The organism is Streptomyces sp. NPDC002513 (assembly GCF_053595355.1).
On record NZ_JBSFXK010000049.1, the window covers coordinates 1 to 55,133 of the forward strand.

Here is a 55,133-nt window from a genome sequence, read left to right on the forward strand (position 1 = left end):
AAACGCCCGGTTACATTTCGAACCCGGAAGCTAAGCCTTACAGCGCCGATGGTACTGCAGGGGGGACCCTGTGGGAGAGTAGGACGCCGCCGAACTAAATGTGAGAAAGAGCCCCAACTCCGGGATATTGTCCCGGAGTTGGGGCTCTTTCGCGTTCCTTGCGCTCGCCGGGTGGGTTCGGCCTCGCGAAAATGGGGCCGCACCTGGCGCGTTCGGTCGCTACGGTGGCCATATGCCCTACGAGATCAGGTCCATACGCCCCGAGGAGTGGCCCGCGGTGAAGGAGCTGCGGCTGACCGCGCTCCAGGACCCGGTCGCGCACCTCGCGTTCCTGGAGACCTTCGAGGAGGCCTCGGCCAGGCCGGACACCTTCTGGCAGGAGCGGGCGGCGAACGTGGCCGAGGGGGCGCCGGAGGCGCAGCAGATCATCGCGGAGGGGGCGGACGGCCGCTGGGCCGGCACTCTGACGGTGCTGGTCGAGGAGGCCGGGACGAAGGACTGGGCCGGGCTTCCGGTCGAACGGAAGCAAGGGCACGTCGTCGGCGTGTTCGTACGGCCCGAGCACCGGGGAAGCGGACTGACCGAAGCGCTGTTCGACGCCGGCCTGACGTGGGCGTGGGCGCGCGGCGTCGAGCGGGTGCGGCTGATCGTGCACGAGGACAATGCCCGGGCCAGGGCCCTGTACCGCAAGGTGGGGTTCATGCCGAGCGGGGTCACCGTTCCTCTGGCGGAGGACTCGGGGGAGTCCGAGCTGGAGATGGTGTTCGAACGGCTCTAGCAGGCGCTGCTACACCGGCAGTTCGTACTGCGGCCAGCGGGCCCGGGCCTGTTCGCGTGAGCGGAGCAGGGCCAGGGTGGGCAGGCCGCGGTCTGTTCCGGTGCCGAGCAGCTCCGGGAGCCGGGGCAGGGGTGCCACGGCCGCCACATCGTCCAGCACAAGGGTGAGTGGTGGGTCGAGGCGGCCGGAGGATGACCGTTCGGCCATGCGCCGGCCGCGCTCGACCACGCTGGAGGCGAGAGCCGTCAGGAGCGGCATCGCGCCCGGGTGTTGTCTGGGGTCCTCGATGGATTCACCGACCACATAAAGCGTGCCCCCTTCGTCGACGAAGGAATCCAAGGCGAGGCTGTCATTTCGGTTGGGTGTGCATGCCTCGCGGATGTTGACCGTGAAGAGGGAGGACAGGGCGCGTGCCGTCAACTCCTGGGCCATGTCCCTGCGTTCGGGGTACGAGGTGAGCGCCGCCTCCAGCTCCCCGGCCGCGCCGGAGGACGCCTTGGTGTGCGTGCGCAGCGCCCGTACCGCCTCCTGGACCTGGTTGCCCTGGGCCCAGCGGTGGATGTGCCGGATGGTACGGCCGTCTATGGCGGCGGCGTGCAGATAGCTCCGCAGGAGCGTCTCCGCCACATCGGCGACCGCCTGGTCGATCCGGGCCGTGGGGCGCACCGGGGCGAGGAGCGCCACGGCGCGGGCCGCGGCCGTCGCCTTGTCCTCGCAGCCGGAGAACGGGGACCAGTGCAGCCTGGCCGGGGTGTCGCACAGATGGGAGGGGTCGTAGAGGAGGACGGGACCGAGCTTGGCTCGGGCGTCCTTGGTCTCGGACCACAGGGCAGGGCTGGAGGTGATGACGAGAGCGGGGCCCTCGGCGTCACGTACGGCCTGGGCGGCCACGGGGAGGCGGATGTCGGGGGTGCCGAGGACCACGGACGCGGGGGTCCAGGGGGTGGCGGTGCCGTGCTGTGCGGGGCCCGTACCGGTGAGCGGGGCGGCCGGTCTCTGCTCCACCGTGGCCGGGAGAGGAACCTCCGGGGGCAGCGGCCCTGCCAGGAGGTGCTCCATGGGACGGGGCTCCTCCCCGGCGGGGCGCGCGGTGGGCAGCGGAGTGGGGGCGGCGCCCGGGTACGGCACGCCTGCGTACGGGGCCGGCACGCCTGCGGCAGGAGCGGATGCGCCCACGGCCGGGACGGGGCTCCCGGTGCCCGGAGCAGGTGAGCCGAAGGCCGGTGCGGGCGAGCCGAGCGCCGGAGCCGGTGTGCCGGTCGCCGGGTACGGCGTGCCGCCGGCCGCGGCCGGCGCCTTCCTCCGTGCCCGGACCGCCTTCCACCGCGCCACCGTGCCGATCCCGAACACGGTCAGCACGAACAGCACCATCAGTTCGCCTATGAACAGCCCCCAGAACAGCCCGTACCCGGGTAGCTGGCCGGCTGGCGCGTCCGGCCACGCGCCCGGGAGGTCATGGGGATGGCCGACCAGATGGCGTATGGCCACCGGCGTACGGCTGAAGCGGACGCCGTCGGGCCAGGAGCCCCGCGAGAACCAGCCCGCGAGGCCCGTGGCCGTCCACACCATCAGCGTCACGCCCAGCAGAAAGGTCAGCAAACCCACCAGCAGGCCGTCGGGGATGCCGCCCCGGCCGTCCCGCAGCTCTCGCTGTTCCCTGTCTGGTCTCATCGGGGCTCCAGTCTCAAGCCACCGTGGACTCGGACGAGCCGTCCAGGTCGCCCATCCGCTGTTCCACGAACGTCGCCGCCCGCTCCTCCGCCTCCAGCTCCGCGGCGTGCAGCGCGTCGTCCGCCCGACGGTCGCTCGACGACTCCGTCATCGCGCGGTCGGTGAAGACGAGCGGCCGTTCCGACTCCGTGATCAGGTGTTTGACCACCTGCACATTGCCGTTGACGTCCCAGACCGCGATGCCGGGCGTCAGCGTCGGGATGATCTCCACGGCCCACCTCGGCAGACCGAGCACCTGGCCGGTCGCCCGTGCCTCATCCGCCTTCTGGGCGTAGATCGTTCTGGTCGACGCCATCTTCAGGATCGCGGCCGCCTCCTTCGCCGCCGCTCCGTCCACCACGTCGCTGAGGTGGTGCACCACCGCCACGAAGGACAGACCGAGCCGCCGGCCGAACTTCAGCAGCCGCTGGAAGAGCTGGGCGACGAACGGGCTGTTGATGATGTGCCAGGCCTCCTCGACCAGGAAGATGCGCTTCTTCCGGTCGGGGCGGATCCAGGTGTGCTCCAGCCACACACCGACGATCGCCATCAGGATCGGCATGGCGATCGAGTTGCGGTCGATATGGGACAGGTCGAACACGATCAGCGGGGCGTCCAGGTCGATGCCGACCGTCGTCGGCCCGTCGAACATGCCCCGCAGGTCACCGTCGACCAGACGGTCCAGGACCAGCGCCACGTCCAGGCCCCAGGCCCGTACGTCGTCCAGGGCGACGTTCATCGCCTCCGCCGAGTCCGGTTCGGGGTGCCGCAGTTGTTCGACGATGTCGGTGAGCACGGGCTGGCGCTCGACGATGGTCTCGTTGACGTAGGCGTGCGCGACCTTCAGGGCGAAGCCGGACCGCTCGTCCAGGCCGTGCCCCATCGCGACCTCGATGATCGTGCGCAGCAGGGCGAGCTGGCCGGTCGTGGTGATCGCCGGGTCGAGCGGGTTGAGGCGGATGCCGTGGTTCAGGGCTGCCGTCGGGTCGAGCCGGATGGGGGTGATGCCCAGTTCCTCGGCGATGAGGTTCCACTCGCCGACGCCGTCCTCGCCCTGCGCGTCCAGGACCACGACCTGCCGGTCGCGGAAGCGCATCTGGCGCAGCACATAGGTCTTCTCGAGTGCCGACTTGCCGTTGCCGGACTCGCCGAGGACGAGCCAGTGCGGTGCCGGGAGCTGCTGGCCGTAGAGCTGGAAAGGGTCGTAGATATAGCCCTTCCCGGAGTAGACCTCACGGCCGATGATCACCCCGGAGTCACCCAGGCCGGGTGCGGCGGTGGGCAGGTAGACGGCCTGGGCCTGGCCCGTGGACGTGCGGACGGGCAGCCGGGTCGTCTCGACCTTTCCGAAGAGGAAGGATGTGAAGGCGTCGGTCAGGACGGACAGCGGATCCCGCATCAGGTCCTTACCTCCGAATGCCGGTGGCGAAGGGGAGTGTGTTGACGAAGGCCCGGTGGTGCTCGCGGTCGCACCACTCCAGCTTCAGATACGACTTGCCGGCCGAGGCGCGGATGGTCCGCTTGTCGCGGCCCAATGCCTCCGGCGAACGGGCGGAGACGGTGATGTAGCCCACCAGGTTGACGCCCGCGGCGCCGCTCGCGAGGTCCTCGCCGCGCTGGTCGAGGCGGGAGTGGGCGGCGAGGTCACGGGGGTCGACGGTGCGGTTCATCTTGGCGGCGCGGCTGGCCTCCGCCTCGTCGTTCGTCTTCTCGGTCAGCATGCGCTCGATGGCGACCTCGGTGGGTTCGAGGTCCATGGTGACGGCGACGGTCCGGATGACGTCCGGGGTGTGGACCAGCAGAGGCGCCAGGAAGTTCACGCCGACCGGGGTCATCGGCCACTCCTTGACCCAGGCGGTGGCATGGCACCAGGGGGCGCGCGTCGACGACTCCCGGGTCTTCGCCTGGAGGTAGGTGGGCTCCACGGCGTCGAGTTCGGCGGGCCAGGCGTTGCGCTTGGTCATCGCCTGGATGTGGTCGATGGGGTGGTCGGGGTCGTACATGGAGTGGATGAGGGAGGCGAGGCGGCCCTGGCCCAGCGGCTGCCGTACGCGCATGTCGGCATCCTGCAGCCGTGAGCAGATGTCGGTCAGCTCACGCGCCATGACCACCGCGAGGCCCGCGTCCCGGTCGACCTTCTTGCCGCCCTGGGGCCGGGCGGCACGCGCCATGGCCTGGGCCTCGGCGGCGAGTTCGCGGGTGTAGTGCATACAGGCGACGAGGTAGGCGCGGTGCTGCTCGCTGCTCGTCGACACCATGGACTGCAACTGGTCGTAGGACTGCTGCAGCCAGGCCGGGGCGCGGTCGTCGCCGCGCTGGGCGACGTCCTTGGCGTGTGCGTCCGGGTCGGCGGGCAGGGTGCGGGCCAGCATCTGGAGGCGGGTGACGAAGCCGTCGCCGTTCGCCACGTGCTTCAGCAGCGTGCCGAAGCGGTCGACGAGGGCCTCCTGGTCCTCGCTGTCGCGCAGGCCGACGCCCGGTCCCTCGATCTCGATGGCGGCGGTGACGGTGCGCCGGTCGGCGTGCAGCAGTACGGCGATCTCGTCCGGCCCGAAGGGGGCGGCGAGCCAGCTGATCCGCCCGATGCCGGGCGGCGGACCCACCTCGATCTCACGCCCGTCGAACGCGGTGCCCGCCTCCATCGCGGCGCTCCGGTACGTCGTCCCCTGCCGCAGGTTCCGCTTGTAACTGCGGTTGATCTCGAACCACCTGTAGAACGTGCGGTGCTTGTACGGGACGTACACGGCGGCCAGAGCGAGCAGCGGGAAGCTCATCAGGAGCACGATGCGCAGGGACAGGACCGGGACGAGGAGCCCGCACATCATGCCGAGGAACGCGCCCGCGATGATCAGCACGATCTCGCCGGACTCGCGGTTGCGGCCGATGATCGCGTTCGGCCGGGCGCGGCCGATCAGATAGGTCCGGCGGGGCGTGACCGGATGCGACACATGCGACTGGGTCGTCAACGCCCTTCACCTCCTGTGCGGTTGGTGCTGCTGTTGCGGGTGCTGCCGGCGTGCGGGCTGTCGGCCGGGCTGGTGCGCGGCGGGGGCGCGGAGGGGGCGGCGCCGCCGCCCGGGGCGCGCGTGCCGTGGGCGGCCACGCCGCCGCTCACGGGGTTGGCGGGGCGGGGCGGCTGGCCGCCGCCCTGGCCGCCGCCGGTGTCGGCGCGGGCGCTGTGGGTCTTGATGCCCTGGGCGACGAGGGTCGCCGGGGAGCTGATCACGGCGGCGGCCTTGCGTTCGGCGCCCTGCATGATGCGGTTGTTGCGGGAGGCGGCGATCTCGTCGCCGAAACCGGGGACGAAGCGGTAGATCATGCCGCTCGCGAAGATGGCGAGCAGGATGATGGCGAGGCCGGAGACGATGGCCGCGAGGGAGTTTGGTCCGTTGTCCGTGGCGAGGGCGCCGGCGAGGCCGAGCACGATGACGATCACCGGTTTGACCAGGATCACCGCGATCATGATGCCCGCCCAGCGGCGGACGTGGCCCCAGAGGTTCTTGTCGACGAGCCCCGAGTAGACGACCACGCCGAGGAGGGCGCCGACGTACAGCAGGACCGCCCTCAGGAACAGCTCCAGATACAGGACGCCCGCGGCGAGGATCGAGACGAGCGACACGATGATCAGCATGATGGGGCCGCCGCCGATGTCCGTGCCCTTGCTGAGCGCGCCGGAGAACGCGCCGAAGAAGGTGTCGGTCTGGTTGCCCGTGGTCTTGGCGAGGACGTCGCTGACGGAGTCGGTGGCCGAGACGACCGTGTAGAGGACCAGCGGGGTGAAGGCGGAGGACAGCACGGTGAGCCAGAGGAAGCCGACGGCTTCGGAGGCGGCGGTGGCGAACGGGACGCCGCGGACCGCCCGCTTGGCGACGGCCAGAAGCCACAGCAGGAGGGTGAGGATGGCCGACGCCGCGAAGACGATTCCGTACTGGCGCAGGAACGCGGGGTTGGTGAAGTCGACGCTGGCGGTCTGCTGCACGGCCTCGCTGAGCTTGGTCACGGTCCAGGAGGCGGCGTGGGCACAGCCCTTGGCGAGGGAGGAGAGGGGGTCGAGGCTGTCGGTGAGGGGGTTGGAGGGGCCGCCTGAGCTGGGGGAGCTGCCTTTTTCGCAGTACTTCTTGGAAGGGCCGATCAGGAGGTCGCACGGGTCGTTCGAGGGCGTTGGCGAGGGTGACGGCGCTGCGAAGGCACGAGTGGCAAGCAGGACGGCGGTGGTCTGAACGGCGGCAAATGCGGCCGCGAGCTTGAGTACGTGTCGCGGGCTACCGGGCATAAGTGAACCCTCCGTACTCTTCGATGGCCTTGCTGATCACGTCGGATGTAGCGGCCTGGTCATCGCCGGGCACCGGAGCGGGGCCGTTCGTCTGGGAGTCCGTGACGATCTTCCAGTCGCCGTTGGACCACTGCAGCTTGAAGGTCCATGTCTCCCACGTGGAGCTGACGGGGTTCGTGGAACCCTGGCCGGACATGCCGATGAGCCCCATGTACCAGACCGAGACCTTGGCGCCGTCGGCTCCGTACTGCGAGATCTTGGTACCCACCGGGATCGTGCGTGACACGAAGGTGTTGCCTGCCGGCGCGTTGCCGTCGGCATCCAGTCCCAGTTTGCCGAGGAAGCTTGCCGAGTACGCCTGGTCCATCGGCCCTTGGAGCTTGCCGGCGGCAGCCGGTGTGTAAATGGTGTCGACGATTCTGTGCCGGCTGTCCTTTTTGAACATGTCGGCCGAACCCAGCGCCACCGCATAGTTCGCCGCCGCCGACTGGGCCCCCTGTTCGTCATGGGCGTAGCCCGAGGGGATCGAGCCCGGTTGCGTGCGCACCGGGTGGGTGCCGGTGGCTGCGGTGGGGGCCGCGCCCGCCTTGTTGCCGCCGGGGTCTTTTGACGAAGAGGAGCCGCCCCCGCCGCGGTTCGCGAAGGCGATCGCGGCGATCAGCAGGACGACCACCCCGACCACCGTGGCCAGGCTGCGTGAGGAGGACCGGCCCCGCCGGGCACCCCCGTACACGTCACCGGCCCGGTCGGGCAGCCGCGTTCGCGTCTGCCCGACGCCGCCGTACTCTCCCTCGCCCCCGCCGGAGGCACCGTCACCGGGACTCACGTCGCGTACGCCCCCTCGAACTCGTTGCCGTTCCGCGCCTCGTGGCGAAACGTGTGGAAGTACGACGGTAGCCGTGCGGGTTCCCGCGCGGACGCGGTGTGGTGACTCGACATCAGAGAAACGCAACCTCAGCCGGTGGGCGCGACGGACGGATGGGTCGGAGGAGCAGACCGGGCGGGCCTCGACGGGACTGACGGCGCGCCAGGCGGGTCGTGGCGGTCCGGGACCGCCCTACACGGCCATGCCGTACACGATCGTGAACAGCGTGCCGAGTGAGCCGATGATGAAGACTCCGGTCAGCCCCGCGATGATCAGGCCCTTGCCCTGTTCGGCGCTGAACGTGTCGCGCAGGGCCGTCGCGCCGATGCGCTGCTTGGCCGCGCCCCAGATCGCGATCGCCAGACAGAGCAGGATGGCGACGGCCATCACTACTTCGACCATCACACGAGCCTCGTTGCCCAGGCTGCCGAACGGGCCCCAGTCGGGGGCGATTCCGCCGATGATCGTGTTGATGTCGCCTTTTGCGGCCGCGAGATGCATGTAAGTCACCGCCCCTGGTGGGTAGTTCCGTAGCCCCTGCCACGCGCGCAGAGGTCACGGACATTCTCGCTGACAATGACGCCGTGGTATGTCGACTTGGCGTCATTGATTGGCGGATTTCGTACGTGTGGCTTGCCCTCGGCCCGTTCAGGCCCCTTGTGAGAACGTGAAACGGCGAGGCGAGGGGCGTATGGTCACTGTGTGTATCACGGCAGGTCACGACGGGCAATGAGGCCGAATCGGAACCTGGTGTGCGGTTCTGTCGTTAATCCCCTTTGTGCCGCGACGACTCGGGACGGCCCGTGGGACCGGTGCGTTCGGTATCGGGGTCACCCGTACGAGCGGAAGGCTGCAACCGGCCGGTGAGGTGGAGTGCGCCGGATGCTCGCGCCCCGGCGGGCGCGGTGCTCGCGCCCCCAACGCGCGGGGAACGGGCCGCGGCTGGATGCCACGGCCCGTTCTCTGGTGGGCCGTCGGACGAGTGCCCCACGCACCGCGCCGACGGCCTGTCGCCCGGAGGTCAGCCTGTGAAGGCCGCGACTCCCTCCGGGGTTCCCCAGCCGGTCGGGCCGTCGTAGCCCGCCCGCGCGGTGCACAGGTAGGTGGTGGTGCAGCTGCCGTTGCTGCCGCTGGTCACGTCGTTGAGGGCGGACGTGCCGGCCGCGGTGTAGGGGAACTTGGCCGGGTAGGAGCCGCTCGAGGGCGTGCCCGCGAGGGCGTAGACGCCCGCGATGATCGGGGACGAGGCGCTGGTGCCGCCGAAGGTGTACCAGCCGGCCGTGACGCCGTAGGAGTCGTAGACCGAGACGCCGGTCGCCGGGTCGGCGACGGCCGACACGTCGGAGACGGTCCGCTTGGCGCAGCCGGTGTCGGTCTGCCAGGCGGGCTTGGTGTCGTAGGAGGAGCAGCCGGAGCCGGTGCCCTCGGTGCTGCTGGTGTTCCACACGGATTCGGTCCAGCCGCGGCTGGACGACGACTTCGACAGGGCGGTGCCGCCGACGGCGGTGACGTACTGGGAGGCGGCCGGGTACTCGGCGCCGTAGCCGCCGTCGCCGGCGCTGACGGTGATGGCGACGCCGGGGTGGTTGAAGTAGGAGGAGTCGTAGCTGGTGTCGGAGGAGGACTCGCCGCCGCCGTAGCTGTTGGAGACGTACTTCGCGCCGAGCTTGACGGCCTCGTTCACCGCGGTGCCGAGGTTCGTCATGCTGGCGGACTTGGCCTCGACGAGCGTGATGCTGCAGTTCGGGCAGATGGCGCTGGCCATGTCCAGGTCGAGGGAGATCTCCTCGGACCAGCCGGCGTCAGGGGTGGGCAGGGAGGTCGTGGAGCCGGTCTGGCTGACCTTCTTGAAGCAGCCGTTGGCGGTGGTGCAGGCCGACAGACCGTACTGCGAGCGGTACGTCGCGAGGTCGGACTCGGCGTTCGGGTCGTCGTACGCGTCGACGATCGCGATGGTCTCGCCGGAGCCCTTGGCGGCGGCCGCGGCGGTCAGGCCGTAGGCGGCCTGGAGGTCGCTCGGGCCGTAGCCGGAGGGGGTGGCGGCGTCGGCGGCCCTGGGGGCGACCCCCTCCGCCTTGGCCTCGGCCTTCTGGAACGCGGTGATGCCGCCGGTGACGCGCAGCGCCTTGCAGGCCATCTCCCCGGCCTTGTTCGGGGTGGCGCAGGCGCGGGTCCACGTCACCTTCGAGGAGGTGGCGCTCGCCGCGGCGTCCGCGTGGACGGCGGTGCCGAAACCGGCGAGGACGAGGGCGGCGCCGGCGAGAGCGATGGAGCCCGTGCGGCGCAGGCGGCCGGGGCGGCTGGATCTGTCGGAGAGGGTGATGCGCAACGTACTGCCTCCTGGGAGGGGGTGACAGGGGCGGTGCGGGTGCGTGCGGGTCCGCCGGTACGGTGTCCCCGGCGGAAGGGCCACGAGGGCCCGCGGACGACGATGACTTGTTGAGTACGTGACAACAAGAGGCTTCTGGAATCCTGACTTCCGCATTACCGAACAAGATCCGCGCGTTACGTCTCGATGGCCGCTTGATGGCCACGCGCTGATCCCCTCTTGACCCAACTCGCCGTGGACCGCCTGGTTCTTCGGGGACTGGGCGTCTTCAGCGGTCCGCGAGCGGCGTCCCGACACTGTCTCAGTGATTCCTTATATAAGTGGACGCTGATAGTGTCCCGTCCATGCACGCATTCGATGTGCTCGGAGACCCCGTGCGCCGCAGGATCCTCGAACTGCTCGCGGACGGGGAGATGACGTCCGGGGCGGTCTGCGAGGTCATCTCGGCGGAGTTCGGGATATCCCAGCCGGGGGTCTCCCAGCATCTGAAGGTGCTGCGGGAGAACGGCTTCGCGACGGTGCGTCCTGAGGGAGCGCGGCGGCTGTACGCGGTGAACGCGGAGCCGCTGCGCGACGTGGACGAGTGGATGGGCCGCTTCCGGCGGTTCTGGGCCCCACGGCTGGACGCGCTGGAGACGGAGCTGGCGCGAGGAAGGCGGGCACGCCGCCTGGAAGGAGAGAACGATGCTCGACGGCATTGACGTGACGCACGAGATCAATTCCGTACGGCGGCAGGTGGGCCGCAAGGTGTTCGGAGCGGGCGAGGCGCGGGTGGTGACGATCTCGCGCGTCTACGACTCCCCGCTCGAGGACCTCTGGGACGCGTGTACGAACCCCGAGCGCATCCCGCGCTGGTTCCTGCCCGTCTCGGGCGAACTGCGCCTCGGCGGGCGCTTCCAGTTGCAGGGCAACGCCGGCGGCACGATCGAACGCTGCGACCCGCCGAAGGGATTCTTCGCGACCTGGGAATTCGGTGGCGAGGTCAGCTGGATCGAGCTGCGGCTGACGCCGGTCGCGGAGGGGCGGACGCGCTTCGAACTGGAGCACATCGCTCATGTGGACGACGAACGGTGGGCCGAATTCGGCCCGGGCGCGGTGGGCGTGGGCTGGGACACCGGCCTGCTGGGGCTGTCCCGTCATCTGGCGACCGGGGCCTCCGCGGACCCCGCCTCGGGGCTGGCCTGGCTGGCGTCGGACGAAGGACGCCGCTTCATCACGCTGAGCAGCACGGCCTGGGGAGAGGCCAACGCGGCGGCGGGCGAGCCGGAGGAGGCGGCGCGGGCCGCGGCGGAGCGGACGACCGCGGCGTACACGGGCGGGTAGGTCTTCCGCGGGGCGGGGTATCCCTGCCGGGTAAGACCGTACGCCCGAAGGGGCGAGGCCGCCGTGGGCCGATTGCGCGCACTGACCTGCGGCGACGGAAACTCATAGGTTAATTTCAGAGCGCTGACAGGGTTTTTCTCACCTTCGTGGGTCACAGTGGACGGTGATGAACCGCATCACACGCCCCCCTGGCAACCGTCGGCACGCGTTCCTCGGTGCTCTCGTGCTGCTGGCCGTCACGGCCTCCTCCGTGGCCGCAGCCGACGACGGTCCCGGACCGCTGGGCGTGACCACCGAGGCCCAGACCGACGCGGCCGCCTCACGGGTCGGTGCGCTCTTCGGCCCCGGCGGCGCTTTGGAGGGCGGGCACTTCTGCACCGCCTCCGTGGTGCAGAGCAAGGCCCACAACCTCATCGTGACCGCCGCGCACTGCCTGGGCACCGGCGCCACCTGGTTCGCCCCCGGCTACCGGGACGGCAAGGCCCCGTACGGGCTCTGGAAGATCACCAAGACATTCGTGGGTGACGGCTGGAGCAATGACGAGGACGAGGACAGCGACGTCGGCTTCGCCACCGTGGAGACCATCGGCGGTGTCGACATCGAGGACATCGTCGGCGCCAACCGGTTCGTCACGGGGCGGCAGACCGGTGCCACCGCGGTCACCGTCACGGGATACCCCAACTCCCGCGAAACGCCGATAAGGTGCGTCAACAAGCCGACCACCCACAGCGCCACGCAACAGCGCATCGCGTGCCCCGACTTCAGCAGCGGCACCAGCGGAAGCCCCTGGGTGAACGGTGACGGCGATGTCGTCGGCGTGCTCGGCGGCCATGAGCAGGGCGGCTCCACCGACGATGTCTCCTACAGCGTCGTCCTGAAGGACGAGGCCGCCGACCTGTACCGGACCGCCTCGGGCGGGTGACCCCGGCCGCCGGAGCCCGCCGGACGGCCGCAAGGCCCCACCGGGACGGCCGTGAGGCCCCCGCGAGACGACCGTAGGGCCACCCCCGTCAGACAGCCGCGGAGCCCCGTTGCCCCCTGGCCGCCCCCTCAGCCGCCCACAATTGGCCGATCTTGTTCGTCGGCGGTGGCCGGACCAGCTCTTTCCCGGTCACCTGGCGGCCCCGCGCCCCTACACTGACCCTCGGCGGACTCCCGTGCGGCGAGGGGTGGTTGACGGTGCGTAAGGCGTGGATATGGGCGACCGCTGCCGTCGGTGCCGCACTGAGCTTCGTGATGCTGCTCGTCGTCGGCGTCTATATGGCGGCCGGGAGCCTGGTGAACGGCCTCGGGAACGGGTCCGTCGGGCTCGCCAAGAACGCCGTGCCCGCCGCGTACGCGTCGATCGTGCAGAAGTGGGGCAACCTGTGCGCCGCGATCAACCCCGCGTTGCTCGCCGCCCAGCTCTATCAGGAGAGCGGCTTCAACCCGAACGCCGAGAGCCCCGCGAAGGCCGAGGGGATCGCGCAGTTCATCCCCGGCACCTGGGCCACCCACGGCATCGACGGCAACGGTGACGGACGGGCCGACGTCTGGGACCCGCGCGACGCGATCCCGTCGGCCGCCTCGTACGACTGCAAGCTCGCCTCGTATGTGAAGGACGCCCCCGGGAGCGTGACGGACAACATGCTCGCCGCGTACAACGCGGGGGCGTACGCGGTCATCAAGTACGGGGGTGTGCCGCCGTACCAGGAGACCCAGAACTATGTGAAGACCATCACGACCCTGGCGAAGAGCTTCGCCGCGCCCGTGCGCCGGGTCGACCCGTCGAAGCAGGCGGCCGGCGCCATCTACTACGCGCAGAAGAAGCTCGGCACCCCGTATCTGTGGGGCGGCAACGGCACCGCCGACCAGGGCGGACGCTTCGACTGCTCCGGACTGACCAAGGCCGCGTACGAGAGCGTGGGCGTCACGCTGCCGCGCGTGGCCAACGACCAGTACAACGCCGGACCCCACCCCAAACGGGACGAACTGCTCCCGGGAGACCTGGTGTTCTTCTCCGACGATCTGACCGATTCCCGCGCCATCCGGCACGTCGGGATCTACGTCGGCGGCGGCTACATGATCGACGCGCCCAGGACCGGTGCCGTGATCCGTTTCGACCCGATCGACACCCCTGACTACTTCGGGGCGACACGGGTCACCGAAGATGGCGCGAAAGCACTGCCCACGAGGGTGTGAACCGGGGTGTGAAGGACATGCGCACACCTGCGCACTGGCCGGAACTCTCGGTTCCGCACACCCCGCTGAGCTGCGAAGACGAGTCTCTCTTCGATAACGTCTGCGTGATCATTGTGTGGAATCCGGAACGCGGACCGGAAGGCTGTGCGTTCCTTCTGACGTAGAGCGTTGACGTACGGCAGCCGGCTTGACGTGGAGCGGATCTACGGCCACGGGGTGGTGGAACGGCGCGCGCACCGGCGCGTCCGTGGAACGAGACAGACGACGAAGGGGCCGAACGATGGCTGCACTCGCCGAATCCGGGTCGAACCCCGACGTCGATCTGTTGTACGACATCAATGGCCTGGCCAAGGACGCGCCGCACTGGTTCGACCGCGTCATCGAGTTCGTCGGCGAGTACGGACTGCTGCTCGCCATGGTCCTGCTCATCCTGTGGTGCTGGTGGACCGTGCGCCGGCGGGGCGGTGCCGATGCCGCGTCCTGTGTCGCCGCCCTGGTCTGGGCCCCGCTGGCCGCCGGCCTCGCGGTGCTCGTGAACGTGCCGATCCGGGGCTTCGTGAACCGCCCCCGGCCGTTCGTCGACCACCAGGGACTCGACGTCCTCGCCACCGGCAGGACGGACTACTCCTTCGTCAGCGACCACGCCACGCTCACGATGGCCGCGGCGGTCGCCCTGTTCGTCGCCCACCGGAAGTTCGGGCTCGTCGGCCTGGGACTCGCGCTGCTCGAAGGTTTCTGCCGGGTCTACATGGGGGTGCACTACCCGACGGACGTCGTCGGGGGCTTCGCCCTCGGTACGGCCGTCGCGCTGCTGCTCTCCCCGCTCGCCATGGCGCTGCTCACCCCGCTCATGAAGGCGGTCGAGGCATCGCCCCGCGCCGGACGGCTGGTCCGGTCCCGCGGGGCGCGTACCGCGCAGGCCGTGATTCCCGGGGCGCGCACGGAACAGCCGGCGGAGGAGCGGGACCTGGCCGCGTGACCGCGGCCGGCCGCACCGGCCGCCGCACGGCCGCCGCCGTGGGCCGCGGCCCGGCGACGCGGCCCGATGCGGCGGCCCCGCGCGGAGCGTTCCCTACAGCGCCTGCGGGAACGTGAAGAAACCGTTCGGGTCGTACTGGTGCTTGAGCCGCGTGAGCCGGGCGGCCGCGTCCCCGTAGTACGCCGTGCGCCAGTTCGTCAGGGTCGGGTCCGTGTAGTTCTGGTACGCGGCCCCGGACGCGTAGCCGCGCATCGCGGTGTGCGCGGACGTCAGCCAGGACCGGGCCGCGGTACCGGAGGTGCCCGCGGGCCAGCTCGCGATGTACTGCGCCAGCATGCGCGAGCTGCGGTGCACGAACGCCGTGGCCGTCGGTGAGACCCGGTTGACCGCACCGCCGAGCGCGGTGAACGCGACGCTGCCCGCCCCGCCCCGGACCTGCGTCATCTGCCGCAGGATCGTCCGGATGCCGGCCGCCGGGATCGAGCGGTCGAAGAAGTCCGAGTGCGCCGCGTACGTCTCACGGCCGAGGGCGCCCTGCGGGGAGCGGCCCGGGGTCGAACCCGGCAGATGGCACTGGGCATCGGCGGAGAAGGACGAGCAGCCCGCGTACGCCTCCATCGCACTCTTGTACGCATGCCGCTTGAGCGAGATGCCCCGGGCCGGGGAGCCCACCTTCGCGGACAGGCGGTCGACCGCGTTCTGGAGTTCCCCGTAGGTGCCGAGGGAGAACGCGGCGACGGAGACGGTGGGCGTGCCGCCGTTCTCCAGGTGGCAGGAGGACCAGATCTCGTCGGGCTGGTCGGGACCCCACTCCTGCCACGCGCTGAGGACGGCGGCGGCCTTGGACCAGGGCCAGGTGAGGTAGGCCGACACCGCCTGGGGTGCCGGATGCGTCCTGAACCGCAGTTCGGTGACGACGCCGAAGTTGCCGTTGCCCGCGCCGCGCAGGGCCCAGAAGAGGTCCTTGTTCTCGGTGGCGTTCGCGACCAGTTGCTTGCCGTCGGCGGTGATCAGGGTCGCCTGGGTGAGGCTGTCGCAGGTCAGTCCGTACGCCCGGGAGACCACGCCATGGCCGCCGCCGAGGGTGAGTCCGGAGACACCGACGGTGGGGCAGGAGCCGGCGGGTATGGTCACGCCCTTCGCGGTGAGCGCGCGGTAGACGTCGATCAGCTTGGAGCCCGCGCCGACGACCGCTTCGCCGCCACTCGCCCGGATCGTGCCGAGCTTCGACACGTCGATGATCAGCCGGCCGTCGCCGGAGGACCAACCGGCGTAGGAGTGGCCGCCGTTGCGTATCGCGACCTTGACGTGGTGGGCCCGGGCGTACGCCAGCACGGTGCGGATGTCGTCGGCGTGCGCCACATACGCGACCGCCGCGGGCTTCAGGGAGTCGAAGCGGGTGTTGTAGAGCTGGTGGGCCGTCGGCCAGGCGTGGTCACCGGGGCGGACGAGGACGCCCGCCAGGTCCTTGGCCAGTGCCGTCCAGTCGGCGGCGGCGCGGGCGCCGACGGTGGCCGTACGCATCGACGTGCCCGTGGCTGCCGATGTGCCCGCGGCCGCCGCCGAGCCGCTGATACCGCCGGTGCACGCGGCGGTCAACGCCGTCGCGAGTACGGTGGTGCTTCCGCCGATGAACGTACGTCGTTGCATGGGGGGCCTCCCTTGGGTTCCGTGGAGCGAGACGGACCGGCGGGACGGCGGGTTGCGTGGGGAAGTGCCACAGAACGGCTACAACGCTGGACAGTTGTGACCGGCTCTGACTGGTTTCAGTCGGTGGGTGGCGGCGGGTCCAGTCGACCGCCCCGGCCGGTGGCGTGCTCCTCGGCGTCCGCCCTCGCCCGGCTGCGGGCTCTGCGCGCCGGCCCCCGCCAGCCGCAGGTGCACCGGGCCACACAGAACCGGCCCTGTTCGACCGTCGTCGCGAGGTGCTCTTCCGGGCCGACGGCTGTGTCCCCTTGTTCCACTCCGGCAAGGTTACCGAAGGCAAGTGCGGTGCCGGCCATGGAGCGTGAGCCTTCGGGGCGCGTGACGGGTCTCCCTACTGGTCGTTAACCGGAACGACAGCAGGGACACCGGGACGTACCGGCTGGGGGTAGGCGGACGATGGTGGTGCGGCAGCACGGTCGGGTCGGTGCGGCGGTCGTCGCGACGCTGGGACTGCTGGTCTGCGGCACCTCGGCCACCGGATGCGCGGGCGGCGGGGCCGCCGCCGACGACGTGCCCTCCGGCACGGAGGCCGTCCGGGAACTGCATGGGGCGGCCGGGGCCCTGGTGCGGGCGGGCAGTTCACGGACCCGGACGTCGATGGAGATGGCCACCGGCGGCACCCGGGTCACCATCCACGGCGAGGGCGTCTACGACTACCGCGCCCGGCTCGGCCGGCTCACGGTCCTGCTGCCGCGCGATCCCGCCGGCACCGAGGAGCACCGTCCCATCACCGAACTGCTCACCCCCGGCGCCCTGTTCATGAAGAACCGGGGCGCGGGGGTGCCGGCCGACAAATGGGTGCGGGTCGACACGGCCACGCTCTCCGACGGCAACCTCGTCACCGGCGGTGCCACCGACCCGTACGCGGCGGCCGCGTTGCTGCGCGGGGCCCGCAGCGCCCGATACGTCGGGCGGACCGAGGTCGCGGGAGCCCCCGTGCGGCACTACCGAGGGGTGGCCGACATCGGGCTCGCGGCACAGCGCGCTCCGGTCGCGGACCAGGAGCCGTTCTGGGCGGCGGCGAAGGGGTTCGCCACGGCCGAGGTGTCGTTCGATGCCTATCTCGATGACCGGGGGCGCCTGCGGAAGGTGCGCCACCGGTTCAGTTTCGTCAATGGCCGGCAGAAGACGACGGTCGCGGTGGCGTCGACGACGCTGCTGTACGGCTTCGGGGCCCCCGTCGACGTACGACTGCCGGCGACCGGCGACATCTTCGCCGGGAAGATCGCGGAGCAGTGAGGGTGAGCGGGTGTCGCCGGGGGCCGGCAGGCCGAAAGCGGTGCGGCTGAGGGCTGGAAATGGTCCATCCGTGCCATGCGCGGCCCGCAGACCGCTCCCTACCCTAGGAAGTCGGTGGCGGCAGAAAGAGGTGACGCACGTGGCTCGGCTCGGCGGTACGGCAGTCCAGGACCACGTGGCCCTCGCCGAGATCGAGCTGTGCGGCGATCTGATCATCGCGGCCTCCGCCGCGCACGAGGACCGGCTCAGCCTTGAGAGCATCGACGAGGTGCTGAGGGTGGCGGAGGAACGGGACGCGACCGGCAGGTGAGCCGTGTCCCGCCGCCCGGTGGCGCCCGCCCGCGGCATCAGGTGCGCAGCATCCGGCCGATCGCCTTCGTGGCCTCCTCCATCTTCGTGTCGATCTCCGTGCCGCCCTTGAGCGCGGCGTCCGCGACGCAATGGCGCAGATGCTCCTCCAGGAGCTGGAGCGCGAAGGACTGCAGGGCCTTCGTCGAGGCGGAGACCTGGGTGAGTATGTCGATGCAGTACACGTCCTCCTCGACCATGCGCTGCAGACCCCGGATCTGGCCCTCGATCCGGCGCAGCCGCTTGAGGTGCTCGTCCTTCTGATCGTGGTAGCCGTGGATGCCGCGGTCATGGTCGGTCACCACGACCGCGTCGTCCTCGGGGGGCGCCGCCGCGCCGGCCTCGGTGGTCGTCATCGCGTCCTCCTGTCGACAGCCGCTCGGGGAGGCGGAACCGGACGGGCGACCCGCTGTGGCGGATCTTGTACTCCCCAGCCCGGACATATACCCCCGGCGGGTATATGGTAACGAACTTTGCTGGGTATAGGGCCCTTGGCCGGAGCCCTGGCCGCCCCCGTGCCGACCACGGTGCCCGATGGGCGACACTGGAGGACGGCCCCTTAGCCGTGGCCGGATGATGCGCCTAGCATCAGCCTGACCGAGACCGAAGGATCCTGAGGACCCCACGTGCGCTTTCGTCTGACCCCCAGGGAGACGAGCTTCTATGACATGTTCGCCGCGTCCGCGGACAACATCGTCACGGGCTCGAAACTCCTGATGGAACTGCTCGGGGCGGACGGCTCCGCCCGGGCCGAGATCGCAGAGCGTATGCGGGCAGCGGAACACGCCGGTGACGACGCCACGCACGCGATCTTCCACCAGCTGAACTCCTCGTTCATCACGCCGTTCGACCGCGAGGACATCTACTCTCTCGCATCCTCCCTGGACGACATCATGGACTTCATGGAGGAGGCCGTCGACCTGGTCGTCCTCTACAACATCGAGGAGCTTCCCAAGGGTGTCGAACAGCAGATCGAGGTTCTGGCGCGGGCGGCCGACCTGACGGCCGAGGCGATGCCCCACCTGCGCACGATGGAGAACCTGACCGAGTACTGGATCGAGGTGAACCGCCTGGAGAACCAGGCGGACCAGATCCACCGCAAACTGCTCGCCCACCTGTTCAACGGCAAGTACGACGCGATCGAGGTCCTGAAGCTCAAGCAGATCGTGGACGTGCTGGAGGAAGCGGCGGACGCGTTCGAGCACGTGGCCAATACCGTGGAGACCATCGCGGTCAAGGAGTCCTGAGGCGTCCATGGACACCTTTGCTCTGATCCTGACCATCCTGATCGCGCTGTTCTTCGCTTATACCAACGGCTTCCACGACTCGGCGAACGCCATCGCCACCTCGGTGTCGACGCGTGCGCTGACGCCGCGCGCCGCGCTGGCGATGGCGGCGGTGATGAACCTCGCCGGCGCGTTCCTCGGCAACGGGGTGGCGCAGACCGTCAGTGAGGGTCTGATCCAGACACCCTCCGGCGGCAAGGGGATGAGCATCCTCTTCGCGGCACTGCTCGGCGCGATCGTCTGGAACCTGGTCACGTGGTACTTCGGCCTGCCGTCGTCCTCGTCGCACGCCCTGTTCGGCGGACTGGTGGGCGCGGCGCTGGCCGGTGGTACGACGGTGTACTGGTCCGGGGTCCTGGACAAGGTCGTCACGCCCATGTTCCTGTCCCCGGTGGTGGGCCTGATCGTCGGCTACCTGGTGATGACCGCGATCATGTGGATCTTCCGCCGGGCCAGTCCGCACCGGGCGAAGCGGGGATTCCGCATAGCCCAGACCGTCTCGGCCGCCGGCATGGCGCTCGGCCACGGCCTCCAGGACGCGCAGAAGACCATGGGTGTCGTGGCGATGGCGCTGGTCATCGCCGATGTCCAGAAGTCCGGCGACCCGATCCCGGTGTGGGTGAAGCTCGTGTCCGCGGTGATGCTCTCGCTGGGGACGTACGCGGGCGGCTGGCGCATCATGCGCACGCTCGGCCGCAAGATCATCGAACTGGACCCGCCGCAGGGGTTCGCGGCGGAGACCACGGGCGCGTCGATCATGTTCGCGACGGCGTACCTGTTCAAGGCGCCGATCTCCACGACGCACGTCATCACGTCGGCGATCATGGGCGTGGGCGCGACGAAGCGGGTGAACGCCGTGCGGTGGGGTATCGCCAAGAACATCGTCCTGGGCTGGTTCATCACGATGCCGGCGGCAGCGGCCGTGGCGGCCTGCGCCTTCTGGGTGATCAACCTGGCGCTGCTGTAGCCACCGGCCGGAAGGTCGCCGCAGAAACCTTTCTTCACCCCCTCGCCCTCCCGGCGAGGGGGTGACGTGTTGTGCGCCCCTCATGCTTGCGGGCCCCGCTTCGAGATGCGGGGCCCGCAAGCATGACAAGACTGGAGCTATGACTGCGAAGGCACTCCTCGAAGGCGGGCCGGACGATCTCGCGGGCAAGCTCGTGCCGATCGTTCCGCCCGGAAAAGAGCTGAAGATTCCGCACCGCGGCGGATACGAGCACTACAAGATGACGCCGCGCCACGAGAACAGCCAGGAGGGGCAGGTCACCGTCTACCAGTGGTGGGAACGCACGGAAGTCGCCGAATAACGCGAGTGGGCCCGCCCCCGGGAGCCAGGGGCGGGCCCTCTTCTACCTCGCGGTGGCACCGCCATGCAGCACCGCGAGGGGTCCTTGGGGACCGTTCCGGATCAGCCGAAGCGACCCGAGATGTAGTCCTCAGTGGCCTGGACCGACGGGTTGGAGAAGATCCGCTCCGTCTCGTCGATCTCGATCAGATGGCCCGGCTGGCCCACGGCCGACAGGTTGAAGAACGCCGTGCGGTCGGAGACACGCGCCGCCTGCTGCATGTTGTGCGTCACGATGACGATCGTGTAGCGCTCCTTCAGCTCGCCGATCAGGTCCTCGATCGCGAGGGTGGAGATCGGGTCCAGGGCCGAGCAGGGCTCGTCCATGAGCAGCACCCTCGGCTCCACCGCGATGGCCCGGGCGATGCACAGACGCTGCTGCTGACCACCGGACAGGCCGGAGCCCGGCTTGTTCAGGCGGTCCTTGACCTCGTTCCAGAGGTTGGCGCCCTTGAGCGACTTCTCCACGATGTCGCTCAGCTCGGACTTCTTGTAGTTGCCGTTCAGCTTCAGGCCCGCCGCCACGTTGTCGAAGATCGACATGGTGGGGAAGGGGTTCGGGCGCTGGAAGACCATGCCCACCTCGCGGCGGACGGAGACCGGGTCGATCCCCGTGCCGTAGAGGTCCTCGCTGTCCAGCAGCACCTTGCCCTCGACGCGTCCGCCCGGCGTCACCTCGTGCATGCGGTTGAGCGTGCGCAGGAACGTGGACTTGCCGCAGCCGGAGGGGCCGATGAACGCCGTCACCGATTGCGGCTCGATGGCCATCGAGATGTCCTCGATCGCCTTGTGGGAGCCGTAGTAGGCGGAGAGACCGCTTACATCGATTCGCTTGGCCATGACTACTTCACTTCCAGTATCAGTCGCTGAGGGCTCCGACCGGCGGAGCCGGAAATCGTCGCCTTAGCGACCGGTCTTCGGGGCCTTCCAGCGGGCGATGCCGCGGGCCAGCAGGTTGAGGATCATCACGAAGGCGATGAGGGCGAGTGCCGCGGCCCAGGCCCGGTCGTAGGCAGCGCCGGCTCCGGCGCTGTTCGCGTACTGCTGGTAGATGTACAGCGGCAGCGAGGCCTGCGGGTCCTGGAACGGGTTGTTGTTGATGAAGTTCGTACCCCACACCAGCAGCAGCATGGGCGCGGTCTCACCGGTGATACGCGCGATCGAGAGCATCACACCTGTCGTGATACCGCCGATCGAGGTCGGCAGGACCACCTTGAGGATGGTGCGCCACTTCGGGACACCCAGCGCGAGGGACGCCTCGCGCAGCTCGTTCGGGACGAGCTTGAGCATCTCCTCCGTGGAGCGGACCACCACGGGCATCATCAGAATCGCCAGGGCCAGCGAACCGGCGAAGCCGGAGTAGCCCATGTCGAGGATGAGGATCCAGAAGCTGAGGACGAACAGACCGGCGACGATCGACGGGATACCCGTCATGACGTCGACGAAGAAGGTGACGGCGCGGGCGAGCTTGCCGCGCCCGTACTCGACGAGGTAGACGGCGGTGAGCACACCGACCGGCACGGCGATCACCGAGGCGAGGCCGACCTGCTCCAGCGTGCCGATGATCGCGTGGTAGATACCGCCGCCGGGCTCCGTGTCGGCGACCACGCCCATCGAGTGGGTGAGGAAGTAGACGTCGAAGACCTTCACACCGCGCTTGAGGGTCTCCCAGACGAGGGAGGCCAGCGGGATGACCGCAAGGAGGAAGCAGACCCAGACGAGGGCGGTCGCCACCCGGTCCCTGGCCTGGCGGCGGCCCTCGACGCGCGTCGCGATGACGTACGTGCCGAGGACGAACAGGACCGCGGCCATCAGGGCCCACTGGATGTTGCTGTCGAGGCCGGCGGCCAGGCTGATGCCCACTCCCACGGCGACCGAACCCGCGGCGATCGCCCAGGGCGACCACTTCGGCAGGCGGGCGCCGTGCAGGGCGCTCCGACGGTTGTCGGTGACGGTTGCGGTGCTCATCCGTTGGCCCCCGAGTATTCCTTGCGGCGGGCGATGATCACGCGAGCCGCACCGTTGACCAGCAGGGTGATGACGAAGAGGACCAGACCGGAGGCGATGAGGGCGTCACGGCCCTGGTCGGTGGCCTCGCCGAACTTGCTGGCGATGTTCTGGGCGAAGGTGCCGCCGCCCGGGTCCAGCAGGCTGGCCTGAATGCTGAAGGTCGGGGACAGGACGGTGGCGACGGCCATCGTCTCGCCGAGGGCACGGCCGAGGCCGAGCATCGACGCGGAGATCACACCGGAGCGGCCGAACGGCAGCACGGCCATCCGGACGACCTCCCAGCGCGTGGCGCCGAGGGCGAGGGCCGCTTCCTCGTGCATCTGCGGGACCTGTCGGAAGACCTCACGGCTCACGTTGGTGATGATCGGCAGGATCATGATCGCGAGGAGGACGCCGACGGTGAGCAGGGAGCGCGGGGCGCCGCCCTGCCAGGAGAAGATGCCGGTCCAGCCGAGGTAGTCGTCCAGCCAGCCGAACAGTCCGGCCATGTGCGGTACGAGGACGAGGGCGCCCCACAGGCCGTAGACGATGGAGGGCACGGCGGCGAGCAGGTCGATGACGTAGGCGATGGGCCCGGCCAGCCTGCGCGGCGAGTAGTGCGTGAGGAACAGCGCGATACCGACCGCGACCGGGACCGCGAGGGCCATGGCGATGATCGAGGAGACCACCGTGCCGAAGGCCAGGACCGCGATGCCGAAGACCGGCGGGTTCAGGTTGGTGTTCCACTCGAACGTGGTCAGGAAGTTTCCGTGGTCGTCGCTGATCGCGATGGCCGCACGGTAGGTGAGGAAGACCGCGATGGCGGCCATGATCACCAGAAGGAAGATGCCAGAACCGCGGGACAGGCCCAGGAAGACCCGGTCCCCGGCGCGGGTGGCGCCGTGGCCCGTGCGCTTGTGCGCGGCCGCGGAAGGCTGGGGGGAGGGTGGCGGCGCTTCTGTGTTCTGTGTCGTGATGTCCATCAGGATCTCCGGTCTGCGGAGCCGGGACGGGTGGCGGCTCCAGGCGGCGGTGCACCGGACGGTGCGGCCCGCCCCCCTTTCAGGGAGCGGGCCGCACATCGGGTCAGCTCAGGCTCGAGATGGTCTCGCGAACCTTGGAGATGATCTCGGCGGGGATGGGCGCGTACTTGGCCTCGGTCAGCTGGTTCTGGCCGTCCTCGGACGCGATGTAGGTGAGGAAGGACTTCACGGTCGGCAGGGTGTCGGCCTTGTTGCCCTTGTCGCAGACGATCTCGTACGTGACGAGGGTCAGCGGGTAGGCACCGTCCTCGGTGGGCTGGTAGTTCAGCTTGAGGGCCAGGTCCTTGCCGGTGCCGGCGACCTGGGCGCTCGCGATCGCCTTGGTGGCGTTCTCGACGGTGGCCTTGGCCGGGGTGGAGGCGCCGGTCTTGAGGTCGACCGTCTTGATGCCGTCGGCGGCGTAGGAGAGCTCGAAGTACGAGATGGCACCCGAGGTCTGCTTGACCTGCTGGGCCAGGCCGGCGGAGCCCTGCGCGGACTGGCCGCCCTTGGCCTGCCAGGCCTTGCCGCCCGAGTACGGCCAGTCGCTCTTGGCGGTGGCGATCAGGTACTTGGTGAAGTTGTCCGTGGTGCCGGACTCGTCGGAGCGGTGGAACGCCTGGATCTTGAGGTCAGGCAGCTTGGCGCCCGGGTTCAGCTTCGCGATCGCCGTGTCGTTCCACTTGGTGATCTTGCCGTCGAAGATCTTGGCGATCGTGGCGGGGTCGAGGACCAGGCTGTCCACGCCCGGCACGTTGAAGCCGATCGCGATCGGGCCGCCGACCATCGGCAGGTCGATGGCCTTGCCGCCACCGGTGCAGACCTTGCTGGACTGGGCGACCTCGTCGGGCTTCAGCGCGGAGTCCGAGCCGGCGAACGCGGTCTGGCCACCGAGGAACGCGGTGACACCGGCGCCCGAACCGGTCGGGTTGTAGTTGATCTGCACGCCGGGGCAGGCCTGGGTGTACTGCTTGACCCACGCGTCGATGGCGTTCTTCTGCGCGGAGGAGCCGGAAGCCTGGAGCTGGCCCTTGGCGTTGTCACACTTGACGGAGGAGGAGCTGGACGCCGAGGCCGAGCTGCCGCTGCCACTGTTGCTCTTGCCCGTGTCGTTGGAGCCGCACGCCGTCAGGGCCAGGGCGCCGGAGACGGCGACAGCACCGAGAGAGAGGGCGCGAAGCCGGTTCTTGCGCTGAAGCATCACTTTCGGGAGTTCCTTCCAGGAGCCGCCGACCGCCGACGGCGTGCGAAGTGTGGTAGCCCAACAGGGCTGGTGTGTCGGTGTGGTGCGACAGCACGCTCCATGCGCGCTTCGCACCGTGTAAGGCTGAAATTAGGCAGAACAGGTGAAGCTGCCGATGGCCGAGAGTGAACGGAGGGTGAACCCCTGCGGTCGGTGTGGTTAGGTCACGGAACGCTTACGTCTCGGACACGGGGGCATTCCGGCTGCCGAGCCGGGTTTCAGGCTGACTGGCCTGCGGGTTTCGGCCAGTGGCGCGGTTCCCCCGCCCCGCGCGGACGCAGGGGGTCCATAACTCCCTTTCGCCTGCTTCAGGATGTATGGATGCTTATGCCAGATTAAGTGCGTTCAGGAAAGCATCGACCAGTTCCCGGTCGCGCGGCTGGGTCAGATGGGTCCGGGCCGCGGCGGGCGGGAGCCACAGGATGCGGTCGACCTCGCGGTTCGGGGCGAAGGAGCCCCCCGTCGCCTCGGCCGCCCAGTAGTGGACCTGCTTGGGGCGGCCGTTCACCTCGTAGCGGGCGAGGGGCAGGGGCGGGCCGGGGACGGCGGTGTACCCCGTCTCCTCCTCCACCTCGCGCAGAGCACCCGCGAGCGGGTCCTCCTCGCGCTTGAGCTTGCCCTTCGGATGGGACCAGTCGTCGTACCTGGGCCGGTGGACCAGGCAGATCTCCAGTTCGCCGTTCACCGGGGAGTGACGCCACAGGACACAGCCCGCCGCGCGAATGGTGTCGTCGTCGGTCATCGGGTGCTCCGGCTCCTCTCTCGTGGCTGCGGCGCGCCTGTCGCGGCGCGCCCGTCGTACGAGTGCCCGTCGTGCCGTCGTGCTGTCGTGCCGTCGTGCCGTCGTGTCTCGTGCGCGTGCTTGTCGTGCTGTCGTGCCTCGCGCGCGTACCTGTCGCGCCGTGCCGTCGTACGGGCGCTTGGTCGCGCCGTGCCCGGGACGCGGGGCCTCGCGGACCGTCGCGTGCCCGGCGCCGGAGGCCGGGCCCGCCCCGCGAGGACCGGGCCCGGTGCCGGGGCGCCTACGGAGTACCCACCGCCTGCTTCTGCCATGACTGTTGGAACGCGAAGCGGGCCGCCTCCACCTCGTGACGCTGGTCGGCGTGCAGTACGCCCAGCGCGTACGCCGTCGCCGGGGCGATGCGCGGGGTGCGCGCCGCCGCCGCGGCGGCCGCGGCGGCCTCCGAGGCGTCCCGGTGCCGGTTCAGGGCCTGGCCCGCCGCCAGCAGTCGCACGTCGACGGCTGCGTCCTCTCCGTAGAGCACCTCCCGGGCGTACCGGTGCAGGCGCAGCAGCAGCCGGACCTGGTGCCAGGGGCCGTCCTGCGGGTGCGGGGCCGGGTCGGGGGAGAGGCCGTGGATCAGGGCCTCCGCGTTGTACGGGTGGCCCGCGGTGACCAGCGGCAGTGCGGTCACCGCGTCGCACAGCCGCTCCTGAGCGGCGGCGGCCGGCGGGCGCAGGTCGGCGGTGGCCGCGGCGGGTGTGAGCGGGACCTCGCTGGCGAGGACGGCGACGCTGTCCGCCACCGCGTGGAACCGGCTGGAGCCGAGGGCCTGCAGGGCCGCGGAGTGGGCGCGCGTCCGGGCCAGGGTCAGCTGGCGCTCCAGCAGGGCGCCCGCCTTCGCCGCGCCGATGGTCAGATTGCCCCGTTCCGGGACGCCGGGCTGGCTGCGCGGGCCGGTTCCGGACTCCGCCGCGCTCCCCGGCTGCGCGGGGAACACCGAGGAGCCCGACAGCCGGTGCAGGGCGAGCAGCAGTCGTTCGAGCCGGGCCGCGTAGGCGTGCTCGCGGGCCAGAGTGCCCGAGAGCCAGGCGAGTTCGGGGCGCATCGCCTCCGACCAGTCGGCGTCCAGGAGGGGACGGAACGTGTGGAGCGTGCCGCTGATGCGGCGTGCCGAGCGGCGCAGGGCGAGCGCCGCGTCGCCGGAGTCGTCCGTGCCGTTGTCCCCCGCGCGCGTCTCTTCCCCCACCCTCGGCTTCGCTCGGGCGGGGGGACCCCCGTGAGCGGAGGAGGTCCCCCCGGTACCGGCTTCCCGGTGCTGCCGCAGTGAGCGGAGGAACTCCATGGCCTGGGCCCGCAGGTAGCCCGCGAGGGCGTCCCCGGTGGGCTCGGCCGTGGGGTCGGTGGGGGGATCAAGGTGTTGCTGTGCCACGCCGGCGCCTCCGGGCGTCTATGAGCATCTCCTGGACGTTCCGCAGGGGCTGGCCGTCCGCGTCGGTCGCGTGCCGGTTCCACTCGCCGTCCGGGCCCAGGTGCCAGGAGGCCGTGGTGTCGGACATACCGGTCTCGATGAGCCGGTTGAGGGCCGCCCGGTGCGCCGGGTCGGTGACCCTGACGAGTGCTTCGATGCGGCGGTCGAGGTTGCGGTGCATCATGTCGGCGCTGCCGATCCACACCTCGGGCTCGCCCCCGTTTCCGAACACGAAGACACGCGAGTGTTCGAGGAAGCGGCCGAGGATGGACCGCACCCGTATGTTCTCCGACAGGCCGGCGATGCCGGGACGCAGCGCGCAGATGCCGCGCACCCACACATCGACCGGAACGCCCGCCTGCGACGCGCGGTAGAGGGCGTCGACGATCGCCTCGTCCACCATCGAGTTGACCTTGATGCGGACGCACGCGGGCCGGCCGGCCCGGTGGTGCTGGATCTCCTTGTTGATCCGGGAGATCAGACCGTCGCGCAGGGACCTGGGGGCGACCAGCAGCCGGCGGTAGGTCTCCCGGCGCGAGTAGCCCGACAGCCTGTTGAACAGGTCGGACAGGTCCGCGCCGACCTGCGGATCGGCGGTCAGCAGCCCGAGGTCCTCGTACAGGCGTGCGGTCTTCGGGTGGTAGTTGCCCGTGCCGACATGGCCGTAGCGGCGGAGCGTCTCGCCCTCCTGCCGCACGACCAGGGACAGCTTGCAGTGCGTCTTCAGGCCGACGAGCCCGTGGACGACGTGGCAGCCCGCCTCCTCCAGCTTGCGGGCCCACTTGATGTTGGCCTGCTCGTCGAAGCGGGCCTTGATCTCGACCAGTACGAGGACCTGCTTGCCGGACTCGGCCGCGTCTATCAGCGCGTCGACGATCGGCGAGGTCTCCGAGGTCCGGTACAGCGTCTGCTTGATGGCGAGCACGTCCGGGTCGCCGGCCGCCTGCTCCAGGAACGCCTGCACCGAGGTGGAGAAGCTGTCGTACGGGTGGTGCAGCAGGACGTCCCGCTCCCGCAGCGCCGCGAAGATGTCGGGCGCGGACGCCGACTCGACCTCCGCGAGGTCGCGGTGGGTGCCCGCGACGAACTTCGGGTACTTCAGCTCGGGCCGGTCGAGGTTGGCGATGCCGAAGAGACCCGTCAGGTCCAGGGGACCCGGCAGCGGGTACACCTCGGCCTCGGAGATCTTCAGCTCGCGCACGAGCAGGTCCAGCACGTACCGGTCGATGGACTCCTCGACCTCCAGGCGCACCGGGGGCCCGAAGCGGCGCCGCATGAGCTCCTTCTCCAGGGCCTGGAGCAGGTTCTCGGCGTCGTCCTCCTCGACCTCGAGGTCCTCGTTGCGGGTGATCCGGAAGGTGTGGTGCTCCAGCACCTCCATGCCCGGGAACAGCTCCTCCAGGTGCGCGGCGATGATGTCCTCGATGGGGACGTACCGCTGCGGGGAGGCCTCCAGGAAGCGGGAGAGCAGTGGCGGCACCTTGACCCGCGCGAAGTGGCGGTGGCCGGAGACCGGGTTGCGCACGACGACCGCGAGGTTGAGCGAGAGTCCCGAGATGTACGGGAACGGGTGCGCGGGGTCGACGGCCAGCGGGGTGAGCACCGGGAAGATCTGGTGCCGGAAGAGCGTGAAGAGGCGTGCCTGTTCCTTGTCGTTCAGCTCGTTCCAGCGGACCAGGTGGATGCTCTCCTCCGCGAGCGCGGGGGCGACGTCCTCGTGGAAGCAGGCCGCGTGCCGGGCCATGAGCTCGCGGGAGCGGGCCCAGATCATCTCCAGCACCTCGCGGGGCTGGAGGCCGGACGCCGACCGGGTGGCGACACCGGTGGCGATACGGCGCTTCAGGCCCGCCACCCGGACCATGAAGAACTCGTCCAGGTTGCTGGCGAAGATCGCCAGGAACTTCGCGCGCTCCAGGAGCGGCGTGTTCGGGTCCTCGGCCAGCGCGAGCACGCGCTCGTTGAACTGGAGCCAGCTGCGTTCCCGGTCGAGGAAGCGGTCCTGCGGAAGCAGTGCTCCCTCGCGCTCCTCGTACACGTCGAGGTCGGCGTCGATGTCGGGTTCGAGTTCGGAGACCGCCGCGGCCACGGTGTGCGGGCGGTGCGCGGCGATGGAGCCCACGGAGGGCTGCTGGTTCTGCATGATCGCGCGACCCGCGGGTTCCCCCTCATGGGGGGTGACGGGGGACGGGTGGGCCGGTGCCTGGGCGTTCTGCTGGCTCATGAACCCATTCTTCCGCGCCGACCGGGTGACGGGCGCGTCGGAGACGACGGGCGGCGGCGCTGAGGACGGACGCTCGCGTTCCGCACCGGCACCGTTGCGTGGGGGCGGCGAGGGCTCGGGCGCGACGGCGTTCATTGACCGAGCGTCGCAAGTCCGTCTGAATCAATGGTTACGGCGACATGACGTGCGGGATAGCGCGGAGAGGCTCGCGGGCGTCTACGGGGGGCGCGGCGGCGCACGAGGGGGCTGGACGACGCGTATGCGGTGTCCCGGCCCGGGACGCTCGGGACGCCTGGGATGCCCGGGACGCCTGGGATGCCTGGGACGGGGGGCGGGAGAGCGGCGGGTGGGTGCGGTGCGGCGTGCGGCGGCCGGTCCGGGGGTGTGCGCCGGGTCCTGTTCCTGGTCCCGTCCGGGTCCTGCTGAGGGGGTGTCCGCTCGGTGTCGGCGGCCCGTCCGGCTCGTTGAAAGACTCTCTTCCGGATTCTCTGTCCGGGGAGTGAACCGTTCGCGGGGGCTCGTCCGATGAAGGGGCGTGAGGGAAACGAGAAGTGACGGGGATCTGCTGCGTGCCGCGGCAGACGGGGACCGTCGCGCCTTCGAGGAGCTGTACCGGCGGTATGCGCCGTGGCTCACGGCACGGCTGCGCGGCCGGTGCGCCGACTCCGGCGTCGTGGACGACGTCGTGCAGGAGACGTTCCTGGCGGTCTGGCACGGCACCGCGCACTATCGCGAGGAGGGCGACGTGGCCGGCTGGCTCTGGCGCATCGGCGCCCGACGGCTGGTGGACGCGCTGCGCGGCGACGGCGCGCGGGGCCGGCTGCGCCAGACGCTGGCACGGCTGCGGCACCGGCACGAGGCCTCCGCGGAGGAGCGAGTCCTGGCCGGAGTGGAGCACGGCGACCTGGCGGGAGCGCTGATACGGCTCTCGCCCGAGCTGAGGGCCGTCCTCCAGGTGACGGTGATCGACGGACTCACGACCAGGGAGGCGGCCGTCCTGCTCGGCATTCCCCCGGGCACGGTCAAGACACGGGCGCTACGGGCGCGCAAGCGGTTGCGGGAGGAGCTGGCATGAGAGACGCGAAGCGCGACGGCGCCGCATGGCACGCGGACGCCGAGGACCTCCGCGCCTATGCGCGCGGTGAGCTGGAGGCACCCCGGCTGTGGTCCGTGGACACGCATCTGGCCGCCTGCGCGCCCTGCCGCCAGGCACTCGCCGAGGCCGCCGATCCGCTCGCCCTGGACCTCGGCTGGGAGCGGCTCGACGCCGAGCTGGACGCACCCCGGCCGGGTCTTTTCGAGGCGCTGCTGATCCGGTTCGGGACGGCCGACCACATCGCCCGGCTCCTCGCCGCGACACCCGTGCTGCGCGCGTCCTGGCTGGGCGCGGTCCTGCTGGTGCTGGCCACGACCGTGGCGGCGGTGTACGCGGTGGACTCGCCGACGCTGTTCCTCGCCCTGGCCCCGCTGCTGCCCCTCGCGGGCGTCGCCCTGTCGTACGGTCCGGCCCTGGACCCGACCTACGAGATGGCGGTCGTCGCCCCGCTGCACGGCTTCCGCCTCCTGATGATCCGCACGGTCGCGGTGCTGGTGACGAGCCTCGGACTGAACGGCCTGGCGACGCTCGCCCTCCCGGGGTACGGACTGCGTGCGCTGTCCTGGCTGCTCCCCGGCCTCGCCCTGACCGCGACGGGGGTCGCCCTGGCCGCCCGGCTGGGCCCGGTCCTCGCCCCGGCCCTGGTCGGCGGCGCCTGGATCGTCCTGCTGGTGGTGGCCGACACGGCCGTCCACGGGACGCCCACGCCGTTCACGGCCCCGGGCCAGGGCGTGGCGGCGGCGCTCGCGGTCGTCTCGGCTGTCGCGCTGCACCGTCTGCGCGACCGCTTCGACGCCTCGCCGGCCCACTCCCCGTTCTCCGACTTCGCCCGCAGGAGCGCCTCATGACCATCGTCCCCACCGTCTCCGCCGTCGGCCTGACCGTGCGCTACGGCGGCACGGCCGCCCTGGACGATGTCTCCCTCCGCCTCCATGAGGGCGTCACGGGCCTGCTCGGTCCCAACGGCGCGGGCAAGACGACCCTGCTGCGGGTGCTCGCCACCGCCGTGCCCGCCGACCGCGGCGCGTTCACCGTCCTCGGGCACGATCCGGGCACGGCCGCCGGCCGCCAGGAGGTGCGGCGTCGGCTCGGCTATCTCCCGCAGAGCCCGGGTTTCCACCCGGACTTCACGGCCTTCGCGTTCGTCGACTACGTGGCGATCCTCAAGGAGATGACGGACCGGGCCGGGCGCCATCGCGAGGTGCGGCGCGTGCTGGAGACCGTCGATCTCTCGGAGGTGCGCGGCAGGCGTATCAGGCGGCTCTCCGGCGGTATGCGCCAGCGCGTCGGCCTGGCCGCGGCGCTCGTCGGCGACCCGGGCCTGCTGCTCCTCGACGAACCGACCGTCGGCCTCGATCCCGAACAGCGCATGCGCTTCCGGGAGGTGATCGCCCAGGCGGGCGAGGGCCGGACGGTGCTGCTGTCCACCCACCAGACCGAGGACGTGGCGATGCTCTGCCACCGCGTCGTCGTGCTGGCCCGCGGCCGGATCCGCTTCGAGGGCACTCCGGCCGAGCTGACCGCACGGGCGGCGGGCCGGGTGTGGAGCAGTGCGGAACGCGACCCGGGTGCCCGCGCCGGCTGGCGCACGGGTGCGGGCACGTTCCGCAATGTCGGCGACCCGCCCAAGGGCGCCGATCTTCTCGAACCGACTCTGGAGGACGGCTACTTGCTGGCCCTCGACGGTGAGCCCGCGGAGGTGGCGTCCGTATGAGCACGGTCATCGACAAGGCCCCCGTGGTCGCCGCGCCCGTGCGGACCGGCCGCCACTCGGCCGCCGCCGTCCTCGCGCTCGCCCGCTTCGAGGCGCGCGAACTTCTCGTGCAGATACTGGGCGCGGGTCGTCGACCGTGTCCAGGGGTTCGCGGGCGGTGAGGCCGGCGGGGCGCGGATGACGATCCGTCAGCGGATACCGGTCATCTACGACCTGGCCAGTGACGCCGCCCTGGAGCCCCTGCACACGCCGGGTGAGGTGACCGCCGGCACGCGGTGGGGCGGCAACCGCGTCCCCGAGTTCGCCGTCGGTGTCGCGTCGGTTCTTGTCGCCGGGGACGAGCAGGCGGTGTCCGGGATGTGCGACGCCCGCGTGGTCACCATCGTCTGGCTGGCTTTGGCCGCGCAGGACGATCCGGCGGCAGCGTTCCGCGATGTCCGTCTGGACGACGGCGCCATGGACTCGGGTGTCGTGCTGTCCCCCACGGACCCGGTCTCCATGAACGTCGCACAGACCCGGATCGTCCGGGAACTGCTCAAGAAGCCCCGTTACGACGTCGCCGCCAGAGTGAAGGCCCACTGGGCGGAGCTGACGTCCCCGAAGACGTCGGAAGCCCGAACAGCGGAACTCCTGGGCGTGCCCGCGGCGGCCGGAGGAGTCGGAGACGGGGCCGGCAAGGAGACGTCGTCGTGCGAGGGATAGCGGACAGGTGCCCGGGTGTTCTGGCCCTTCTCCCCCCGGTGTGGCGCAGCCTGCCCCGGCGGTCGCTGGGAGCCGCCGCCGGGGCGGGCCTGGCCCCGGCCGCGCTCGCACGGCTGGTGCACGGCGGGTCCGACGCCGCGCTCGCCCTTGTCCTGCTGCGATCGGCCGCGGTCGCCTTCGCGCTGGGCCTTGCGTTCCTGCTCGACGATCCCGCACGGCAGGTCACCGCGGCCGTGCCGACCCGGCGGGTGGTGCGCACCGCAGTGAGGATGGCGCTCGTCGTCCCGCTCGCCGCGCTGTGCTGGACGGCGGCCGTGCTGCTCATACCGGGGCGGATACGCCCTCCGGTCGGCGATGTCATCGTCGAGGCGGCGGCGCTCGCGGCGCTGGCTCTCACCGGCGCCGTGGCCGCCATGCGGTTCACCGACGAGCCGCGGCCCGGTGTGGCCGTGGCGGTGACGCTGTCGGCCGGTATGGCGCTCGCGCTGCTGCTCCCCGAGCGCTGGGCCCTGTTCGTCGCGGCGGACACCCCCGGCTGGGCGGCGGCCCATCAGCGGTGGGCGGCCCTGCTGACGCTCACCCTGGTGACGGGCGCGACGCTGCTGCCGGAGCCACTGCGCAGATGCCGGTTGCCGGTACTCCGGCCCCAGCACTGAGCCGGTCTGCCACACCGAGGGGAGGGCCCCGCCGGTGGGACCATCGGCCGCTGGCCGCTGGCCGCTGGCCGCTGGCCGCTGGCCGCCGGGGGACTCCTCCCACCCGGGCAAGGTCACAGGCTCACCGGCCTCTCCCTCTGGTCCCTCTCCCTCTGGTCCCTCTCCCTCTGGTCCCTCTCCCTCTGGTCCCTCTCCCTCAGGTCCCTTCGGTCCCTCAGGTCCCTTCGGTCCCTCAGGTCTCCGTCCGGTACATCAGGTCCGTTTCGTAGGTGCTGAAGCCCAGCCGTTCGTACACCGCGAGCGCGGCCGTGTTGTCCGCGTCCACGTAGAGCATGGCGGTCGGCAGGCCCTGGGCGGTGAGGTACCGCAGGCCGATCGTGGTGAGGGAACGACCGAGGCCGCCGCCCTGGGCGCTGGGCAGGACACCGAGGACGTACACCTCGCCGAGCTGCTCCTCCGCGTGGACCTTGGTCCAGTGGAAGCCGATGAGTTCGGGGGCGTGCGTGCCCTCTCGCTCCGCGAGGAAGAAGCCCTGCGGGTCGAACCACGGCTCGGCCTTGCGGTCGTCGAGGTCGCGCTGGGTCAGGGAGCCCTGCTCGGGGTGGTGAGCGAAGGCCTCCGCGTTGACGGCGAGCCAGGCCGCGTCGTCCTGGCCGGGCACGAAGGTGCGGACGGTGACACCGTCGGGCAGCTTCGGCTCAGGCAGTTCGAGCTGGTCCAACGGTCGGCGTAGCTGGCGCAGTTCGCGGAAGAGGGTGAGGCCGAGGACCTGGGCGAGGTGCCGGGCGGCCGGGTGACCGCCGTGCGCCCACACCCGCAGCCGCTTGCCGGAGGCGGCCAGGAGGGCGGCGCCCAGCGCCCGGCCGTGCCCGTGGCCGCGGTACGAGGGGTGCACGACCAGTTCGGCGGCCGGGGCCTCCACCGGGTCGGTGTCCTCCAGCTGGGCGTACCCGACGAGCGTCTCGCCGGCATCCAGCAGCAGATGGGAGACGCCCTCACGTGCCCCGCCGCGCAGTTGCAGCCGCCCCTGCTCGGACACCGCCTGTTGCCCGTCGACCCGGGCGGCTTCGGCGAGCAGCTCTAGCACGGCCTCGGCCTGTGCGGCCGAGAGCGCGGTGACGGTCTCGATGGAGCGGGTCAGTGCCGGGCGGGCGGTGTCGTCGCTGGTCATGGATACGAGGGTAAGGGGCGGGCCGGGAGGACGGGAGGGAACGGACGGCTGTGGGCAGGTCCCGCCGGTTACTCGTCCAGGCTCGGCGGCGGTGTCGGGGCGCCCGGCAGCCGGAGCGTCGCCACCGTGCCGCCGCCCTCCGCCGCCCGCAGGGCCACCTCGCCGCCCGCCTGCTGGACCGTGCGGGCCACGATGGACAGGCCCAGGCCCGAGCCGGGCAGTGCGCGGGCCGAGGGGGAGCGCCAGAAGCGGTCGAAGACGTGCGGGAGTTCCTCGGCCGCGATGCCGGGGCCGTGGTCGCGGACCGTCAGCACGCCGCCCGTCAGGGCGACGTCGATCGTGCCGCCCTCGGGGCTGAACTTCACCGCGTTGTCGAGGATGTTCACGACCGCCCGCTCCAGCGCGGTCGGCTCCGCCCGTACGTACCAGGGTTCGAGGGCCGCGGTGATGGTCAGCTCGGGGCCGCGCAGCCGGGCGCGGGCCAGGGCGGCCTCGACGGTGTCCTGCAACTCCACCACCTGCGCCTTGCCGGCGTGCAGGCCCTTCTCGGGGCGGGACAGCTCCTGGAGATCACCGATCAGCGAGGCCAGTTCCGTCATCTGCGCCTTCACCGAGTCGAGGAGTGCCTTGCGGTCCTCCGCGGGGAGCGGGCGGCCCGTCTCCTCGCTGCGGGTGAGGAGTTCGATGTTCGTGCGCAGGGAGGTGAGCGGTGTGCGCAGCTCGTGGCCCGCGTCCGCGATCAGCTGCTGCTGCAGTTCGCGGGAGCTGGCGAGGGCCGAGGTCATCGAGTTGAAGGAGCGGGACAGACGGGCGATCTCGTCCTCGCTGTCCGGGTCCACCGGGATGTGGGTGGTCAGGTCCTCGGTGCGGGCGATGTGTTCCACCGCCTCCGTCAGCTTGTCGACGGGGCGCAGGCCGGCGCGGGCCACGGCCAGGCCGACGGCACCGGCGCCCACGACACCGAGACCGGACACGATGAGGAGGATCACGGCGAGGTCGCTGAGCGTCTTGAAGGTGTCCTTCAGGGGGTACGCCAGGATCAGGACGTAGCCCGGGTACAGCTGGGGGCCCCCGGTGCTCTCGCTGAGCAGCGGGGTCGTCAGCACCCGCACCGGCTCGCCCTTGCTGTCGACGCTGTTGTGGAGGATGCCGTGGGTCGGGTTCCGGGCGATCTCGGTGTCGCTGCGGGTGAGTTTGACCATGCCGGCCGAGTTCGCGTACACGCAGATCTGGCCGTCGGCACTGACCACCTGCGTGTAGTAGGTGGTCACGTCGGGGCCGCGGTCCTCCTGCGGGGAGGGCGTGGTCGTGCAGTCGGCCAGGACCCTCGCCAGGCCGCCCGGCCGCACCGGCGCGCTGGAACTCCTCAGGTCGCTGTCCACTTGCTCGTACAGCTTGCCCTGCACGATGAACCAGCAGCTCACCGACACCGCCGCCACCCCGAACGCCACCGCCGCCGCCACCAGCAGGGCGAGTCGCGAGCGCAGGGGCAGCGAGCGGAAACGCTTGATCACTCGGCGCCGCCCTGCCGCAGGACGTAGCCCACACCGCGCACCGTGTGCACCAGGCGGGGTTCGCCGCCCGCCTCCGTCTTGCGGCGCAGGTACATCACATACACGTCGAGGGAGTTCGACGACGGCTCGAAGTCGAAGCCCCAGACCGCCTTGAGGATCTGCTCGCGGGTCAGCACCTGGCGCGGATGTGCCATGAACATCTCCAGGAGCGTGAATTCGGTACGGGTCAGTTCCACCGGCCGTCCGCCCCGGGTCACCTCGCGCGTCGCCAGGTCCATACGGAGGTCGGCGAAGGTCAGCGCCTCGTCCTCCGGGGCGCCGAGCGCCGTGGCCGCGTAGGAGCTGCGGCGGAGCAGGGCCCGGATACGGGCGAACAGCTCGTCCAGTTCGAACGGCTTGACCAGGTAGTCGTCGGCCCCGGCGTCGAGACCGGTGACGCGGTCGCCGACCGTGTCGCGGGCCGTGAGCATGAGGATGGGGGTGGTGGTGCCCGCGCCGCGCATCCGGCGGGCGGCGGTGAGGCCGTCCATCCGCGGCATCTGGATGTCGAGGACGACCAGGTCGGGCTGGTACGCGGGCGCCTTCTCCAGCGCGTCCGCGCCGTCCACGGCGACCTCGGTGTCGTAGCCCTCGAAGGCGAGGCTGCGCTGGAGTGCTTCGCGGACCGCCGGCTCGTCGTCGACGATCAGAATGCGCTGGGGTTCACGGTCGCCTTCGGCGGGGCTCATGGACAGGGGGTTCCTCGGGGTGCGACGGGACGGGGTGCGGGGGTGCGATGGCTGAACGTCTTCAGCCTCGCACGTTTCCCGCGGCGGGGGCGGAAACGACCGGTCGGATGCCGGCGCCGGGGGCGCATGCCGTACGGGGGCGAGTGCCGGCGCCGGGGGCGTGCGGGTGGGCGGGGCGGGTGGGGGTCGGCGCCGGGGCGTGGAGACGGGCTGCTCCGAGGAGCGGGCTGGTCAGGGGCCACAGGAGCGGGTTGACGGCAGAGGGCGCGGGGTCGGGGCCGTGGTGCGGGCGGATCAGCACATCGCCGTGGTGAGACGGTTCAGCGGCACCTTGCGGCGGTGCGGGCGCGCGACGTTGGTGCGCCGCAGACCCATCAGCTGGGGGACCGCCACCACCTCCGGGGCCCGTGTGGCCGGTGCGCGCAGCTCGTACGCCTTCGAGGCGGGTGCCGTGGCCACGACGGCGCGGAGTTCGTACGCCTCCGGCGCGGGGGCCGCCGGGGTGTGGAGCTCGTGCGCGACGGCCAGGGCCAGGCAGACCCGGGCGGGGGCGACGGGGGCGGTCGTGTGGTGCAGAACCTGCTTGATCATGTCGTGCTCCTTACCAGCCTGCCCTACCGGGCGCTCGCTCAGCTCCGGGAACCGGAGTGGAGCGTCGCCAGGTCGGACTTGACGGTGTTGATCGGGATGGCGAAGCCGAGGCCCACGCTGCCGGCGCTCGACGAGGTCGAGTCCGAACTGGCGGAGTACATGGCCGAGTTGATGCCGATGATGTTGCCGTTCATGTCGATGAGGGCGCCGCCGGAGTTGCCCGGGTTGAGGGACGCGTCCGTCTGGATCGCCTTGTACGTGGTGGTGGAGGACCCGGTGTCGCCGTTGAACTGGCGGCCGCCGAACTCGAACGGCCACTGGCCGTTGCCGTTGCCGTTGCCGTTGCCGTTGCCGTTGCCGTTGCCGTTGCCGTTGCCGTTGCCGTAGCCGTTGCCGTTGCCGTTGCCCGGACCCTGGTTCTCGTTGGTGGAGACGGTGACGTCGCGGTTGAGGGACGAGACGATGCCGCTGGTGACGGTGCCGGCCAGCCCCTCGGGGGAGCCGATCGCCACGACCTGGTCGCCGATCTGGATGCCGTCGGAGTTGCCGAGCGTGGCGGCCTTCAGCCCGGAGGCGCCCTTCAGCTTGATGAGCGCGAGGTCCTTCTTGCTGTCGGTGCCGACGACCTGGGCGGTGTAGGACTTGCCGCTGTCCGTGTTCACCTTGATCGAGGACGCGCCGGCGATGACGTGGTTGTTGGTGATGATCTCGCCGTCGCCGGTGAGGATCACGCCGGAGCCGGTCGACTCGCCGGAGGCAGAGGCGGCGTTGATCTCCACGATGCTCGGGCTGACCGCGGCGGCGACTCCCGCGACCGTGCCCCTCTTGCTCGACGGCACGACGGTGGTGCTGGTCGAGCTGGAGGAGACCGTGCTCTTGCCGGTCAGTTCCTGGATGCCGTACGCCGTGCCGCCGCCTATGGCCGCGGCGGCGATCGCCACGGCGGCGAGCAGCGCGAGCGGTCCGCCGGTCCGCTTCTTCGGGGCGTGCGATGCGGGGACGTGCGGTGCGGGGACGGTGCCGAGAACAGCGGTTCCGCCGTCGTCGCCGTCTCCGCCGTGCCCCGGCGCGGCTGCCGGCCCGCCCGGCGCGTGCGCCGGCGGGGGCGGCCACTCGGGGTTCACGGAGGAGGTGTGCTGCTGCCAGGGGGACCCGGGCTGGTGCCCGTCACCCTGGGGGTGCTCGTACTCGCCACTGCGGCGGAAGTTCTCGGTCATGGAATAAAGAGTGTCCCGCGATCATGAGAGCCACCTGAGTCGTCGCTGAGAAGCCCGACAGAACCTCGTATGCCCGATATAAGGACGTCGGGCCCCCGGAATGAAGACGTCCGGCGGCGGCCCTTGAGGACAGCCCCGCGGCTGCCCTTGAGGACAGCCCGCGGAGGCTCTGAAGGCAGGGGACGGGAAGGTCTCGACGGCCCCCGAACCCCTGGTGCCATGGCTTTCAGGGAAACTTCAGGTGTCGGTGAGATGATCGAAAAGGAGGTACCGGGCGAACATTTGTCTGAAGTCTCTGCAGTCCGTGTGGCGGAAGGGCGCCCAGGGCTACGATCACGGCCACCGGAGGGGGGCTCCGCGGTTTCGCCCGACTGCGCTGCGCGGCTTTCACGCCGCGCCGCGTCGGGCCGGTTGCGTCGTACGCCCTCCTCGGGCCCTTGTCTACGACACACCCCAGGAGCCCTGAGTGATACGTGCTCTGCGCGGCCGCTGGAGACGCCCTGCCGTGGCGCTTCCCGCGACCGCCCTCGCGCTGGCCCTGACCGGCGTCGGCGCCGTGGCGGCCCAGTCGGCGGCCGCCGCCGACGGACTTCCGAAGCCCGGAGCCACCCAGCAGCGGACCAGCGTCCCGAAGCAGGCGTCCGCCAAGGAACTGCACGACCGACTGATCAACGCCGCCAGGACGCAGGCGGCCGTGAACAAGGACCAGGCGCAGGGGGCGGCCGCCAAGGCACCCGCCGCCGACACGGGCAAGCCGTCGTCGTTCATCATCGGCGGCACGGAGACGACGATCGCCTCCGCGCCCTGGATGGTCCAGCTCGGCTACTACGACTCCGCCACCGGCGAAGGCTACTTCTGCGGCGGCACCCTGGTCGCCCCGAACAAGGTCCTCACCGCCGCGCACTGCGTCGCGGGCCTGAACTGGACCGCGAACGGTGTCGTGCGGGCCGGTTCGGCGAACCTCGACGGCGGAACCGCGGTGGGCGTCCTGCGTCAGTGGAGCCACCCCCGCTTCAACCGCGACACCCTCCAGAACGACATCGCCGTCCTCACCCTCAGCGCGCCGCTGGAGCAGCAGTGGCTGCGCCTGGCCGCGTCGAACGACAGCGCGCTCTACAAGCCCAGCACCACCGCCAACGCCACCGTCTACGGCTGGGGCCTCACCTCCGGTGCCGACGGCGCCGACCTGTCGGCCACCCTGCGCAAGGTGAGCCTGCCGATGGTCGCCGACGGGACCTGCGACAGTGCGATGAAGTCGGTCATCGGCGCGGACTACTTCGCCGAGGGCTCGATGATCTGCGCCGGCACCCCGGCCACCGGCACCGACGAGGGCACCAAGAGCACCTGCAACGGCGACTCCGGCGGCCCGCTCGTGGTCGGCGGCAAGATCGTCGGCGTGGTGTCGTGGGGTGTCGCGGGCTGCACGGCCCAGGGCGCCTACCCGGTCTTCACCAAGGTCTCCTCGTACACCTGGGCCGCCCAGCCCCGCATCGACGACACGGACCTGAACTACGACGGCCGCGCCGACCTGCTGGCCCGCACCCCGTCCGGCAACCTGTTCGAGCAGGACAGCAAGGGCACCTCGCTCGCGACGCGCGCCTTCGCCAGCAAGGGCTGGGAGAGCGCGAGCTGGGCCCTCCAGGCCGACCTGGACCGCGACTACTTCCAGGACCTGATCATCCGGGACAAGAGCGACGGCAAGCTGTACCGGAGCTACTTCGACCACGCCACCCAGAACTTCACCTGGATGCAGATCAGCTCGGTGTGGGGCGGCTACACGTCGTACGCCGTCCCGGGCGACATGACCGGTGACGGCCGCCCCGACCTGGTCGCGGTGGACGCGGACGGCTCGGTGTACCTGTACCCGGGCAAGGGCAACGGCCAGTTCTACAGCCGTGTCAAGATCGTCGACCGGGCCTGGAAGGGCGTGAAGATCTTCGGCCGGGGCGACCTGTCCGGCGACGGCAAGGCCGACCTGCTGGCCCGCTCCACCGACGGCACCCTGTGGCTGTACCGGGGCACCCAGCAGGAGCACACCCCGTGGTCGGCCCGGATCAAGGCGCGGACGGGCTGGAACTTCACCTCGTACGTGTCCAACGGCGATGTGACGGGCGACGGCATCGCCGACGTCATCACCCGCGACTCCGGCGGCACGCTGTGGCTCTACCCCGGCACGGGCAAGGCGTCCTCGTCCCTGTTCGGTTCGCGGATCAAACTGGGCACCGGCTACAACCAGTACAACCTGCTGTTCTGAGCCCCTGAGCCCTGCTGTTCCGAGCCCCTCGGAACACGGACCATCGGCTCACAGCCCCAAGCGACGGCCCGCCGGCCCACCGGCGGGCCGTCGCGTTCGAGCGGCCCGGAGGGACCACCCCGCAGCAGCGCAGGAATGCCCGGCGTGCGGCTCACGGAAGCCCGGCGGTCCGGGCGCAGGAAAGCCCGGCGCCCGGCTCAGGCGCTCAGGCCTCGCACCCGCAGGACCGCCGCACCACCAGCCGCGACGGGAACTGCCTGACCCGCTCGCGGCGCGAGCCGACCACGCGCAGGCCCTCGTCGAGGACCAGGTCCAGAGCCGCCCGGGCCATCGCCGGCCGGTCCGAGGCCACCGTCGTCAGCGGCGGATCCGTCAGGGCCGCCTCCTTGACGTCGTCGAAGCCGGCCACGGCCAGTTCGTCCGGCACGTCGATGCGCAGCTCGCGCGCCGCGCGCAGCACGCCGATCGCCTGGTCGTCGGTGGAGCAGAAGATGGCCCGCGGACGGTTCGGCCCGGACAGCAGCTCAAGGCCCACCTGGTAGGCGTCGTAACGGTTGTACGGCGCCTCGAACAGCCGGCCCTCCGTCGGGAGCCCGGCCTCCTGCATCGCCCGCCGCCAGCCCTCGACATGGTCGGAGACCGGGTCCCCGACCGCCGGGGTCTCCGCGGTGCCGCCCATGCAGGCGACGTACGGGTAGCCGTGCTCCAGCAGATGGCGGACGGCGAGCTGGGCGCCGCCGAGGTCGTCGGTGACGACCGCGACGTCGTCGATCGCCTCGGGCCGCTCGTGCAGCAGCACCACCCGGGCGTCCCACGCGTCGATCTCGGCGGCGGCGTGGTCGTTGAGCGCGTGGCTGACCAGGATGAGCCCGGAGACGCGCATGCCGAGAAAGGCCCGCAGGTAGTGGACCTCGCGCTCGGCCACGTAGTCGGTGTTGCCGACGAGCACCATCTTTCCGCGCTCGGCGGCGGCCTGCTCGACCGCGTGCGTCATCTCGCCGAAGAAGGGCTGGCGCGAGTCCGGGACGATCATGCCTATGAGGTCCGTGCGCCGCGATGCCATGGCCTGGGCGACCCGGTCCGGCCGGTACCCCAGTTCCTTGATCGCGGCGAGGACACGCTCGCGCGTGGCCGGGGCGACCGGCCGGGGTCCGTTGTTGATGACGTAGCTCACGACTGCCGTGGAAGTCCCCGCCAGCCGCGCCACATCGTCCCGAGTCACCTTGGCCACGCGCGGAGTCTACGCGGATGGACCGCCTCTGGGCAGGGCTTACGCGGTTCTATGCCTCAGCCGTGACCTCGGCCGCGGACACGGCCGCCGTCACGCCCGCATCCTCCGCCTTCGGCCGGCCGGCCTTCGCCTTCGCGTCCTCGGCCGAGCGGTCCGCCTTCTCCGGTGTCACGAACCGGTAGCCGACGTTGCGGACGGTGCCGATCAGCGACTCGTGCTCGGGCCCGAGCTTGGCGCGCAGCCGTCGTACATGGACGTCGACCGTGCGCGTACCGCCGAAGTAGTCGTAGCCCCAGACCTCCTGGAGCAACTGGGCGCGGGTGAAGACGCGGCCCGGGTGCTGTGCGAGGTACTTCAGGAGCTCGAACTCCTTGAAGGTGAGGTCGAGGACGCGGCCCTTGAGCTTGGCGCTGTAGGTCGCCTCGTCGACGGACAGGTCGCCGTTGCGGATCTCCATCGGGGAGTCGTCGTTGACGAGCTGCTGGCGGCCCATGGCCAGCCGCAGCCGCGCCTCGACCTCGGCCGGTCCCGCGGTGTCCAGCAGGACGTCGTCGATGCCCCAGTCGGCGGTGACGGCCGCGAGACCGCCCTCGGTGACGACCAGGACGAGGGGGCAGCCGGGCCCGGTGGAGCGCAGGAGCTGGCACAGGCTGCGGACCTGCGGCAGGTCCCGCCGCCCGTCAATGAGGATCACGTCGGCGCCCGGGGTGTCGACGAGAGCGGGGCCTTCCGCCGGAGCCACTCGCACGCTGTGCAGGAGCAGGCCGAGAGCGGGAAGTACCTCCGTGGACGGCTGGAGGGCGTTGGTCAGAAGCAGCAGAGAACTCATCGCGTGCCTCCCGCCTCGGTCGTCATCGGTTCGTGCACGGTTCGCTCGCCCATAACGTCTGGTTCCTCCTCGGTCCCTTCGAGGACGTTTGCGGCACTGCTTCGTCCCTGGCGAATCCCCGCGCCCTGGGACCCGCTGTGCGTTCGCCACCCTGTACACCTGCGGTTTCCCGCTTCGTATACAACGCTTCCGAAAGCACAAAAGGACCCGGGGGCTACGCTGCCCGAGTCCTCTGCCCAGCAGAATAGCCCACATGAGCACTGGTCGGGCAGGTCACACGGCACGATCCACGGTTCGTCCGCACTCTGAGACGGCGCATCGCGGGCCTTTGCGGACGTTTCTGTGCACGGTCGACGGAGTGGCGATCGACGCCGCGTACGCCCCGGGCACGGGCGCCTTCGACACCGGGCGTGCACCCGCCGGCCATCTGCGGGATCTTGCGATCGTCGTCGCGCACGGCTTCACCGGTGATCTGGAGCGGCCCCATGTCCGTCGGGTCGCCGGCGTCCTCGCCCGGTACGGCGCGGTGGTCACCTTCTCCTTCCGCGGACACGGGGCGTCGGGAGGACGGTCGACGGTCGGCGACCGGGAGGTGCACGACCTGGCGGCCGCGGTGCGCTGGGCGCGCGAGCTGGGGCACTCCCGGGTGGCCACCGTCGGCTTCTCGATGGGCGGGTCGGTGGTGCTGCGGCACGCGGCACAGCACCAGGAGGGCGCGGACACGGACGCGGTGGCGGCCGTCAGCGCCCCGGCCCGCTGGTACTACCGCGGTACGGCCCCCATGCGGCGCCTGCACTGGCTGGTGACCCGGCCGGAGGGCCGTCTGGTGGGCCGCTACGGCCTGCGCACCCGGATCCACCACCGCGACTGGGACCCGGTGCCCGCCTCGCCGGCGCAGTCCGTCCCGCTGATCGCGCCGACCCCTTTGCTGATCGTGCACGGCGACCGGGACGGCTACTTCCCCGTCGACCACCCGCGGATGCTGGCGGACGCCGCCCCCGGCCACGCCGAACTGTGGCTGGAGCCCGGCATGGGCCATGCCGAGAACGCCGCCGACGACGCGTTGGTGGCGAGGATCGGGGCGTGGGCGGTCTCGCACGCGGGCTAGCCTGACGGTGTTCACCACGACGGAGTTGAGGAAGCAGATGGCAAAGGGCACGCTGCGCTACTGGGCCGCAGCCAAGGCAGCGGCCGGGACCGCCGAGGAGCCGTACGACGCGGCGACGCTCGCGCAGGCGCTGGCCGCGGCTCGTGCGCGACACCCCGGCGAACTGGTCAGTGTCCTGCGGCGATGCTCCTTCCTCGTCGACGGTGACCCCGTCGGGACCCGCGCGCATGAGACGGTACGGCTGGCCGAGGGCGGCACGGTCGAGGTGCTCCCGCCGTTCGCAGGAGGATGAGCGATGAGCGACCAGCCCCACGAGGGGTACGACCCGGGCTACGACCCCTACGGGCAGCAGGGGCAGCAGCAGTACCCGCAGCACCAGCCCGGATACCAGCAGCAGGGGTATCCGCCCCAGGCGCCGCAGCCGGGACCTCAGCAGCAGGCGCAGCAGGGGTGGTACGACCCGAACGCGGCGTCGTACCCGCAGCAGCAGCCGTACCAGCAACCCCAGCAGCCCGACCAGCAACAGCAGCAGTACCCGCAGCCCCAGCACCAGCAGTGGCAGGGGCAGGGGCAGGCATACGGTCAGCCGTTGCCGCCGGAGGCCCCGGCGGGGTATGAGCCCCACGGCTACGCGCCGCCCGTCACCGGCGGCCTCGCCCACCCGTCCGGCCCCGGCCAGGGCGGGGCGCCGGCCGGGTCCGCGCGCGCCGGTGGATGGGCGGCCGCGCAGGGCGACGGCCCGCACGCCGGCGCGGCGACGGCCCCGCAGCCCGCCGCGGTCGACCTCGCCGCCCTCCCCGCGAACCAGCGGGCCCGGCTGGAGGGCCGCTCGCCCATCATCGAGCCCGGACTCCAGCCCGCCGCGCTCACCGCGGGGCTCGGGGTGCTGCTCGCCGGTGCCGCGGCCCTCGGGACGTACGCCCTCGTCGTGCCGCTCGTGGTGCTCCAGGCGGTGACGGCCGCCGGATGGTTCCGGCTGAACGGCATGTGGCCCGCCCGGCAGGGCATCGCGCTGGCGTTCCTCGGCGCGGTCACCGCGGACGTCGCGCTGCTCGTGGCCGGCCGGGAGAACGCGCCCGCCGCGATCCTGGGCACCCTCGGCGTCTGGGTGCTGCTGTCCCTCGTCCTGCAACTGCGGTCGCACGCCGATCCGGACACCCGGATGCACGGCCTGATGGCGACGGTCGCCTCGGCCGCGCTGTCGATCGTCGCGGCCGGGCACCTCGCGGCCGCGCCGGACGCCGTCACGGTGGGCGCCGTCGCGGTCGCCGCCGCGATCCTGGCGCGTGCGCTGCCCCTGCCGACCGCGGTCTCCGTGGTCGTGGCCCTGCTGGCGGCGGCGGGGGCCGGCATCGTCATGGGCGGGGCGACGGGCCTCGGCACGTCCGGCGCCTTCCTCGGCCTCGGCGCGGGCGTCTGCGCCCTGATCGGCCACCGGGCCGCCTCCTACGACTATCCGTCCCGCTTCGTCCACTTCACGGCGGGCGTGGCCCTGCCGCTGACGGCGGCGGCGCCGGCCGTCTACGTGCTGGGACGTGCCCTCGGCTAGTGCTTTAGTGCTGGTGCCCCTGCCCGTGGGGCACAGTGCCCCTGCCCATGGGGCTCCGGCGCGTGTCACAGATGATCGACAATCCGGGGGCCGGCCCAGCGTGCGGGGTTACAGTCGCGCTCGGCGGCCACCCGGTCGTCGGTGACCTGTCGTGGACGACCGCCGAGGTGGGGGAACACCGACCATGCGCGCACTGCGAATACTGCTGATCGTCGCCGTGATCCTGGGCGGGCTCTTCGCGCTCGCGGACCGGGTGGCGGTCCACTTCGCCGAGGGGGAGGTGGCGGACCGGCTGCGGACCACCGAGAACCTGGCCACGACCCCGGACGTGTCGATCAACGGCTTTCCGTTCCTCACCCAGCTCGCCGGCGGTGAGCTGGACGACGTCGAGGTCGGCATCAAGGGCTACGAGGCGGCCACCGGCAACGGCGGCGAGAAGGTCCGTATCGACGATCTGCACGCGCAGTTGAAGGGCGTCCGGTTCTCCGGGGACTACAGCTCCGCCACCGCCTCCGACGCCACGGGCACCGCGCTGATCTCCTACGGCGAACTGCTCAGGGCCGCCAAGTCGGAGCCCACCGACGTGGGGCCCGGCGTGAGCGCCCGGGTGATCGGTCTGTCGGACGGCGGCAACGGCAAGATCAAGGTCACCCTCACCTTCACGGCCCTCGGCATCAAGGCGACGCAGCCGGTCTCCGTGCTCAGCTCGGTCACGGTCCGGGGCAACAGCCTCGACGTGCACGCGGACGGGCTGCCCAGGCTCGACGGGATCACGCTCGGCGAGAACCGGATCAGGGCCATCACCGACTTCCGGCAGGGGGTCGCCCGGTTGCCCGGCGACATCCGCCTCGCCACGGTGCGGGCGGCGAAGGACGGCGTGGAGATCACGGCGAAGGGTTCGGACGTCAGGCTGGCGGGGTAGGACGCCCGACGCCGCCCCGAAGGTCGGCTGCCCCAGGCGGATGTCCGAGGAGCGAGACGCACCCGTCCGTACCGCAGATGGGTGAGGGGCGAGGTGCGTCCGGCGGCCACCCGGCGGCGGGCGGACGCCCCACTCCTTCCCACATACCGGACGATCGCGTCTCAGGATGCGACACACCGGTGACATGCCCCGCGATCCGTCCCTACGATCGACCTCATGCAGCGACAGGCGGATCTCACGAAGCGGCGGGCAGTAGACCTGTGCCGCGTCGCCGCCATGCTCTGTCGCCCCTTCTGAGCGGGACCCCCTTCCCGTATCACCGCCGGCCCCGCGCCTGACCTCGGGGCCCTCCGTGCGCCGTGTACGCCGCAGCCCGATCGCGTACCCGCGCCCTTCACACCCGCATCACCCGCCGCAACTGCCCCGGAGGAGAAAGCGCATGAGCCGCAGCGACGTCCTGGTAGACGCCGACTGGCTGGAGGAGCACCTGGACGACCCGACCCTCGCGATCGTCGAGGTGGACGAGGACACGTCCGCGTACGACAAGAACCACATCAAGAACGCCATCCGGATCGACTGGACGAAGGACCTCCAGGACCCGGTCCGCCGCGACTTCATCGACCAGGCCGGCTTCGAGAAGCTCCTGTCGGAGAAGGGCATCGCCAACGACCACACGGTGATCCTCTACGGCGGCAACAACAACTGGTTCGCCTCGTACGCCTACTGGTACTTCAAGCTGTACGGCCACGAGAACGTGAAGCTGCTCGACGGCGGCCGCAAGAAGTGGGAGCTGGACGCCCGCGAGCTGGTCGACGGCGCCGAGGTGCCCGAGCGCCCGGCCACCGCGTACCAGGCCAAGCCGCAGGACACCTCCATCCGCGCCTTCCGTGACGACGTGGTCGCCGCCATCGGCGCGCAGAACCTGGTCGACGTCCGCTCGCCCGACGAGTTCTCCGGCAAGCTGCTCGCCCCGGCGCACCTGCCGCAGGAGCAGTCGCAGCGTCCGGGCCACGTCCCGACCGCCCGCAACATCCCGTGGTCGAAGAACGCCAACGACGACGGCACGTTCAAGTCGGACGACGACCTCAAGGCGCTGTACGCCGCGGAGGACGTCGACCTGGCCAAGGACACCATCGCCTACTGCCGCATCGGTGAGCGCTCGGCGCTGACCTGGTTCGTCCTGCACGAGCTGCTCGGCGTCCAGAACGTCAAGAACTACGACGGCTCCTGGACCGAGTACGGCTCCCTCGTCGGCGTCCCGATCGAGCTCGGCGCCGGCAAGTAATCCCGGACCCCCGGACCTACCCGAAGGAAGAACCATGTGTGGAGCGAAGGCCGGCGGCCCCGACGCCTCGACGATCAAGCCCGGTGAGACCACGATCCAGGGCCAGGTGACCCGCGACGGCGAGCCCGTCGTCGGCTACGTGCGCCTGCTGGACGCGACCGGCGAGTTCACCGCCGAGGTCCCGACCTCGGCGACCGGACAGTTCCGCTTCTACGCGGCCGAGGGCACCTGGACGCTGCGCGCCCTGGTTCCGGGCGCCACCGCGGACCGTACGGTCGTCGCCCAGCAGGGCGGCCTCGCGGAGGTCGCGATCGCCGTCTGACGGGCATCTCCACGACGGTCCGAGGGACCGTGTGCGACGGCCGAAGGGCCGCATCCCCCGGGGGTTGGACGCATTCCGGCGGGGACGCGGCCCTTCGGCGTGTCCGGGCATAGCCTGGACGTATGTACGCGCGCCGGCGTCATCTCTACTTCGCCATGATGGGGACCTGCATCGGCCTGTTCGTCCTGGCGTGGGGAGTCGTACGGCTCTGGTCCGTCCCCGCGGCGGTGGGGATGTGCCTGGTCGCCATGGTGATCCCGCCGCTGGCGGCGGTGGTGGCGAACCGGCGCGGCCCCGACGACCGCTGGTGGGACGACCCGTCCGGGGACCCGAAGTCCGACGAGTGGTGGGACGAGCTGGACGGGAAGAAACGGCGCTAGTGCCGGTAGAGGCACGGCCCGGTACGTCTGTCAGTACACGAGCGCCTGCGTGTCGTCCGCCAGCGCCTCCTGGACGAACACCTGCGCACCCGCGATCCGTACGCCCTCGATGACGTCCTTCTCCGTGATCTCACGGCGGGCCGCGCACTGCGTGCACAGGGTGATCCGCCCGGCCGCCAGGACCGACTCGATCAGATCCGGCAGCGGTGCCGCGTGCGGCAGCTCGAACTCGGCGGCCCGCCCCGGCAGCGCGAACCAGGACGACTCCCCGGTCAGCCAGAGCGAGACGTCCACGCCGCTGGCCACGGCCACGGCCGCCACGGTGAACGCCTGCGAGCAGCGCTCCGGGGCGTCGGCCCCGGCCGTCACCTTGATCACGAGCTTCTTCGCCATGCCCGCAGCCTAGTACTGCGGCCGCATTCCGAGGTCGTGGCCTCGGCATTTGCAGGGGAAACGGCGGGCTCGGGCCTGGCTACGTCGCCGGAAGTGCGACCAGTACAGATGGTGGCCGTTGGTGGCCGGGAACAGACGGAGGCGCTCCGCGCTGTCTGATGCAGTCGCTAGCATTGCGCGCGCTATCAGCCGTACGGGACAGGGGGTGCTCGCGGTGGCGAGCGGAGAGCTGAAGGTCGATCTGAGCGCACTGGAAGGTGTGATCACACGGCTCAACCAGATCATCGCGAATCTCGGCAACACCACCTCCGCCTCGCGCTACCAGACGTACCTGCCGCACGGCGTACTGGGCAGCGCGGATTTCGCTGAGGCGAACGATCTCCACCTTGCGCACACGGAGATGAAGCAGCACCTCGAAGACATCGTCACCCACATCCACGGCCTGGTGGATGACTTCGGGACAAAGACGAAGAAGACGCACGGCGCATACCAGGACCAGGACGCGGACATCACGTCGGCGCTGTCGGGCGGGGGCAGGTCATGAGCTCGGGCGGGGAAAAGAACGACGGCTACACGTACGAGTACGTCCCGGCGTCGATGTGCTACGACGAGCAGGCCACGACGCAGTTCGCCGATCTGAACATGGACCAGATGAAGGCCATGGTCGTCAACGCGAAGCCGGGCGAGGTTCACAGCGTGGCCGGGGGCTGGCGCAACGTCAACAATGATCTGGTGGGGGAGGACGGCGGCGGCGGATCCCGGCACGATTTCCTGACAGCGGTGTACGGGGTGCTGGAGCACTGGGAGGGCGATGCCGCCGACCGGTTCAAGGCACGGGCCGAGGTCATCGCGCAGAAGATGCAGGACGGCGCCAAGTACGCCAAGTACACCTCCATCGCGCTGGGCAACGCGGCCACGGTGCTGGAGACCATCAAGCCCGAGGTCGAGGCGATGGAGAAGCCGGGGACGTTATCCAGCGCGGGCGATTTCCTCGCGGACGGGTTCTCGCACGACGACAGCGGCTACCAGGCGGACAAGCGTGCCGGGATGTCCACCCAGGATGCCCTGGAGAAGAACAAGGACGACCTCTCGGCGGGGAAGGAAGCCCAGCTGAGGATGGCCGTGAAGATGGAGGAGTTGGGGGCGGCCTATGCGTCGCAGGCCAAGGCCATGGGGTCGTGGAATCGCAGGCCGCCGGTTGCCCGCACGCACGATAAAGAAGACTATCCCGGTGATCCCGGGGGCATTGTGCCGACGCCGATCGTCGCGATCCCGACCGAGAGCGGCCCCAGGCTGGTGGGCCGGACTTCCACCAGCAGCGGCTCGTCGAGTGGCTCGGTCCGGTCAACCATCACGACGTCTCCCAGCACCCCCCACCGCGTTGCCGGGACAGGCGCCGGTTCCTCCGCCAAGGCGTCCGCCCCCTCCGGGGTCGGCACGGATGTGGACGGTCTTGCGACCACCAGCACCAGGGGAACTGGCACCGGGGTCGGTGGCGGCCACGGAGGCGGTGTCCGGGCCGGCGGCGCGGGCGGCGGATCGGGAACAGGTGCCGATTTCCCAGATCCGCTCGGCGGCCCTGCGGGTGGCCTGGCGCGCGGTGGTACTACCCCCGGCGCAGGTTCTGCGGCGAGCGGCGGTCGCATGGGAACGGGCGGTGCGGGAGCGGGCGTGGGGACAGGCGCCGGACGCGGTGAGCGCCCCGGTGGCCGGGCCCCCCTGGCCCGCACGAAGGGCGGGGTGATCGGCGAAGCCGAAGGCACCCCCTCGCCAGGGGCCCGGGCCGGTTCTGGTCTGCACGGCAGCCGCGGTGGCACGACAGAGGGCCGCAGGGCAGCGGGCCTGTCGGGCTCCCCGCAGGCCGGCGTGGCCGGTCAGGGCCGTGACAAGAAGAAGAAAGAACGTAAGGCAGTTCCGGGCTATCTCGTCGAGGACGAGGAGACCTGGGTTCCGAAGCAGGACGTCACCAACCCGCGGGTCATCGAGTAGACACGATCGCGGCAGTACAGAAACCGGGCTTGCGTAATCCATTTCGCGGGCCCCGCCCGGCGGGACGAAAGAGGGATACACGGCATGGGTCTCACGCGGACGCTGCGCATCGCGGGCAGTACGGCAGCGGCGGGAGTACTGCTCTTCTCCACCGCGACCACCGCGTCAGCAGACCAGGTGAGGAACGACCAGTGGCCGCTCCGAGCCCTTGACGCCGAGGCAGTCTGGAAGCTCGCGACAGGAAAGGGCGTCATCGTCGCCGTCATCGACGACGGCGTTGACGCCTCCCACCCCGACCTGAAAGGCAACGTCCTCCCAGGTAAGGACTTCATCGACGGGGACTCCGACGCCTCGCCTGCCGCAGGCGACAGCCATGGGACATCCATGGCCAGTGACATCGCCGGGCACGGCCACGGCGCCAACGGCGCTGACGGCGTGAAGGGACTCGCTCCCCAGGCGAAGATCCTGCCCCTACGTGACGACGGCGCCCACACGGGTGGGCTTGCCCCGTCGATCAGGTACGCGGTGGATCACGGTGCATCGGTCATCAACATCTCTGCTGAAAGCCCGGCAACCTCTGGTGGCGAACCGCAGGCGATTCAGTACGCGCTTCAGCACAACGTGCTCGTCGTGGCGGCGTCGGGTAACGACGGGAAGAGCGGCACCGAAGCCATCGGCTACCCGGCCAGCTATCCCGGTGTGGTGAACGTTGGTGCCGTCAAGGAGTCCAACGAGATCTGGGAAAAGTCCAACTCCGGTGCGAACCTCCTGCTGACGGCCCCCGGCCAACACGTCGTCTCCGCCAGCACGGACTCCGATGGCTACGGTATGGCCAGCGGTACCTCCGACTCCACCGCCTATGTCTCCGCCGCCTGCGCTCTGCTGCGCGAGGAGTTCCCTAACCTGACCGCAGGCCAGATCGTCAACCGCCTCACCAAGACGGCTGGCCTCCCAGCCTCGGCCAAGGGTCTGAAGCTCCCTGACGAGAAGTACGGCTACGGCTACATCCGGCCTCTCGCCGCCCTTCAGGAGAACATCCCGGTCGGCCCCAAGAACGGCCCGCTCACGATGCCCGCGTCCGACCCCGCGGCGGCGCCGTCCTCCGCGTCCGATGATTCGGGCAGTGGCCTGACCACCAACTCGATCATCGCGCTCAGCACGCTGGCAGTTCTCGGTGTGCTCGTCGTGATCGGCGTTCCTCTGGTTATGGTTCTGCGTGCGAAGCGCCGTCGGGCGGCGGAGTAGAGCCAGTTCAACCAGCAGGTCCATACGGAAGTTATCCTCCGAATTCCTACTCCGGTTCTGCTCCGTATGAGCAACAGTCGCCGTCCGATCGTTATCCGCACCAGTAGAAGAAGGCTGGACGAAGAACGGGAACCTTCCAGTCGCACCAGCGCCCGCTCCGCGACGACGAGTTCATCACTCACCTCCGTTGCGCAGTCGGAGCGATACTCACTTATCGCCGGCATGATCGCGTCAAATATCGATACCTTCCGCTCTATACGGCACGTAAAAAGGCTTGGGGGATATGGCATGGCAGCTGGGACGGAAATCGAGGATCCGGTAGCACTCAACCGTGCGGGCACCGGCGCGCGCGAGATCGCGGGGCAGACGCGAGTCGCTGGCGCCCATCCGGTGGATGAGACACGCTCGGCATCCCGGGACTTCGGCGTCGGTTACTGGGACGGCGGGCTGGGGCGAGCGCTTACCGGCCTGGCGGAGATCTGGTCTGCTCAGGTTTCCGCACTTGTGGCCGACTGCGACAGTCTCGCGAGCCGGTGCGGCAGTTCGGGAATGCTGTATCAGCGCACCGAAACAGTGAACACGCAGACCATGCACTCTCTGTCAAGTGACTTCGGTTGAACCGGGCCCTCCTCACCGCCACAGCGCCAGCCTGACAAGAATCACGACTCCACGGGGGACTCGCCGAGCTCATGCCGACGTACGAGCAGCTGTACCACCTCAACCTCAGCAACCTCAAAGCAGCCGCTGACCGCTGGGAGGAGACCGCCAGCAAGTTCAAGGCGCTGCACACCGCGTACAGCGACCAGGTCACCCGCCCCTTCCGGCAGGCCGGCTGGACCCAGCCGGCCCTGACGGCGGCCAAGGCCGACAACGATGTACGAGCCGCCCAGCAGCAGTTCGAGAGCGCCAACAAGGAGGCGAAAGGCATCGCCGGCGTTCTCACGTCACTGCACGCCGAACTGAAGAAGGACAAGGAAGACCTCCAGCACCTCGCTGAAGTCGAGGCCAAGGAGCAGGACCTCCACGTCAGCGCCACCGGCACCGTCACACCACGCTACGACCTCTCCCAGGACACCGGCGCCCGCCACGACCCCGATGGCCAGGCCGCCGTCCGCGAGCAGCAGGAAGCCTGCGAGGCATTCGCCCGCCGCATCGAGCACGTCCTGCAGCGCGCCTCCGACGCCGACGAGACCGCCTGCTGGGCCCTGAGCCGCGATCTCGGCGGCAGCCGAACCGACTTCAACTCCAAGGACGTCACGTCCCTCGAGAATGCCGAAGCCACCCGCACGGCCGAGCTGCGGAAGGAAACCGCCCGCACAGAGACCGACGGGTGGGTCGCCAAGGGCGAGGCCGAAGCCTCTGGCCCTGGCGTCGGGGCATCGATCACCGGGCCCAACACCGGGGCTGGCAAGCTGGGCGAGGCCGAGGCGCATGCCGACCTCGGCCGCGCAAGCGCGGAGGGCTCGCTCACCAACGGCCCGATGAAACTCGATGGGGCGGCCGAAGCCTACGCGGGCGCCAAGGGTTCCATGAGCGGCGGCATCACCAACGAGGGTATCCAAGGCGAAGCGGGCGTCATGGCGGGGGGCGAGGTCTCGGCCAACAGCCGCGCCGACGCTGGTCCGGTCGGCCTCTATGGGCGGGCTGAGGGTATGGCGGGCGCTGAGGCGAGTGCCAACGCCGGAGCCGGTGTCGATGGCGTGAACCTGGGCAGCGAGGCGTTCGCAGGTGCGAAGGGAGGTGTCGCTGGGGGAGCGGACATCGGGGGAATCGGAGTGGGCGCTACAGCCGAGGGATGGGCCGGTCCTGGCGCGGAGGCAAGCCTGAACTTCAGCAAGGATGCCAACGGCGCGTGGCACTGGGCTTCCAAAGTGGGTGTCTCTCCCGTCCTCGGTGGCGCCGTGGGCTTCGAGTTCACCGTCGACCCGGGGAAGATCGCCGACACCGCAGGCGATGTGGCCGATGCCGTCGGCAGCCTGTTCTGATGCCCCCTCCGCAGACCCAGTACCGCAGTAAGGATGGACCGAGATGCCCACGCTCCTGCCCGTACCGATCCAGTTCCGACTGCCGGAGAACTGGCTCGTCGAACCGCCGGACACAGCCGGCGCGCCGGGTGCCGCGTTCGTCGCGCGGCACCCGCAACCGGATGCCGGATTTACCGCGAACATCACGATCGACGGCGAGTACCGCCCGGATGCGGCGACACTGTCCGAGATCGCGAATGAGTCTGTGGAGCGCTTGCGCCAGGCCGCCGTGTCGGTCGTGGTCACCGGCCGTCGCGAGAGCGGCTCGGAGGATGCGCCCGGTTTCACGCAGATGCTGGCCGTCTCGGCCGTCGTCGGCGGTGTGCGCCGCGACCTCGTGCAGTCCCAGGTGTACCTGTCCATGCTGGACGTCGCCGATCCGCGCAAGCGCGCGGTGATCCGTCTGGTCCTGACAGCCACCGCGCACCAATTCCCCGATGTCCTCGGCGACTTCCAGGGCTTCGTGCGCACAGTCCGCCCGGACATCGCCGCGGCTTCGTGACGTGTCCCCCGCAAGCGGCGAATCTTGCACCTGCAACCCGCCCCCTCATAGGTTGATTTCATGGGACTCTTCGACAAGCTGACCGGAACCAAGCACCCCGATGACAGTGTCCCGCCGCGCTCAGCTGAGGAAATGCGGACAGCCCTGCTCGGCGTCAACCGGGCCGATGCCCCGTACGTCATCCGCGACGGAGCTGCCGAGGACTGCGACCTGGTGGCGGAGTGGCGGATGGCGGAGCCCGCCTGGCAGGCCATCTTCGTTGAGTCGCAGCTGACTCGTGCCGTCCGCATCCGGATGCGCCTGGTCCCGGAGGACCATGAAGTGCGCGTCCTTGAGGAAGGCTGGGAAGTCACTCGGGTCGGGAATCCGCCACAGCTCAAGATTTCAGGGGCGTACTCGCGCGGGCCCGACAGGACCGTCTCCCGCCACTACACGGTCCAGCGCGGGGACAGCGGCGGCCTCGAAGCGACGGAGACTTTCCGCTTCGACAGCTCGGAGCTACGCACCCCCCTGCAGAACGCTGTCCTCAAGTCGGGCTGGACCTGGCGCAGCGTGATCTTCGGCAAGCTGTGAGCTGACTGCCTGACTCAGAGCGTGGTGGTGAACCGCGCTGTAGCTCGATGATCTGCGGCTTTCGGGTGGTTGCGGTGTGGGGGTGGTCGGCCTGGGGCAGCCAGCGGG

Annotated in this window: 57 protein-coding genes and 1 rRNA gene; 34 read left to right on the forward strand and 24 right to left on the reverse strand. The window is 70.6% G+C overall.

What is annotated here, in order from left to right; translation table 11 throughout:
• Together rrf and ACWD5Q_RS26450 are read left to right on the forward strand one after the other, a co-directional pair.
• Positions 1–95: ribosomal RNA gene (gene rrf / locus ACWD5Q_RS26445) — 5S ribosomal RNA — on the forward strand; the annotation flags it as partial.
• Between the two features lie 137 nt (positions 96–232).
• Positions 233–778 (forward strand): GNAT family N-acetyltransferase, encoded by a 546-nt coding sequence (locus ACWD5Q_RS26450; protein ID WP_451429538.1) that lies wholly within the window; start codon positions 233–235, stop codon positions 776–778.
• 9 nt (positions 779–787) lie between these two features.
• On the opposite strand, the gene ACWD5Q_RS26455 is transcribed toward ACWD5Q_RS26450, so the two are convergent.
• The 7 genes from ACWD5Q_RS26455 to ACWD5Q_RS26485 form a co-directional block, all read right to left on the reverse strand.
• Entirely contained in the window at positions 788–2,449 is a 1,662-nt protein-coding gene (locus ACWD5Q_RS26455) for a type VI secretion protein (RefSeq protein ID WP_451429539.1), read from the reverse strand.
• A 13-nt stretch (positions 2,450–2,462) separates the two neighbouring features.
• Positions 2,463–3,887 carry an ATP-binding protein gene (locus tag ACWD5Q_RS26460; protein WP_451429540.1) on the reverse strand — a complete coding sequence of 475 codons (1,425 nt, stop codon included), beginning with the start codon at positions 3,885–3,887 and terminating at the stop codon, positions 2,463–2,465.
• A gap of 7 nt (positions 3,888–3,894) precedes the next feature.
• Entirely contained in the window at positions 3,895–5,454 is a 1,560-nt protein-coding gene (locus ACWD5Q_RS26465; RefSeq protein ID WP_451429541.1) for an SCO6880 family protein, read from the reverse strand.
• On the reverse strand, positions 5,451–6,761 hold the full coding sequence (locus tag ACWD5Q_RS26470) for a hypothetical protein (RefSeq protein WP_451429542.1): 1,311 nt from the start codon (positions 6,759–6,761) through the stop codon (positions 5,451–5,453). Before ACWD5Q_RS26470 ends, ACWD5Q_RS26465 begins: the two co-directional genes overlap by 4 nt.
• A complete protein-coding gene (locus ACWD5Q_RS26475; protein WP_451429543.1) occupies positions 6,751–7,587 on the reverse strand; it encodes a hypothetical protein in 837 nt (278 codons plus the stop codon). Before ACWD5Q_RS26475 ends, ACWD5Q_RS26470 begins: the two co-directional genes overlap by 11 nt.
• Before the next feature lie 231 nt (positions 7,588–7,818).
• A complete protein-coding gene (locus tag ACWD5Q_RS26480; RefSeq protein WP_043441655.1) occupies positions 7,819–8,127 on the reverse strand; it encodes a hypothetical protein in 309 nt (102 codons plus the stop codon).
• 520 nt (positions 8,128–8,647) lie between these two features.
• Positions 8,648–9,955: a S53 family peptidase gene (locus ACWD5Q_RS26485; RefSeq protein WP_451429544.1), complete on the reverse strand. Its 1,308-nt coding sequence runs from the start codon at positions 9,953–9,955 to the stop codon at positions 8,648–8,650.
• Between the two features lie 344 nt (positions 9,956–10,299).
• Here ACWD5Q_RS26485 and ACWD5Q_RS26490 point away from each other — a divergent pair, with 344 nt between their 5' ends.
• The 5 genes from ACWD5Q_RS26490 (at position 10,300) to ACWD5Q_RS26510 (ending at position 14,438) form a co-directional block, all read left to right on the forward strand.
• A complete protein-coding gene (locus ACWD5Q_RS26490; RefSeq protein ID WP_451429545.1) occupies positions 10,300–10,656 on the forward strand; it encodes an ArsR/SmtB family transcription factor in 357 nt (118 codons plus the stop codon).
• Positions 10,640–11,278, forward strand: a complete 639-nt coding sequence (locus ACWD5Q_RS26495) for an SRPBCC family protein (protein ID WP_451429546.1) — start codon at positions 10,640–10,642, stop codon at positions 11,276–11,278. Before ACWD5Q_RS26490 ends, ACWD5Q_RS26495 begins: the two co-directional genes overlap by 17 nt.
• Positions 11,279–11,444: 166 nt before the next feature.
• The gene (locus ACWD5Q_RS26500) at positions 11,445–12,200 is read left to right on the forward strand and encodes a trypsin-like serine protease (protein WP_451429547.1); all 756 of its coding nucleotides are present in this window, start codon (positions 11,445–11,447) and stop codon (positions 12,198–12,200) included.
• Between the two features lie 251 nt (positions 12,201–12,451).
• A complete protein-coding gene (locus tag ACWD5Q_RS26505) occupies positions 12,452–13,459 on the forward strand; it encodes a C40 family peptidase (protein ID WP_451429548.1) in 1,008 nt (335 codons plus the stop codon).
• A gap of 280 nt (positions 13,460–13,739) precedes the next feature.
• A complete protein-coding gene (locus ACWD5Q_RS26510; protein ID WP_451429549.1) occupies positions 13,740–14,438 on the forward strand; it encodes a phosphatase PAP2 family protein in 699 nt (232 codons plus the stop codon).
• 93 nt (positions 14,439–14,531) lie between these two features.
• Here ACWD5Q_RS26510 and ACWD5Q_RS26515 read toward each other — a convergent pair whose 3' ends face one another.
• Positions 14,532–16,088 carry an FAD-binding oxidoreductase gene (locus tag ACWD5Q_RS26515; RefSeq protein ID WP_451429550.1) on the reverse strand — a complete coding sequence of 519 codons (1,557 nt, stop codon included), beginning with the start codon at positions 16,086–16,088 and terminating at the stop codon, positions 14,532–14,534.
• Between the two features lie 453 nt (positions 16,089–16,541).
• Between ACWD5Q_RS26515 and ACWD5Q_RS26520 the strand changes: the two genes are divergently transcribed.
• Both ACWD5Q_RS26520 and ACWD5Q_RS26525 read left to right on the forward strand, forming a co-directional pair.
• A complete protein-coding gene (locus tag ACWD5Q_RS26520) occupies positions 16,542–17,384 on the forward strand; it encodes a hypothetical protein (RefSeq protein WP_451429551.1) in 843 nt (280 codons plus the stop codon).
• A 130-nt stretch (positions 17,385–17,514) separates the two neighbouring features.
• Positions 17,515–17,694: a hypothetical protein gene (locus ACWD5Q_RS26525; protein WP_451429552.1), complete on the forward strand. Its 180-nt coding sequence runs from the start codon at positions 17,515–17,517 to the stop codon at positions 17,692–17,694.
• Between the two features lie 37 nt (positions 17,695–17,731).
• On the opposite strand, the gene ACWD5Q_RS26530 is transcribed toward ACWD5Q_RS26525, so the two are convergent.
• Positions 17,732–18,088: a metal-sensitive transcriptional regulator gene (locus ACWD5Q_RS26530; protein ID WP_451429553.1), complete on the reverse strand. Its 357-nt coding sequence runs from the start codon at positions 18,086–18,088 to the stop codon at positions 17,732–17,734.
• 270 nt (positions 18,089–18,358) lie between these two features.
• Here ACWD5Q_RS26530 and ACWD5Q_RS26535 point away from each other — a divergent pair, with 270 nt between their 5' ends.
• From ACWD5Q_RS26535 to ACWD5Q_RS26545, 3 genes are all read left to right on the forward strand, one after another.
• Positions 18,359–18,979 carry a DUF47 domain-containing protein gene (locus ACWD5Q_RS26535; RefSeq protein ID WP_451429554.1) on the forward strand — a complete coding sequence of 207 codons (621 nt, stop codon included), beginning with the start codon at positions 18,359–18,361 and terminating at the stop codon, positions 18,977–18,979.
• Between the two features lie 7 nt (positions 18,980–18,986).
• Complete coding sequence (locus tag ACWD5Q_RS26540) at positions 18,987–19,985, forward strand: anion permease (RefSeq protein ID WP_451429555.1); 999 nt, start codon at positions 18,987–18,989, stop codon at positions 19,983–19,985.
• Positions 19,986–20,124: 139 nt separating this feature from the next.
• Positions 20,125–20,325: a DUF5988 family protein gene (locus ACWD5Q_RS26545; protein WP_234518154.1), complete on the forward strand. Its 201-nt coding sequence runs from the start codon at positions 20,125–20,127 to the stop codon at positions 20,323–20,325.
• 101 nt (positions 20,326–20,426) lie between these two features.
• Here the strand turns inward: ACWD5Q_RS26545 and pstB are convergent, their stop codons facing one another.
• From pstB to ACWD5Q_RS26580, 7 genes are all read right to left on the reverse strand, one after another.
• Positions 20,427–21,203 (reverse strand): phosphate ABC transporter ATP-binding protein PstB, encoded by a 777-nt coding sequence (gene pstB / locus ACWD5Q_RS26550; protein WP_451429556.1) that lies wholly within the window; start codon positions 21,201–21,203, stop codon positions 20,427–20,429.
• Positions 21,204–21,266: 63 nt separating this feature from the next.
• Positions 21,267–22,331: a phosphate ABC transporter permease PstA gene (pstA, locus tag ACWD5Q_RS26555; protein ID WP_451429557.1), complete on the reverse strand. Its 1,065-nt coding sequence runs from the start codon at positions 22,329–22,331 to the stop codon at positions 21,267–21,269.
• On the reverse strand, positions 22,328–23,335 hold the full coding sequence (pstC, locus tag ACWD5Q_RS26560; RefSeq protein ID WP_451429558.1) for a phosphate ABC transporter permease subunit PstC: 1,008 nt from the start codon (positions 23,333–23,335) through the stop codon (positions 22,328–22,330). Before pstC ends, pstA begins: the two co-directional genes overlap by 4 nt.
• Positions 23,336–23,438: 103 nt before the next feature.
• Positions 23,439–24,578, reverse strand: coding sequence for a phosphate ABC transporter substrate-binding protein PstS (pstS, locus tag ACWD5Q_RS26565; protein WP_451429559.1), 1,140 nt, complete (start codon positions 24,576–24,578; stop codon positions 23,439–23,441).
• A 364-nt stretch (positions 24,579–24,942) separates the two neighbouring features.
• A complete protein-coding gene (locus ACWD5Q_RS26570) occupies positions 24,943–25,359 on the reverse strand; it encodes an NUDIX hydrolase (RefSeq protein ID WP_451429560.1) in 417 nt (138 codons plus the stop codon).
• 280 nt (positions 25,360–25,639) lie between these two features.
• Positions 25,640–26,770 carry a CHAD domain-containing protein gene (locus ACWD5Q_RS26575; protein WP_451429561.1) on the reverse strand — a complete coding sequence of 377 codons (1,131 nt, stop codon included), beginning with the start codon at positions 26,768–26,770 and terminating at the stop codon, positions 25,640–25,642.
• Positions 26,751–29,165: an RNA degradosome polyphosphate kinase gene (locus tag ACWD5Q_RS26580; protein WP_451429562.1), complete on the reverse strand. Its 2,415-nt coding sequence runs from the start codon at positions 29,163–29,165 to the stop codon at positions 26,751–26,753. Before ACWD5Q_RS26580 ends, ACWD5Q_RS26575 begins: the two co-directional genes overlap by 20 nt.
• 400 nt (positions 29,166–29,565) lie before the next feature.
• Here ACWD5Q_RS26580 and ACWD5Q_RS26585 point away from each other — a divergent pair, with 400 nt between their 5' ends.
• From ACWD5Q_RS26585 to ACWD5Q_RS26610, 6 genes are read left to right on the forward strand one after another with little or no spacing between them, the layout of a single operon-like run.
• The gene (locus tag ACWD5Q_RS26585) at positions 29,566–30,105 is read left to right on the forward strand and encodes an RNA polymerase sigma factor (protein WP_451429563.1); all 540 of its coding nucleotides are present in this window, start codon (positions 29,566–29,568) and stop codon (positions 30,103–30,105) included.
• Positions 30,102–30,974, forward strand: coding sequence for a zf-HC2 domain-containing protein (locus ACWD5Q_RS26590; protein ID WP_451429564.1), 873 nt, complete (start codon positions 30,102–30,104; stop codon positions 30,972–30,974). The genes ACWD5Q_RS26585 and ACWD5Q_RS26590 overlap by 4 nt, the downstream gene beginning before the upstream one ends.
• Before the next feature lie 2 nt (positions 30,975–30,976).
• Entirely contained in the window at positions 30,977–31,840 is an 864-nt protein-coding gene (locus ACWD5Q_RS26595) for an ABC transporter ATP-binding protein (RefSeq protein ID WP_451429590.1), read from the forward strand.
• Positions 31,837–32,001 (forward strand): hypothetical protein, encoded by a 165-nt coding sequence (locus ACWD5Q_RS26600; RefSeq protein ID WP_451429565.1) that lies wholly within the window; start codon positions 31,837–31,839, stop codon positions 31,999–32,001. Before ACWD5Q_RS26595 ends, ACWD5Q_RS26600 begins: the two co-directional genes overlap by 4 nt.
• Before the next feature lie 16 nt (positions 32,002–32,017).
• Positions 32,018–32,542, forward strand: a complete 525-nt coding sequence (locus ACWD5Q_RS26605) for a hypothetical protein (protein WP_451429566.1) — start codon at positions 32,018–32,020, stop codon at positions 32,540–32,542.
• Entirely contained in the window at positions 32,530–33,198 is a 669-nt protein-coding gene (locus tag ACWD5Q_RS26610; RefSeq protein ID WP_451429567.1) for an ABC transporter, read from the forward strand. Before ACWD5Q_RS26605 ends, ACWD5Q_RS26610 begins: the two co-directional genes overlap by 13 nt.
• A 232-nt stretch (positions 33,199–33,430) precedes the next feature.
• Here ACWD5Q_RS26610 and mshD read toward each other — a convergent pair whose 3' ends face one another.
• The 5 genes from mshD to ACWD5Q_RS26635 all read right to left on the reverse strand — a co-directional run bounded on the left by mshD (position 33,431) and on the right by ACWD5Q_RS26635 (position 38,419).
• Complete coding sequence (gene mshD / locus ACWD5Q_RS26615) at positions 33,431–34,369, reverse strand: mycothiol synthase (RefSeq protein ID WP_451429568.1); 939 nt, start codon at positions 34,367–34,369, stop codon at positions 33,431–33,433.
• A gap of 68 nt (positions 34,370–34,437) precedes the next feature.
• Positions 34,438–35,883 carry a sensor histidine kinase gene (locus tag ACWD5Q_RS26620; protein ID WP_451429569.1) on the reverse strand — a complete coding sequence of 482 codons (1,446 nt, stop codon included), beginning with the start codon at positions 35,881–35,883 and terminating at the stop codon, positions 34,438–34,440.
• Positions 35,880–36,611, reverse strand: coding sequence for a response regulator transcription factor (locus ACWD5Q_RS26625; RefSeq protein ID WP_451429570.1), 732 nt, complete (start codon positions 36,609–36,611; stop codon positions 35,880–35,882). Before ACWD5Q_RS26625 ends, ACWD5Q_RS26620 begins: the two co-directional genes overlap by 4 nt.
• 294 nt (positions 36,612–36,905) lie before the next feature.
• Positions 36,906–37,202, reverse strand: a complete 297-nt coding sequence (locus ACWD5Q_RS26630) for a hypothetical protein (RefSeq protein WP_451429571.1) — start codon at positions 37,200–37,202, stop codon at positions 36,906–36,908.
• 38 nt (positions 37,203–37,240) lie between these two features.
• Positions 37,241–38,419: a S1C family serine protease gene (locus ACWD5Q_RS26635; RefSeq protein ID WP_451429572.1), complete on the reverse strand. Its 1,179-nt coding sequence runs from the start codon at positions 38,417–38,419 to the stop codon at positions 37,241–37,243.
• Between the two features lie 505 nt (positions 38,420–38,924).
• On the opposite strand from ACWD5Q_RS26635, the gene ACWD5Q_RS26640 reads away from it, so the two are divergent.
• Entirely contained in the window at positions 38,925–40,673 is a 1,749-nt protein-coding gene (locus ACWD5Q_RS26640) for a trypsin-like serine protease (protein ID WP_451429573.1), read from the forward strand.
• A gap of 205 nt (positions 40,674–40,878) precedes the next feature.
• Here ACWD5Q_RS26640 and ACWD5Q_RS26645 read toward each other — a convergent pair whose 3' ends face one another.
• Together ACWD5Q_RS26645 and ACWD5Q_RS26650 are read right to left on the reverse strand one after the other, a co-directional pair.
• A complete protein-coding gene (locus ACWD5Q_RS26645) occupies positions 40,879–41,904 on the reverse strand; it encodes a LacI family DNA-binding transcriptional regulator (RefSeq protein WP_451429574.1) in 1,026 nt (341 codons plus the stop codon).
• A 49-nt stretch (positions 41,905–41,953) separates the two neighbouring features.
• Positions 41,954–42,733, reverse strand: a complete 780-nt coding sequence (locus ACWD5Q_RS26650; RefSeq protein ID WP_451429575.1) for a winged helix-turn-helix transcriptional regulator — start codon at positions 42,731–42,733, stop codon at positions 41,954–41,956.
• A gap of 253 nt (positions 42,734–42,986) precedes the next feature.
• Here ACWD5Q_RS26650 and ACWD5Q_RS26655 point away from each other — a divergent pair, with 253 nt between their 5' ends.
• From ACWD5Q_RS26655 to ACWD5Q_RS26690, 8 genes are all read left to right on the forward strand, one after another.
• Positions 42,987–43,841 carry an alpha/beta hydrolase gene (locus ACWD5Q_RS26655; RefSeq protein ID WP_451429576.1) on the forward strand — a complete coding sequence of 285 codons (855 nt, stop codon included), beginning with the start codon at positions 42,987–42,989 and terminating at the stop codon, positions 43,839–43,841.
• Between the two features lie 37 nt (positions 43,842–43,878).
• Positions 43,879–44,133, forward strand: a complete 255-nt coding sequence (locus ACWD5Q_RS26660; protein WP_451429577.1) for a MoaD/ThiS family protein — start codon at positions 43,879–43,881, stop codon at positions 44,131–44,133.
• 3 nt (positions 44,134–44,136) lie between these two features.
• Positions 44,137–45,390, forward strand: a complete 1,254-nt coding sequence (locus tag ACWD5Q_RS26665) for a hypothetical protein (protein WP_451429578.1) — start codon at positions 44,137–44,139, stop codon at positions 45,388–45,390.
• A gap of 184 nt (positions 45,391–45,574) precedes the next feature.
• Positions 45,575–46,312 (forward strand): LmeA family phospholipid-binding protein, encoded by a 738-nt coding sequence (locus tag ACWD5Q_RS26670; RefSeq protein WP_451429579.1) that lies wholly within the window; start codon positions 45,575–45,577, stop codon positions 46,310–46,312.
• Positions 46,313–46,528: 216 nt separating this feature from the next.
• On the forward strand, positions 46,529–46,609 hold the full coding sequence (locus ACWD5Q_RS26675; protein WP_351335063.1) for an Ms5788A family Cys-rich leader peptide: 81 nt from the start codon (positions 46,529–46,531) through the stop codon (positions 46,607–46,609).
• 142 nt (positions 46,610–46,751) lie between these two features.
• Positions 46,752–47,597 carry a sulfurtransferase gene (locus ACWD5Q_RS26680; protein WP_451429580.1) on the forward strand — a complete coding sequence of 282 codons (846 nt, stop codon included), beginning with the start codon at positions 46,752–46,754 and terminating at the stop codon, positions 47,595–47,597.
• A gap of 34 nt (positions 47,598–47,631) precedes the next feature.
• A complete protein-coding gene (locus tag ACWD5Q_RS26685) occupies positions 47,632–47,919 on the forward strand; it encodes a DUF1416 domain-containing protein (protein ID WP_451429581.1) in 288 nt (95 codons plus the stop codon).
• 122 nt (positions 47,920–48,041) lie between these two features.
• On the forward strand, positions 48,042–48,299 hold the full coding sequence (locus ACWD5Q_RS26690; protein ID WP_451429582.1) for a DUF3099 domain-containing protein: 258 nt from the start codon (positions 48,042–48,044) through the stop codon (positions 48,297–48,299).
• A 30-nt stretch (positions 48,300–48,329) separates the two neighbouring features.
• On the opposite strand, the gene ACWD5Q_RS26695 is transcribed toward ACWD5Q_RS26690, so the two are convergent.
• Positions 48,330–48,692, reverse strand: coding sequence for a DsrE family protein (locus tag ACWD5Q_RS26695; protein ID WP_366027240.1), 363 nt, complete (start codon positions 48,690–48,692; stop codon positions 48,330–48,332).
• Between the two features lie 205 nt (positions 48,693–48,897).
• Here ACWD5Q_RS26695 and ACWD5Q_RS26700 point away from each other — a divergent pair, with 205 nt between their 5' ends.
• The 7 genes from ACWD5Q_RS26700 to ACWD5Q_RS26730 all read left to right on the forward strand — a co-directional run bounded on the left by ACWD5Q_RS26700 (position 48,898) and on the right by ACWD5Q_RS26730 (position 55,025).
• Positions 48,898–49,236 carry a hypothetical protein gene (locus ACWD5Q_RS26700; RefSeq protein WP_451429583.1) on the forward strand — a complete coding sequence of 113 codons (339 nt, stop codon included), beginning with the start codon at positions 48,898–48,900 and terminating at the stop codon, positions 49,234–49,236.
• On the forward strand, positions 49,233–50,681 hold the full coding sequence (locus ACWD5Q_RS26705; protein WP_451429584.1) for a hypothetical protein: 1,449 nt from the start codon (positions 49,233–49,235) through the stop codon (positions 50,679–50,681). Before ACWD5Q_RS26700 ends, ACWD5Q_RS26705 begins: the two co-directional genes overlap by 4 nt.
• A gap of 84 nt (positions 50,682–50,765) precedes the next feature.
• Positions 50,766–51,926, forward strand: a complete 1,161-nt coding sequence (gene mycP, locus ACWD5Q_RS26710; RefSeq protein WP_451429585.1) for a type VII secretion-associated serine protease mycosin — start codon at positions 50,766–50,768, stop codon at positions 51,924–51,926.
• 66 nt (positions 51,927–51,992) lie between these two features.
• Complete coding sequence (locus ACWD5Q_RS26715) at positions 51,993–52,544, forward strand: hypothetical protein (RefSeq protein ID WP_451429586.1); 552 nt, start codon at positions 51,993–51,995, stop codon at positions 52,542–52,544.
• Positions 52,545–52,615: 71 nt separating this feature from the next.
• Positions 52,616–53,911, forward strand: coding sequence for a hypothetical protein (locus tag ACWD5Q_RS26720; RefSeq protein ID WP_451429587.1), 1,296 nt, complete (start codon positions 52,616–52,618; stop codon positions 53,909–53,911).
• A gap of 43 nt (positions 53,912–53,954) precedes the next feature.
• Positions 53,955–54,452, forward strand: coding sequence for a hypothetical protein (locus ACWD5Q_RS26725; protein WP_451429588.1), 498 nt, complete (start codon positions 53,955–53,957; stop codon positions 54,450–54,452).
• Between the two features lie 60 nt (positions 54,453–54,512).
• The gene (locus ACWD5Q_RS26730; RefSeq protein ID WP_451429589.1) at positions 54,513–55,025 is read left to right on the forward strand and encodes a hypothetical protein; all 513 of its coding nucleotides are present in this window, start codon (positions 54,513–54,515) and stop codon (positions 55,023–55,025) included.
• Positions 55,026–55,133: the final 108 nt, after the last annotated feature.

Coding starts and splice junctions, on each gene's coding strand:
- ACWD5Q_RS26450 (WP_451429538.1), top strand. CDS start 233: ATGCCCTACGAGATCAGGTCCATACGCCCCGAGGAGTGGCCCGCGGTG.
- ACWD5Q_RS26455 (WP_451429539.1), bottom strand. CDS start 2,449: ATGAGACCAGACAGGGAACAGCGAGAGCTGCGGGACGGCCGGGGCGGC.
- ACWD5Q_RS26460 (WP_451429540.1), bottom strand. CDS start 3,887: ATGCGGGATCCGCTGTCCGTCCTGACCGACGCCTTCACATCCTTCCTC.
- ACWD5Q_RS26470 (WP_451429542.1), bottom strand. CDS start 6,761: ATGCCCGGTAGCCCGCGACACGTACTCAAGCTCGCGGCCGCATTTGCC.
- ACWD5Q_RS26480 (WP_043441655.1), bottom strand. CDS start 8,127: ATGCATCTCGCGGCCGCAAAAGGCGACATCAACACGATCATCGGCGGA.
- ACWD5Q_RS26490 (WP_451429545.1), top strand. CDS start 10,300: ATGCACGCATTCGATGTGCTCGGAGACCCCGTGCGCCGCAGGATCCTC.
- ACWD5Q_RS26495 (WP_451429546.1), top strand. CDS start 10,640: ATGCTCGACGGCATTGACGTGACGCACGAGATCAATTCCGTACGGCGG.
- ACWD5Q_RS26500 (WP_451429547.1), top strand. CDS start 11,445: ATGAACCGCATCACACGCCCCCCTGGCAACCGTCGGCACGCGTTCCTC.
- ACWD5Q_RS26510 (WP_451429549.1), top strand. CDS start 13,740: ATGGCTGCACTCGCCGAATCCGGGTCGAACCCCGACGTCGATCTGTTG.
- ACWD5Q_RS26515 (WP_451429550.1), bottom strand. CDS start 16,088: ATGCAACGACGTACGTTCATCGGCGGAAGCACCACCGTACTCGCGACG.
- ACWD5Q_RS26520 (WP_451429551.1), top strand. CDS start 16,542: ATGGTGGTGCGGCAGCACGGTCGGGTCGGTGCGGCGGTCGTCGCGACG.
- ACWD5Q_RS26530 (WP_451429553.1), bottom strand. CDS start 18,088: ATGACGACCACCGAGGCCGGCGCGGCGGCGCCCCCCGAGGACGACGCG.
- ACWD5Q_RS26540 (WP_451429555.1), top strand. CDS start 18,987: ATGGACACCTTTGCTCTGATCCTGACCATCCTGATCGCGCTGTTCTTC.
- ACWD5Q_RS26545 (WP_234518154.1), top strand. CDS start 20,125: ATGACTGCGAAGGCACTCCTCGAAGGCGGGCCGGACGATCTCGCGGGC.
- pstB (WP_451429556.1), bottom strand. CDS start 21,203: ATGGCCAAGCGAATCGATGTAAGCGGTCTCTCCGCCTACTACGGCTCC.
- pstA (WP_451429557.1), bottom strand. CDS start 22,331: ATGAGCACCGCAACCGTCACCGACAACCGTCGGAGCGCCCTGCACGGC.
- pstC (WP_451429558.1), bottom strand. CDS start 23,335: ATGGACATCACGACACAGAACACAGAAGCGCCGCCACCCTCCCCCCAG.
- ACWD5Q_RS26570 (WP_451429560.1), bottom strand. CDS start 25,359: ATGACCGACGACGACACCATTCGCGCGGCGGGCTGTGTCCTGTGGCGT.
- ACWD5Q_RS26580 (WP_451429562.1), bottom strand. CDS start 29,165: ATGAACGCCGTCGCGCCCGAGCCCTCGCCGCCCCCACGCAACGGTGCC.
- ACWD5Q_RS26590 (WP_451429564.1), top strand. CDS start 30,102: ATGAGAGACGCGAAGCGCGACGGCGCCGCATGGCACGCGGACGCCGAG.
- ACWD5Q_RS26600 (WP_451429565.1), top strand. CDS start 31,837: ATGAGCACGGTCATCGACAAGGCCCCCGTGGTCGCCGCGCCCGTGCGG.
- ACWD5Q_RS26605 (WP_451429566.1), top strand. CDS start 32,018: ATGACGATCCGTCAGCGGATACCGGTCATCTACGACCTGGCCAGTGAC.
- mshD (WP_451429568.1), bottom strand. CDS start 34,369: ATGACCAGCGACGACACCGCCCGCCCGGCACTGACCCGCTCCATCGAG.
- ACWD5Q_RS26625 (WP_451429570.1), bottom strand. CDS start 36,611: ATGAGCCCCGCCGAAGGCGACCGTGAACCCCAGCGCATTCTGATCGTC.
- ACWD5Q_RS26630 (WP_451429571.1), bottom strand. CDS start 37,202: ATGATCAAGCAGGTTCTGCACCACACGACCGCCCCCGTCGCCCCCGCC.
- ACWD5Q_RS26635 (WP_451429572.1), bottom strand. CDS start 38,419: ATGACCGAGAACTTCCGCCGCAGTGGCGAGTACGAGCACCCCCAGGGT.
- ACWD5Q_RS26650 (WP_451429575.1), bottom strand. CDS start 42,733: ATGAGTTCTCTGCTGCTTCTGACCAACGCCCTCCAGCCGTCCACGGAG.
- ACWD5Q_RS26655 (WP_451429576.1), top strand. CDS start 42,987: ATGAGCACTGGTCGGGCAGGTCACACGGCACGATCCACGGTTCGTCCG.
- ACWD5Q_RS26660 (WP_451429577.1), top strand. CDS start 43,879: ATGGCAAAGGGCACGCTGCGCTACTGGGCCGCAGCCAAGGCAGCGGCC.
- ACWD5Q_RS26665 (WP_451429578.1), top strand. CDS start 44,137: ATGAGCGACCAGCCCCACGAGGGGTACGACCCGGGCTACGACCCCTAC.
- ACWD5Q_RS26670 (WP_451429579.1), top strand. CDS start 45,575: ATGCGCGCACTGCGAATACTGCTGATCGTCGCCGTGATCCTGGGCGGG.
- ACWD5Q_RS26675 (WP_351335063.1), top strand. CDS start 46,529: ATGCAGCGACAGGCGGATCTCACGAAGCGGCGGGCAGTAGACCTGTGC.
- ACWD5Q_RS26680 (WP_451429580.1), top strand. CDS start 46,752: ATGAGCCGCAGCGACGTCCTGGTAGACGCCGACTGGCTGGAGGAGCAC.
- ACWD5Q_RS26685 (WP_451429581.1), top strand. CDS start 47,632: ATGTGTGGAGCGAAGGCCGGCGGCCCCGACGCCTCGACGATCAAGCCC.
- ACWD5Q_RS26690 (WP_451429582.1), top strand. CDS start 48,042: ATGTACGCGCGCCGGCGTCATCTCTACTTCGCCATGATGGGGACCTGC.
- ACWD5Q_RS26695 (WP_366027240.1), bottom strand. CDS start 48,692: ATGGCGAAGAAGCTCGTGATCAAGGTGACGGCCGGGGCCGACGCCCCG.
- ACWD5Q_RS26705 (WP_451429584.1), top strand. CDS start 49,233: ATGAGCTCGGGCGGGGAAAAGAACGACGGCTACACGTACGAGTACGTC.
- mycP (WP_451429585.1), top strand. CDS start 50,766: ATGGGTCTCACGCGGACGCTGCGCATCGCGGGCAGTACGGCAGCGGCG.
- ACWD5Q_RS26715 (WP_451429586.1), top strand. CDS start 51,993: ATGAGCAACAGTCGCCGTCCGATCGTTATCCGCACCAGTAGAAGAAGG.
- ACWD5Q_RS26720 (WP_451429587.1), top strand. CDS start 52,616: ATGCCGACGTACGAGCAGCTGTACCACCTCAACCTCAGCAACCTCAAA.
- ACWD5Q_RS26725 (WP_451429588.1), top strand. CDS start 53,955: ATGCCCACGCTCCTGCCCGTACCGATCCAGTTCCGACTGCCGGAGAAC.
- ACWD5Q_RS26730 (WP_451429589.1), top strand. CDS start 54,513: ATGGGACTCTTCGACAAGCTGACCGGAACCAAGCACCCCGATGACAGT.